We start from the raw sequence: 57,671 nt of genomic DNA, 5'->3' as shown, positions 1-57,671 counted from the left end.
GTACTGTTCGGTGATACTGAAGATGGCATGTGGTATGCAGAGTTAATTGCAGATCAAACTCCTGTTTCTTCATTTAGAAATAAGCTGCTATTTGGTCGAGATTTTGCATTAAAAAATGCAGGCTAAATAGGGAAAGGAGCAGTTATGAATAGTATTCCAAGCGTTGAAATCGATAGCTCCGACCATGTTGCAAAAACAACTAAAACAACATGTCCATATTGCGGTGTAGGTTGTGGTGTTAGTGTAAACGTTCAACAAAAACCGCAAGGACCTGTGGTGCAAGTTGAGGGGGATGCTGAGCATCCTTCCAACTTCGGGCGCTTATGTATTAAAGGTAGCCGACTTGCGGATACTTTGGGGTTAGAAACACGTCTACTTCAACCGATGTTTGGTCGTAAGCCACATCGGACTGTAACGACATGGGATGCAGCAATCAATAAAATTGCCGATAAATTCCAGTCTTGTATCGATCAATATGGTCGTGACAGCATTGCATTTTATGTTTCAGGTCAGCTTTTGACTGAAGACTATTATGTGGTGAACAAGTTTGTAAAAGGCTATTTGGGCACTGCAAATATCGATACCAACTCACGTCTTTGCATGTCATCTGCAGTGGCAGGTCACAAACGTAGTTTCGGTGAAGATATTGTGCCTGCAAGTTATGAAGATTTTGAACATGCAGATATGGTGGTTTTGGTTGGTTCCAATACCGCATGGTGCCATCCTGTGCTGTATCAGCGGATTATGCAGGCTAAAAGCCACAATCCAGATATGTTTGTTGTGGTGATTGACCCACGTTTTACCAGTACTTGTGAGCAAGCGGATTTACATTTACCGATTTTACCGGGCCAAGATGTCGCATTGTTCAACGGTCTATTCCAATATTTATATCAAAATGGTCATGCCGATCAGGCTTTTGTGGATGCCTATACTGAAGGTTTGCAAGAGGTTTTGGCAAGTAGTCAGCAAGAAACGGATATTGCCTATGTTGCCAAACGCAGTGGTATTTCTTTAGACAAATTACAGCAGTTCTTTGAGAAATTTGCGCAGACTGAAAAGGTAATCACGCTATTTTCAATGGGTGTGAATCAATCAAGTCAGGGCGTGAATAAAGCTAACAGCATTATTAACTGTCACTTACTAACAGGCAAAATTGGAAAGCTCGGCGCTGCACCATTTTCAATGACAGGCCAGCCCAATGCTATGGGGGGCCGAGAAGTGGGTGGCTTAGCTAATATGCTGGCTGCCCATATGGATTTGGATAATCCCTTGCACCAAAAACTAGTGCAAACCTTTTGGAACAGCCCATTTATTGCAACTCAAGCTGGCTTAAAAGCAGTTGATTTGTTCCGTGCTGTTGAAGCTGGAAAAATTAAAGCCATCTGGATTATGGCAACCAATCCAGTGGTAAGTTTACCAGATGCCGATCAGGTGAAACGTGCTTTAGAGAAATGCGAATTGGTCGTTGTGTCAGATATCTGTGCCGATACGGATACTACGGCTTACGCCGATATTTTGCTTCCAGCTTTAGGTTGGGGTGAAAAAGACGGAACCGTTACTAACTCTGAGCGTCGTATTTCACGTCAACGTGCTTTTTTACCTGCGCCGGGTGAAGCAAAAGCGGATTGGTGGTCAGTGAGTCAAGTTGCGAAAAAATTAGGCTTTAAAGGTTTTGACTTTAATAGTGCTGTTGATATTTTTAATGAACATGCTGCTTTGTCAGCACAAGATAATGCGGACATTGAAGCACGTGAGCAAACTGATACGTTCCGTTATTTCAACTTAAAAGGTTTAATGAGCCTAAGTACTGCTGAGTACGACGCTCTACAACCAGTGCAATGGCCAGTATGGGATAAAAACCAAGACGCTAAAGCTGTTCAACAACTGTTTGGCAAGGGCCAGTTTAGTCACAAAAACACCAAGGCAAAACTAATTCCGACTGTTGCAACTAATCCGGTACATGCAATTTCAGAAGATTATCCGCTCATTTTGAACACGGGGCGTATTCGTGATCAATGGCATACCATGACCCGTACTGGTTTGTCGCCAAATTTAACTAGTCATCGTGCTGAACCATTCTGTGAGATTCATCCAAGTGATGCATTGAAGTTTGGTGTGCGTGATCAAGGCTTGGTAGAAGTTCGTTCGAAATGGGGCAGTTGTGTACTGCGCGTGACATTCTCATCAGGTGTCCGTCGTGGGCAAATTTTTGCACCGATTCACTGGACTGAACAGGTCGCATCCGACGCGCGTATTGGTAAAGTCGTGAATCCAGAAGTTGATGCAATTTCAGGTGAGCCCGAGTTCAAACATACGCCTGTAACCATTCAGCCGTTCTATACCACTTGGCAAGGCGTGCTCTATATTCGTGAAGGATACGATTCGCACATTCAAGAATCGCTACATCACTGTGCATGGTGGACTAAAGTCAAAATGGTGAAAACCAATCGCTATGAACTTGCAGACCGCCAAACTTTTCATGATACTCAAAAGAATCTGAAAAGCTTTTTGCCATTTGCTGATGAAACCTTTGAATGGTTAAGCATAGAAGATATTTCTTCACAACTGAGCCATAGTATTATTTTGAAAGATGGCATTGTAATTGCAAGTCTATATATTGCACCGCCAGATTTATTGCCAGACCGTGACTGGGTAGCAAGTCTGTTTAAACGAGAACGTTTGAGCGCCTTGCACCGTAAAGCTTTACTAGCAGGTATGCCAATGTCGGCTACCAATAATGATGGGCCTTTGGTGTGTAGTTGTTTTAAAGTAGGTAAGAATAAAATTATCGAAGCAATAAAAACACAAAACATTACCCATGAAAAACAGGTCACTGCTTGTTTAAAAGCTGGTGGCAATTGTGGATCATGTTTACCTGAAATCCGTGGCTTAATTAAAGCTTGCCAGCAAGAGGTAGAAGTGTGAATAAGGGATATCCCATAACTGATCTGGTCATTCTGGCGGGTGGACAAGCCCGCCGTATGAATGGTTTAAATAAGCTGTTGCAGCAATTCGATGGCGATACGCAACTTCTTAAGATTCACCAAAAGCTAAAATCTTCAGTATCTGAAATTTGGGTGAATAGTCATCGAGACTATTCAATCTATCAAAGTATTGTGCCCGATATTAAATGTTTTCAAGATGATGCTTCCGGTTTTTTCGGCCCGCTTATGGGGATGAAAAGTGCATGGTCACATGTAAAGGCAGATTATGTTTTGTTTATTCCTTGTGATGTGACCTACATACCTACACAAGTCGTTGCGAAATTACACAGCGCTCTTCGGAAAAATAAACAGGCTCAGGCAGCTTACGTTTCAATTAACGGAGATGCTTTATACCCATTTTGTTTGTTAAAACGTGAAAGTTTAGAGGTTCTAGAGCAGCAAATTGATAAGCAACAATTGAGTTTAAAAAATTGCTTTAAACTTTTACATGCACAAGTAGCCATTTTTCAAAAGCAGAACTTATTTTTCCATAGCATTAATTCTTTAGATGAACTTCAACAATACAAACAAATTAAAGCATTTAAAGAGATTTTTTCGACAAATTAGAACTTCAATCATATCGATTTAAAATTTACATTGATAATCTGAAATCATTTTTTAAATTTTGAGTTATTGACTGTTTAGAATTTAAGTTCTATTTTGGAACTTGTTATTTTCATTCTAGCCAGATGTATAAAAATAAACGGAGCCAGAAAAATGATGGACGCAGCTGCAGCTCAGCAAAGTAAAACAGATGTGACCGCATGTATTTTATGTTCAAGAAACTGCGGTTTGAGCGTAGAAATTAAAGATAACCAATTTGTCAAAATTAAAGGTAATCCTGAGCATCCATTTTCTCAAGGTTACATTTGCCAAAAAGCCGCAAGATTACAGCATTATCAGAAACATGCAGACCGTTTGACCGCACCTTTAAAACGCCAACCAGATGGCTCGTTTCAAGAAATTAGTTGGGATGTGGCGATACAAGAAATTGCCAATCAATTGGTTCAGATTAGAGATAAATTTGGCGGCACTGCTTTTGCTTCGGTTGGGGGCGGTGGACAGGGTAACCACCTCGGTGCAGCTTATGGCCGACAACTTTTATTGGCTATGAAAAGTTATTATGCATATAACTCACTTGCCCAAGAAAAAACAGGTGATTTCTGGCTCAATGGCCGCCTGTTCGGTAGTCAGGCTTGCCATACTACAGAAGATGTTGAACATGCAGATTACGTACTTTTTATTGGAACGAACCCGTTTCAGGCACATGGTATTCCCAACGCACGAGACACGCTAAAACATATTAAGAAAGATCCGAACCGAACCATGGTGGTGTTCGACCCGCGTGTTACTGAAACGGCAAAACAAGCAGACATTCACGTGCAGCTAAAACCGGGAACAGATGCTTTTTTAATGTCGGCCATGATTGCAATCATTATTAAAGAAAAGCTTTATGATGCAGCGTTTATTGAGCAGCATACACATGGGTTTGAAGAAGTAAAAGCTGCATTTAACCATGTCCCGATTGAAGACTATATTGCTAAAGCTGATGTACCTGTCGATTTGATTTATCAGGTTGTTCGAGATTTTGCCAAGGCAAAAAGAGGCTGTGTACGTATCGATTTAGGTATTCAACATACTTTGAATACAACATTAAATGGTTATTTAGAAAAGCTTTTATACTTGCTGACAGGGAACTTTGGAAAACAGGGTACCAATAATTTGCATACCATGTTTATTCCAATTTTGACCGATACGGATGAAAGAAAACCAAAATATCGACGTAGCGTTTATCATAAAATGTTCCCGATTTCCGGGTTTTTCCCACCTAATATTTTACCCGATGAAATCCTTAAAGCAGGGGAAAAGCGAATTCGTGCTGTGTTTGTAGATAGTTGTAATCCACTATTAACTTACCCTGACACACCTGCCTTTGAGGAAGCCTTCAAAGCCTTAGATTTGCTGGTGGTAGTTGATGTTGCGATGACAGAAACCGCGAGACTCGCCGACTATATTTTGCCTGCTCATACTCAGTTTGAAAAATGGGAATTTACTGGTTTTAACTTGGAATTTCCTAAGAATGGTTTTCACCTGCGTCATCCCGTATTGGCTGCTCAAGCAAACACTTTACCGGAAGCCGAAATTTATACTCGATTACTGGAAGCTATGAATGCTATTCCGAAGAATTTTCCAATTTTAGAAAAAATAGCTGCGGTCGACTCGAAAAAAACAGCCTACTTACCCTACTTGTCGGCGCTAGGACTTACCTTAGCACGACATAAAAAATATATCCCTTTTGCTGCCTCTATCATTTATCGAACTCTTGGCAAACGACTTGGCAATTCTGCAGATTCAGTTGCTTTTTTATTGCCGCTATCTATTCAATATGCTGTTTTACATACCAAAGCAGTACGCCGTGCAGGTTATAAAGGTAATCCGTTAACACAAGGTGTCAAACTATTTGAGCAGATATTAAAGCAACGTTCAGGTATGGTTTTATCGCAACATGAATATGACGAAGTCTGGAAACTGGTAGCTTATAAAGATAAGAAAATACGTCTTGCAATTCCCGAGATGTTAAGTGAACTCGCAAGCTTGAAAAGCCATAACGTTAATGTTGAAGAGTTTCCTTTCATCCTTTTGTCAGGTGAACGCCGTAGTTACAACGCTAACCAGATTTACCGTGACCCTGCTTGGCGAAAAGTAGATGCAGAAGGTGCACTGCGTATTCATCCTGAAGATGCAAGACACTTAAATGTGGATGCAGGGGGGCAGCTTAAATGTATCTCAGCGCATGGAGAAATTCAGGTAGCTATTGAGTTGGATGATGGGATGAGAAGAGGTGTCGTATCACTTCCACATGGCTATGGTATGCGATTTCAAAATGGTGAACCAATTGGACCACAATTAAACTTACTTATTTCTGCTGAACATTGTGATCCATTGTCGAAAACGCCATACCATAAATATGTACCCATCCGTTTAGAAAAGTGTTAGAAATAGAATCAAGTAAAACATAGATTTTACCGCGCTAACTCGAGATTTATTTTTAAATCGTTCTTGAGACGGTGCGGTGAAAAACCTATAAAAAGTTAAATATTATGGAAGATAAGTAGAGCTGGAACAAATTTTGCATAAAAAACAAAGCACTATTTAGGCGCAATTTTTTGTATTTGATTGTTCATAATCGGTGCTCGCAATATTTGAACTGTTCTCGATATGAGTGCAAATGATGAAACAATATCACTCTGAAACTGCGCCAAGCCTTCTGCAAGATCAATATGGGCGTATCAAGCGTAAGTTACGAATTTCTGTAACTGATCGCTGTAATTTTAAGTGTGTATATTGCATGCCTGAGCATCCAGAATGGTTAAATAAACAAGACTTGCTTAGTTTTGAAGCGCTCTTTCAATTTTGTTATTTTATGGTGCAGCAAGGTATCCAAAGTATTCGCATTACGGGTGGTGAACCATTAATGCGTCAAGGTATTGTTCATTTCATTCGAGATCTACAGTCTTTAAAAAGTTTAGGTTTAAAACGTATATCGATGACTACCAATGGTCATTACCTTGCTAAACATGCCAAGCAGCTAAAAGATGCTGGATTAGATGATTTAAACATTAGTTTAGATAGTTTAGATCCTGTTCAGTTTAAAGAGTTGACCAAGAAAAAATTGGAGCCTGTTTTAGAGGGGATACAAGCTGCAAAAGAAGTAGGATTACCTTTTAAAATTAACTGCGTGTTAATGAAAGATAGAAATGATGATCAAATCTTACCTATGGTGAAATGGTCAATTGCTCATCATATTCCTTTGCGTTTTATCGAGTTTATGCCGCTTGATGGTGATGCACTTTGGTCAAATAAAGATGTGGTAAGTGAGGCTGAAATTTTACAGGTATTGCAACCGTATTATTCGGTACAAGTCATCGAGCAGCAACATGAGCCAGCGCGTCAATATCTAATTAACGGTAGCTACCATTTAGGAATTATTTCCACAATTACGCATTCATTTTGCCACCAATGTGACCGTATACGGCTTACCGCAAAAGGCGAACTATATAATTGTTTATTTGCGCCGCAAGGCTTAAATATTAAGCCTCAGCTTCAAACGTTGGTAAGCAAACAACATACTCCAGAATATGGTGTGTATATCCAAAATTTAAAGAATTTGGTTCATCCTTATATCTGGCATAAAGCCAAAGGTTTCCATGCCTTACAACATCAACAAACCCGTAAAATCAGCATGCATATGCTTGGGGGATAAATGCAACAATCTATCCAAATTAAAGTCGAAGCATTTGGTGCAATTGAAAAATTGCTTCCTGAAAATCTTTTGTTAGTTTGTCCTAGTCATAGTCTAGTTAAAGATGTATTGGATGAAATTGTTTTATTGCATCCGGAATCTACAAAAGCCATGGAAAAATGTGCATGTGCGATTGGTGATAATGTCATAACCAGACAAACTGTCTTAAGTGAGCCATGCACTTTGGTTTTATTATCACCCGTTGCCGGAGGATGAGTCATGAAAGAGTTCGCAAGAATACAAGAGCAGGCTTTAAGCTTGGATACTTTTGATCCGATTCAGTCTTTTCCTGAATGTGGCGGTATCGATATTTTTATGGGTACGGTTCGTAATCACCACGAAGGTAAAGCGGTAAAGGCGCTGAAATATACATCGTATAAACCGCTTGCAGAAAAAATGATACGTGAAATTGAGCTAGAAATTGAGAAAAAGTATCAGGTATCTTATGTGCGAGTGGTTCATCGAATTGGATATCTGGATGTCGGTGAAACAGCCATTATTGCAATTGCGTATGCAGCCCATCGCCGTGAAGCTTTTCAGGCATGTGAGGAAGCGGTCGAACGTGTAAAGCATGAAGTACCTGTCTTTAAAGAAGAGTTTTTTACAGATGGTACAAGTCATTATGTGGAGGGTTGTTGTATTCGTAAGGATGCACCGCACGACCACAAACATCACCATCATGTCGGCCATGAGCACTCACACTGAAATATGTAATACTAGGATAAATAATGAAAAACGTAGGAATGAAGCCGGAAAGTTATCGTGTTGCCGAAGCACAAGCGATTTTATATGCACCACCGCACTGTATTGAATTATTAAGACAAGGAAACACTGAAAAAGGTGATGCATTAAAAACAGCGCGTATTGCAGGAATTTTGGCAGCAAAAAGAACTGATGAGCTGATTCCACTATGTCATCCGCTACCAATTTATCGGGCAGATGTAGAATATGAATTGGAACATGACTTTGTAAAAATTATTGCTGTCGTTGAGACCATTGGGCCAACTGGCGTAGAAATGGAAGCTTTAACGGCGGCAAGCCTTGCAGGTTTAACCATTTACGACATGTTAAAGCCCCATTGTGAACCAGAAGAACTCTGGATGGATCAATGTAAACTACTTAAGAAAAAAGGCGGAAAATCCCATTTTAAACGGGTATTGCGTCAGCCTGTTTCGGCTGCTGTTATTGTATTGTCAGATACCGTAGCAGCGGGTAGAAAGCCGGATACGGCCGGAAAATCTGTAGTTGAAACTTTAACTGAAGCTGGATTTGATCCGATCCATTACCAAATTTTGCCTGATGAAGCAGATGATCTCAAAGAATTGGTCCTAGAACTCACCAAATCGTATGCTTGTATTATGACCGTGGGTGGGACAGGAATTGGTAAGCGTGACATTACAGTTGATACGCTAGAGCCTCTTTTAGAACGTAAATTAGATGGCTTAATGGAAGCAGCTCGCTCATTTGGACAAAAACGCACGCCATACGCGGCTATGTCACGCGGAGTAGCAGGGTTTATTGACCGTTCTTTAGTTGTGACGTTACCGGGAAGCCGTGGTGGAGCAAGCGAATCAATGGCCGCTATTTTACCTGCATTAGTCCATATTTTTGATGTTTGCCGTGATTTACCGCATCCAGGAGGCTATGAATAATGTCAGGTTGTGGTGCTGAGCGTGGATTAATCGGTATAGATGAAGCGCTAGATTTAGTTATTAATAAGCCTAAAAAATTAAGCTCTATTCAAAAGACTCTAATAAATAGCCTAAGTAGTTATCTTGCCAAAGATATTTACTCTGAAATTAATTTACCAAGTTTTTCTCAAAGTGCGGTAGACGGTTATGCACTTTGTAGCCATGCAGAAGATTTAAATAATCAAAAGTTCCAAGTCACAGGTGAGATTCGTGCCGGAAGCGAGAGTCATGACATACTTGGTGAAGGTCAGGCGATTCGTATATTTACGGGCGGCAAAATTCCTGAAGGGACAACGCATGTAGCACGGCAAGAAATCGTATCGGTTATTTCGGCTCAAGAAATTTGTTTAACGGAGCATATACGCCCTCAAGCTGATATCCGTTTTACTGGTGAAGAAATCCAGCAAGGGCAGTTACTTGCTCAAGTAGGACAGTTTCTAAATATTGGAAGCTTGGCTGCTTTAAGTATGGCAGGTGTACAAGAACTTACTGTTTATCGTAGACCAAAAGTTGCAGTTTTAGTCACAGGTGATGAAGTTGCTCAAACGGCAGAAGATTTAGCTGAAGGTAAAATTTTTGATGCAAATGGTCCATTACTAAAAGCTTGGTTTGAAGATTATGGTTTAGATGTTGAACTCATTCATGTGGCAGATGAAGCAGATCAGGTCACCCATTACTTTAACCAGCTAAAAGACAGCCATGATGTTGTTATAACGACTGGCGGAGTTTCGGTAGGAGACTACGACTTTGTTCGGCCCTGTGCTTTCGAAGTTGGGTTTGAACAAATCTTTTGGAAAGTTAAACAAAAGCCGGGTAAACCTTTATTCTTTGCCGAATACCATAATTCACAAGCTAGCCATTCCTGTTATTTGTTAGGCTTACCGGGCAATCCGGCTGCGGTATATGTCGCAATGCAAGTTTACGGTAAATCTTTGCTTGATGCATTGCAGGGCAATAGACATGGACCAGAATGGTTTACCGCAATTTTAGAGCATGATTTAAAAGAAGATGCACGTGAGCGTTTTTTACGAATGTATGCTTATTTTGATGCAGGACAACTTAGGGTGAAAAGTTTGGCCAAGCAGCAGTCCCATATGCTGAGTAATCTTATGCAAGCCAATAGTCTAGTCCGTATTCCTGCGAATACAAAACTAGCATCAGGAACTGTGCTAAAGGGGATCTTTATTTCAAATTAACTTATAAATAAGCTGTATATAATTAATCCATACTGATGGATTAATTATATTTTATAACTATTTTTAGTGACTGTTATTTTAAAAAATAAGCTTTATAAATATACTAAAAACTTATTTCTAAGCTGAATATTGCATATAACATATTAAGTGGTTTAGGGTATAAATAATAAGGCAAGTAGGCCAGTTTTATATTGAGGAAAGCATAAAGATGAAATGGGATGACATCGGTGATCAGCCTTGTTCTGTTGCCCGTATGCTATCAGTGATTGGTGATCGATGGACGATGCTAATATTACGTAATGCTTTTATGGGAATTCGTCGTTTTGATGACTTTCAAAAATCATTAGGTGTCACTCGTCATGTCCTTTCTGATCGCTTAAAACGGTTGGTTGAATACGAAATTTTAGTGAAAGCGCCTTATTTTGACCGTCAGGAACGCTTTGAATATCGTCTCACAGATAAAGGCTTTGAGCTTTATCCAATTATCTTATCTATGGCGAACTGGGCAGATAAATGGATGGACCAAGGTTTAGGTAAACCTTTGGAATATCGACACAAAGCATGTGGACATAAGTTTGAACCTGTTATGGTGTGTTCAGTATGTCGTGAACCATTACATGCAAAACAAGTTCAGGTTTCGGCTGGGCCGGGCTATTTTGCTTATATGGAACAAAAGCAAAAACAGGCATAAACTTGTTTCTCTAACGACCCTTGTAGAAGCGCTTCTGCAAGGGTCTTATAAATATAATCATGATTTGATTGTGTAATATTAAAACGGATAAATTGACCTGCCGATTGTGCTTGGCTAAAGGCATTACCCGGGGCGAGAATCACTTGCCGATTCAGGCAAAACTGAGCAATCTTCGCTGCATCTACACCTTCCGGTAGACGACACCACACAAAAATTCCGGCCTTGGGCTCAATCCACGGTTCTATCCCAATCGATTTAAGCTTCGCGATTGTTTCTTGCATGGCTTGAGCTAAACGAACTTTTAATAAATCTAGATGCTTACGATATGAACCATCGGTTAAAGCTGTGTGTAAAATCTTGGCTGAGAGTCCATTGTGAGAAAAACTGGTGGCTATTTTTAAATCGGCAATCTGATCAATCCATTCTGGTTTCGCAACAATATAGCCGCAGCGAATAGAAGCAGAGAGCGTTTTAGAGAAACTTCCAATAAAAATCACGCGTGAAAGGTTGTCTAGGGCTGCAAGTCGTGGAGCGGGAGTATATTCAAAATCTGAGAAGATATCGTCTTCAATCACAATTAAATTAGACTGATCAATCAACTTTAATAATTGATGAGCTGTCGAGAGTGAGAGTGTTGCACCAGTTGGGTTGTGTATTCCGGAATTTGTAATATAAAGCCGAGGGTTATAGCTCTCGATAGCTTCTTTAAATGCCTCTAAGTCTGGGCCATTTGGAGTGTAGGGAATACCAATAACTTTAACTTGATGAACTTTAAGTAGAGCATGAAAGTTAAAGTAGCAAGGGTCATCAATTAGAACTACATCATCTGGTTTAAGTAAAAAACGACAAACCAGATCAATAGCTTGAGTGCCTGAATCGGTTAGAAGAACTTGATTAAGGTTTGCCTCTATACCTTTACTTTGTGCCCGTCTAGCCAGTAGATCTCTTAATGCGGGCAGCCCTAACGGTGAAGAATAACCCAATAAACTATCGTCTTCGCTACGTGTGGCTGATCTTAATGCTTTGCGGATACTTTCAAGTGGCATCCAATCATTTGGTAACCAACCACAACCGGGTTTAAACGCATTAGGTTCTGCTTCTAAAGACTGGCGTGAAATCCATAACGGATCTATAGAGCGATCTAATTTGGGTCCTAATTCACTTAAGGCTAAAGGTGCAAGGGGTGCCACGACATAAAAGCCGGAACCACTACGTGATTCAATTTTACCTAGGGCAATTAATCGCTCATAAGCTTCGACAATAGTAGAAACAGAAAAACCTAAATCTTTGGCTAGTTTACGTACAGAGGGAAGTCGGGTTCCTGGAGTTAAAGAGCGATTCTTAATTTGTTGTTCAATCTGTGAAATAACAAGCTCGATTTTTGTTTTGGTCTGGTTCACACTAATTATCTCTAACTGTACTGTTTGCTTATACATAACAGTTTTTTTAAATTGTACTGCTTTGTATCTGGTTTTGACACCATATCACAGCTTAAATTCTTCGTATAGTTGCGGAGAATAATATGCAAAAGTTTATGAACGGTTGGGTGAATGGTTTTATTGGGGTAGCAATTTTTGCCGGTTCATTACCGGCTACCCGTGTTGCGGTAACAGGTTTTGAGCCTGGTTTTCTAACAGCAGCAAGAGCTGTCATTGCAGGAGTTTTGGGTTTAATTTTTATCTTTTTGCTTAAGGAAAAAAAGCCTGCTAAACAAGATTGGTGGCCACTCGCTATTGTGGCTTTAGGCGTTGTAGTTGGTTTTCCCTTATTTACTGCGCTTGCTCTACAGTATATGAACGCAGCCCACTCGATTGTCTTTGTTAGCCTTCTGCCATTAGCTACTGCCATATTTGCAGTAGTGAGAGGTGGAGAAAAGCCAAATTTATTTTTTTGGATATTTGCAATTTTAGGCAGTTTGGTTGTTTTTACCTATATGTTTTTCTTATCGGGTGAAGCTTCTTTTGGCATTGGCGATTTATACATGCTTATTGCAATTATTCTATGTGGATTTGGTTATGCAGAAGGCGGAGTACTTTCGAAAAAAATAGGTGGATGGCAGGTGATTTGTTGGGCGCTTATTTTAGCTTTACCGATTATGCTGCTCGCTACTCTTTTTTATATGCCTGTTTCCTTTCAAGATGTATCTACATCAGCGGTAGCAGGACTGGTTTATGTATCTTTATTTAGTATGCTCATAGGGTTCTTTTTCTGGTACAAAGGGCTTGCACAAGGCGGTATTGCTGCAATTAGCCAGCTACAGCTTTTACAACCTTTAATGGGACTCGCGATTGCCGCACTTTTATTACATGAACACGTAAGTTGGTCGATGTTAATGGTAACGGCAGTAACAATTTTATGTGTCGCTGCCGCTAAAAAATTCGCATAAAAATTTATAAACAATTTGCCGGTTTAGGAATACCTGCCAAGCGACTGAGATGGCGAGCAACTAAACCGGTATTAAATTTTTGCTGTAAAACAGCATTATTAATATCTGGACTTACAGTTTTCATTAAAAACTTAATCAAAGGACGTGTTGCAGGAGAATGCCCAAATTGCTGATAAAATTGGCGAACCGCAGCTAAAACTTCAAAATGCCAATCTGTTAATTCAAGATCGAGAGATTTGGCGAGTTCCTGTGCTACTTCGGGATTCCAAATCGTATAGTCGACTAAATGACCATCTTGATCTAATTCTAAATTCATAAAAATGAGCCTAACTATATTATTTCAAAGAAATGCATCGATTAAATTGTAAAACCAGATCCGCAAACTGATCATAGTTCAATACCTTAACCTGAGCCAAGGTTTCTGCATCAATTAAATCTTTTTCATGAGACAAACAAGAAACTGAGCCAAACTGCTGACAAATATTTATCGAAAGTTGAGCAGTTGAGTCACCCATAAAAACAATTTGATCATCTTTATGAAATAGCTTTGCAAGTTCTTCAATAATGCGAGGAGTATGGTGATAAGAAGCTTGCACAAGATAAAGAGTTGATTGCGTCATTAAAATTACACCTTTATCTACCAATATAAGACATGATCGAAAGACTGGATGAGTTCAGTATCTAACTGAACAAATTCTAGTTCCTGCTCGCTGTTTTGAACAAATGGATGCTGTTTGTTTTTAGCTTCAACAAGGATTGGACTTAAGTCATAAAACTCAAAGCTATCCACCATGTTTGAAGCAATTTTAAAAGCATGCTGCAATTGGTCGAAGTTACGTTCATTTTGTAAAAGACTAAGAGCCGCATCTTTTAATAATACTTTGACTGGTGAGCCAAAGGTTGCTAAAACCATAGTAGCGGCGAGGCTTTCATTGACTTGTAGGCTGGTTAGATTGGCTTGGGTCAAAATAACGAGTACAGTTTTCACACAATATACCTTTTAAAAGCAACAATCTAAGTTAACAAAGTAACTTAAAATTGAAGAAGACGAGAGGCTGACTGTACTGCATCAGCAAGTTCACCTAGACCAACCAACTCAAAGTTGTTCGCTAGGTTGTGATGACTAAGTTGATGGCGGCTCGCATTTTCTGCATCGGTAATCCCGCGTGCAAGAGCAGCGCTAACGCAAACAGGAAGTCTGATCGCGAGCTTTTGCCATTCATGCGTTAAATTACGCTGGTCGTCAGGAACCCACTGAAAATCATTCGCAACTTGAACGCCATCTTGGTAAAAGAATACACGAAAGTCTTCATTTTTACTTTTGAGTGCCTGAGCTAGGCCCAGCGCATGCCAAGCATGGATCGAAGTAGGAGCAGAGGTTATTAGTAGTAATGTACTCATTGAGAATTCACTATGGTCATACGTCTAAATGGGCGTAGATACATTAAGAGAAAGGTAAGTATACAATGATTTTAGTGACAGGTGGTTTAGGCTTTATCGGTTCACATATTGCATTGAGTCTCATGGCTCAAGGCCAAGAAGTGGTTCTTGTCGATAATTTGGCTAACTCGACCTTGCAAACGCTTGAGCGGTTAGAATACATCTCTGGTATGTACGTTCCGTTTGTTAAACTTGATGTACGTAACACGCCTGCATTGAACAAAGTATTTGAACAGTACTCAATTGATGCAGTCATTCATACGGCTGGTTTTAAATCTATTGAAGAGTCTAATTTAAAACCGCTTGAATATTATAATGATAATGTCAGTTGTATCATGAGCCTATTGCGTGCAATGCAACGTACAGGCGTCCGTCATTTTATTCATTTATCTAGTTTGGCAGTCTATGGAAAATCTGGTTCACAGTTAAGTGAAACAGATGATTTCAACTATGCTTATCCTAACCCTTATATTAAGTCGCAACAGATGATTGAAGAAATCATCCGTGATACTTACAAAATTGATCATGAATGGAAAATTGCAATTTTACGTCTATCAAATATTGTAGGTGCTTTTGAGCATGGCGTATTAGGCGAGTATGTAGCCCAGCTCCCTAAAAATATTGTACCGCTTGCCATGCAAGTTGCAGCGATGCAACGTGATTTAATTGAGTTACAGGATCAGTCTTCTACCGAGGACCATACCGTAGAACGTAGCTTTTTACATGTATTAGATGTATGTGAGGCAGTAAGCTCAACTTTACATTGGTTACGTGATCAAAGCCATTGCTGTGAAGCTTTTAATATTGCTCATGAGCAAGTGCATTCGATTCGTCAATTATTAGATGAAATTTCACAGGTTACCCAAGCCGAAATTTCGACACAATCTGCGATTTATAAGCATGAAGAGTTAGCACAGATTGGTGCAAATATAGGAAAAGCAAAAACTTTATTACAATGGGCACCTAAGCGAACTTTAAAACAAATGATTGAAGATGAATGGAGATTTTATCAAAATACATTAAATGGAAGATAAGATAATGATTCTTATTTACAATAATGGAATGCTTGAGTACGATACTAAAATTAACTAGCCAAAGCATAAATTGCTTCAGCCCGTGAGTTCTTTAACCAGATAACCGAGGTTTCTATGCAAACACGAATTGAACATGACACAATGGGTGAGATTGAAGTTCCGAATGAAGCGCTGTGGGGTGCACAAACCCAACGTAGCTTACAGAACTTTAAAATCGGGCAGGAGCGTTTACCCCGTGCCATGATTCGAGCGATGGGCTTGGTAAAAAAAGCAGCGGCAATAACCAATGCAGAGTTAGGCCAGTTACCACAAGATTTGAGCCAATATATTGTGGGGGCAGCCGAGGAAGTGATTGCAGGGAAATGGGACTCTCAGTTTCCACTCGTGGTTTGGCAAACAGGTTCAGGTACGCAAAGTAACATGAACTGTAATGAGGTGATTGCAAATATTGCAAATCAAAAGCTAGGCCAAGCGCTTGGAGCACAAAAGCCGGTACATCCGAACGATCATGTTAACCGCGCACAATCTACTAATGACTCATTCCCAACGGCTATTCATGTTGCGGCAAGTTTGCAAATTAATGAATTACTGATTCCAGCCGTAGAACAGCTTAAAGCGACTTTGCAAAAAAAGTCGGACGAATTTCAAGATATTGTTAAAATTGGCCGTACCCATTTACAAGACGCGACGCCACTGACACTTGGTCAAGAGTTTAGCGGTTATGTTTCTCAGCTCGAGCATGGTTTAGTACGTTTACAGCAAGCTTTAAGTGGTCTGTATGAGTTACCATTAGGTGGCACAGCGGTAGGAACTGGGTTAAATGCTCATCCTGACTATGCTGTTAAGGCAGCAGCTCAGCTTGCAGCTTTAACGGGTTTGCCATTTGTTACCGCTCCTAATAAATTTGAAGCACTTGCAGGACGTGATGCTGCTGTTTTTGCATCAGGCGCATTAAAAACTCTAGCGGTAAGCTTAAACAAGATTGCCAATGATATTCGTTGGTTAGCAAGTGGCCCACGTTGTGGCTTCGGCGAAATCCGTATTCCTGAAAATGAACCTGGTTCAAGTATTATGCCAGGTAAAGTGAACCCGACTCAAAGTGAAGCCATGACCATGGTTGTTGCCCAAGTGCTTGGCAACGATACCACTATTAATGTCGCTGGTGCTTCGGGTAATTTCGAGCTCAATGTATTTATGCCAGTAATTGCTTATAACTTACTGCAATCTATTCAGTTGCTTGGTGATGCATGTAATAGTTTTAATGATCACTGTGCAGTAGGGATCGAGCCAAATCGTGAGAAAATTGATCATTTCTTGCATAATTCTCTTATGTTAGTTACGGCATTAAATCCGGTTATTGGTTATGAAAACTCTGCAAAAGTGGCGAAAACTGCTTATAAAGAGAATAAAACTTTAAAACAAGTTGCTGTAGAGCTAGGACTTGTTACAGCAGAGCAATTTGATGAAGTGGTTAAACCTGAAAAAATGGTTTCGCCAAATAGTAAATAAGCGATTTAACAATAGCCATCAGCAGTATATTTTGTAGCGATTTTACAAACTCTTAACTACTGATGGCTATTATGCTTAAGATGTTAAAGTTAGGGCCATTCATTTATCCTAAGTTATTTATTAAAAATAAGAGCTATACCAATAGATCTTCTATATATTCCCAGCCATTAACTTTCATCTCTTCAAACTTTCTTTTTAATTCTTCTTTTGTATATTCATGTGAGTCTTTAGCTAAAAGAATATGATAAGAATTAGATGCCGGATCTATAGTGACCTCATTAATTTCTACTGGCTGAATTACACCATTTTCGGTCAAACCAAGATCAGTAAAGCACATTCCTTTTACCGGAATAACACTGCATTCATACTCTTTAGAAATAAAATAATTATTTGAATAAGTTGAATAGGTACGTGAAGCGCGAATCTTCATTGCTATCTCCTTTATTCGTAGAGAAGATTTGAGTAGTGTGGCGCGTTTTAAAAGCTAAAACTGTTTACTTTTTATTGTTTGTTTACTATGAATCTTTGTTATTTAAAATATTTTTAACAATCTATATCAAAATTAACTGTAGAAGCCTCCTTTTTAAAAGAAGGCTTCAATATAGATAAGCTTATCTTGAGATTTTGTAAACTTTATTTTTATATTCATCACGAGAAATGACACCTTTATCATATTGTTGTTTTAATGACCTATATTGTTGATAACGAACATCTCTTTGAAGGCCCATATTGTCATGATTTCTAATGTAATAGAGACTTCGTTCATGATCACTCATATTTACAGTATGGTCGGGAGAGTGAGAATAAGTGTTTTGTGGTTGCTGTTCTTGGTAGTGTTTTGCAATCTCAAAAAAATCTACGTTTTGTTTGTTTGAATCAGAGCGGAAAGGATTGTGTTGTGATTCGTTAATTTTATGATCTGAACTATTATTTACCTCAAGCATACTCTTATGGCGTTTTGACTCTTGTCCATAAAATTCATATTTGGTTGGGGAGATAGTTGTTTCAGAAAATACAAAAGGAGAAAAAGTAGCAGTACTTAAAACTAATAAAATTAATTGTAATCTATTCATTTCTATGGAAGCCCAGATGAAAGTGAGTAAATCACTGTATTATAACACTAAATTTAATAGTAAACTAAAAAATAATATATCTAAAATATACATATTTTTAATTTTCAAAGTTGTATAAGGTTTATTTGCAAGTTTCTAGGTTGTAATTATTCCTTATTAAGCTTTATCAAACCAACTTGGTGTTGAATAAGCTGCCATAATTGTTAAAATGCCCACCTTATCCTGTTTTTATATTATTTTTTAATTGCTTTTGTTTTTGCAATTTTTAAATTAATTATGAAAAACAGTAGTTTAGCTAAGGATTTTTTTGAATGCTCTCTATTTATTTAACAGATACTCAACAACATGTGCAATTTAATGATTACCCAAGTGATCAGCCTGTTAAATTTCTGTTAAATCTTAAAAAGATTTTTCCAAGTACTGGTGATTTATTATTACCTGTTTTACCTGAAGATAATGATCTGGAAAATGTAACTTGGGAATCAACCTCAAAAGACTTTGAAATCTTCAAAAAGTTATTGGCAGGTTGGGGTGTGATTGAGCTTCGTTTAAATGCCATTACTGCTTATAAAGATAAAAACTTTGCAAATGAGCTAATTAAACAAGCTCAAGCGAAACGTAAAAAAGTAGCACAAAAAAATCATCAACTTTCTCTAGTTGCATTGGATTATATTTTTATGCACGAAATTCATGCACTCATTGATGCTGAACTGTTCACAATAGGCGAGAAATTTTATTTGCCAACCTTGCGGGAGCAATGGAAAGGTACCGTTTCGGACCAAGTGCTTAATGGAAAGCTCTAATGAATATCAAAAGGTGAATTCTTATAATTCACCTTTTTTATAATTAAATCAAAAGATTGTGTATTTTTTTGGTGGGTTGTACAAAAGTTTACAAGAAAAGAATGCGTTTTTTTAAAAGTGGCAGATACATTGCTTATATAAATACAAAATTATTGCGGGAGAGAGGTTCTTAAGAACCCGCCGAAGGAGCAACAGGCCCGGAAACTCTCAGGCAAAAGGACTGTAATAATTAAAAAATCTGGAGAGCAGCTTAAGATTTATAAGCATGGAGAATAAAAACTTATAAGTCATAAACTCACCGAAGGGGAAGATCGAAATACTAAAAGGTAGTATTTAGGTCGAAACTCTCAGGTACAAATGACAGATGGGCTGTACTGATGAAATGTTTTTGCATTTCAGAGGAGTCTGTTATGCCACATGTTATTGTGATTGGTGCAGGAATCACAGGGGTTACTTCAGCCTATGAATTATCTCAATTAGGTTACCAAGTCACAGTGATTGATCGCCATCTTTATCCAGCCATGGAAACATCATTTGCAAATGGAGGGCAATTATCTGCTTGTAACGCAGAAGTCTGGAACCAGAAAGCGACCGTTATAAAAGGTTTTAAATGGATGAGGCAAAAAGATGCTCCTTTATTATTGAATCCTTCCTTTAGCCTACATAAATATAGTTGGTTGGTTGAGTTTTTGTCTCATATTAAAAATTATGAAGCCAATACAATAGAAACCGTTCGCTTGGCATTGCTTGCGCGTAAGCGCTTGTTTGACGTAGCTGAAAAAGAGCAGCTTCAATTTGATTTGGAGAAACGTGGTATTCTTCATATGTATCATACTAAGGATGATTATGACATAGCCAAGCGAGTTAATGATGTCTTAAATAAAGGGACTTTAGAACGTTACTCGGTTTCACCTGAGGAAATGAAATCAATTGAACCTTCTTTAACGGGTGAGTACTTTGGTGGCTATTACACACCAAGCGATGCAACCGGTGATATCCATAAATATTCAACCTCTTTAGCTGAAAAGACTAAACAATATGGCGTTCAGTACAAATTCGGTTTGGAAGTTACTGATATTAAGTGTCATGCAGATAAAGTGGTACTGAATTGTCAGCCAAGTGCTGAGCATCCGCATCTTTCCCAAACAGACAGCTTTCAATTAGAAGGTGATGTTTTGGTGGTGTGTGGTGGTGTAGGAAGTTATCAGTTAGCTGATATGATTGGTGAACGTGTAAATGTTTATCCGGTCAAAGGTTATTCAATTACCGTCCAATTAAAAGATGAAAAAAGTATAAAAAATGCACCGTGGGTGAGTTTGTTGGATGAGAGCGCTAAAATTGTAACGTCTCGTTTAGGACCAGATCGTTTACGTGTAGCAGGTACGGCCGAGTTTAATGGTTATAATCGAGATATTCGAGCCGACCGTATTCAACCTTTGGTAAATTGGGTAAACCGCAATTTTGACATTTCAACTGAGCATGTTGTGCCTTGGGCGGGTTTAAGACCAATGATGCCTAATATGTTGCCAGTTGTGAAACAGTCTAAACAGTCTCGAGTTTTCTATAATACGGGACATGGTCATCTAGGCTGGACTTTGTCAGCAGCTACAGCTGTTTTGGTGAGTCAAGACATTCAACAAAAGTATCCAGCATAAAAAGAAAAGCCAGTGTCTATGCACTGGCTTTTTTATTTTATATTCACTAGTCGTACAGACGATAAATTCCTGTGAAGCGCTCACAACCTTTTTGCTGGGTTTTTACGATGAGCAGTGCTTTCTGAAAGTCAAATTTATATTTACAGTTATGTTCATTATCTAAAATTTCACTTTTCTGTTCAGGAGAGCTGTAAGCCATAAGTGAAACCGTTTGGGTTTCTTTTCGGTTATTCGGATTACGGTAAGCTAAACCTTCAATTTTGATTTTATCTTTAGCAAGTTGATGTATTTGTAAATGAACGGGCTGAGATGCAATATGTCCATTTTCAAATTTAAGATAATGCTGAGTCAGGGTTTGTTTAAGTGAAGCATAAAAATTTAAATCATCACCACGTACATCAAACTGTTGTTGAATACATGAATTGGTTTTGCATTGTTGTGTTTGTCTAAGCCACAATGTTTGAGTATCTTGTAGAAGCTGCAGTGGGGCATCTGTGACCAAGTATGCAGAAAGATATTTATTGTTGAGCTGCTTTCGTGCTTCGCTAAAGGTTTTTGAACAGATTTTTAGCTCTGCTTTTGAGTTGGAGCAGTCGATAGACTCTGCAAAAACAAGCGATGAGCATAAACAACTCAATGTCACGACAAAACTTAATCTTTTCAATTGATTCATATCAGTATTCGACGGCATGATCGCTTATACTTTCAGTCTACTTTGCTAAGTGTACTATAGCGAAACACGACGGTTGAATACAAGATTTCTTAAGCTTTTATAATAGAAGGGAAGAGTTTATATGGTTGCTCAAATTCGTATTGGACAAGGAATGGATGTGCATGCCTTTGAAGAGGGTAACTTCGTAACCTTAGCTGGCGTTCAAATTCCGCATACGCATGGTTTGAAGGCACATTCTGATGGCGATGTCGTGCTACATGCATTATGCGATGCCTTACTAGGTGCTCTAGCACTTGGTGATATTGGTCAGCATTTTCCGGATACAGATCCAGAATTTAAAGGAGCGGATAGCCGTGTTCTACTTAAACATGTTTATCAATTAATATTAGACCGAGGTTATCTTTTAAATAATGCTGATATTACGGTAGCTTGTGAGCGTCCTAAATTAGCCAAATACAATTTGGAAATGCGTCAAAGCATTGCAGATGTTTTAAATGTAGATTTAAATCAAATTAGTATCAAAGCGACCACAACCGAAAAACTTGGATTTACTGGTCGCCAAGAAGGAATTTTAGCAACAGCGACGGTGTTAATATCTCATTAAACTAAATCATTGGTTTGTTGCAAAGACTGTTGAAGTTCTAAGGTAGCCTTACGGCCTTGAAGCTGTAAGGTAATACTATGAATGAGTCCTGTCCATGTTTCATTTGGCTCCCAAATCTCATGAAGCAAATCCTGACAGGTTGGCATATCCATATTCATATAAAATTGTCTGTAGACATACATAAGACAACTTACGCGTTTATTTTTGGCACAATGTAACCAAACAATTTCATTCTGCACTAAATGATCAATCAAATCTAAAACTAATAAGCATTGGTCAGAAGAGGGTGTTTCCCAGTCAATTGGAATATGAATATAATTTAAACCATATTCAAGACAGACCTGATCTTCATTTTTAATACTATCTGGTGAATTCGATAAAGCTAAATTTATAACAGTGCTACAACCATACTCTTTAATGAACTTAAGTTGTTCGATAGAAGGTTGCGCTGAACTAAATAAATGTTCATGAATGATCGAAAATGCAGGGATTTCAGATAATGATTGTTCAAGGGTTGTCATAATCGCACTCTACACGAGTAGGCTTGGCTTATTGTGTAGAATGTTATACACGATTATGTGTGACAGTTGAAATATAGACTGTTTATATATTGGGCAACATCATAAAAATTTTTAAAATAATAAATGAGGGGAATAGGGATCTTATAAAAATAAAAAACAGCACCTTAACGATGCTGTTTTTTGAATTAGAAATTAAGCTTTTTTCAAATTTTCGTTGAGTAAAAATTCCATTAAAGCTTTTTGTGCATGCAGACGGTTTTCTGCTTCGTCCCATACGACGGCATTTTTATGGTCGAGCATGGTTTCAGAAATTTCTTCACCACGATGAGCAGGTAAGCAGTGCATGAATAAACAGTCCGGGTGTGCAAGCCCCATTAATTTCTCGTTAACCTGAAAATCAGCAAAGGCTTTTTCACGGAGCTTCTGTTCTTCTTCTTGTCCCATGCTTGCCCATACATCTGTAACGATAAGATCAGCATTTACAGCCGCATCTTCCGCATTATCAAAAAGTTCAACACAATGCCCAAACTCTACTAAAAATTCAGGTTTAGGTTCATAACCTTTTGGTGATGCAATCTTGAGTTTGAAACCCATCATGTGTGCAGCTTCAATGTATGAATTACACATATTATTGCCATCACCAATCCAAGCTACGGTTTTGCCTTCAATGCTACCGCGATGTTCAATATAAGTTTGTAAATCTGCAAGTAACTGACAAGGATGGTGATCATCAGTTAAGCCATTGATAACGGGAACTTTTGAATAAGATGCAAAACGTTCAACAATATCGTGACCAAAAGTACGAATCATTACGATATCAAGCATGCTTGAAATAACACGTGCTGAATCTTCAATCGGTTCACCACGGCCTAATTGCGTATCACGAGGTGATAAGAAAATGGCACTGCCACCGAATTGATTAATACCGGCTTCAAAAGAAATACGAGTGCGTGTGCTCGATTTTTCAAAAATCATTCCCAATACTTTACCAACAAAAGGTTGATATACCTTATTGCTTTGCTGCATTTTCTTAAGATCGCTTGCGCGTTCTAAAATGCGATTAAGTTCTAGAGTGGATAGATCACGTAAAGTCAGGAAATGTCTTAGAGCCATGTAGCTACTCCATAATAATTGTTTTGAATTACAACAATTATCTGTTGTTGGCTGGGTGGAAGTGGGAAAAAAGAAGTCTACTATACTATAAGCATTTCAAAATGCAAAAGAATTAGACTTTATGATGGCCCTTTAAGAAAATATCAACACAATAGTTAATATAATCAATAACTTCTGTCTCATTGGGTGGAAGAGGCATTCCCATAATCATTCGCCATTCAATATCACGTAAAATTCCAAAATACATAAGAGAGGAATGATCAGGAGATGTACAGGTAATTTCACCTGATTGATGAGATATGAGTAAGGCTTGAGCAATTGTATTTTGGACATCCAGAGCACACTTTTCATATAAGTATTGGCTCAAAGTTGCATTACATTGAGTTTGTTCAATAACTAAACGTAAAAAGGCAATATGTTCAGGTTGAATAATGTGCTTATAAAAACGGATGAGAGTATGGATTAAATAATCTTTTAAAGAAGTTCGCTCTGGTTGAAATGCAATACAGATATCTTTAAAAAACATTTCACGGCGATAATCGCAGATTGCAGTAAATAAGCCATCTTTATTACCAAAGTATTTATAAATAGAGGTTTTTGAACCACCAGCATGATTAACGATGTCGTCAAGAGAGCCGGCATCATATCCTTTTTCCAAAAACAGCTCGGTTGCGCTTAGCAATAGAGCTAAACGACGTTCTATACCGCGGCGTGTTTGGGGTTTCTCACATACGAGATGATGTGACTCAAGGACTGGATCATGCATAAAATTTAATAACGACGGCTAACACTGCTTATCTAGTATAGCAAATCTATCTTTAACGATGGTCATTGGTATGTTTTTAGGTCATCTGGTAAACAATAAGTAGAGTGTAGGTTTGTGGAAAATTTATAAGATATAATAAGTTATATGGGTTTTTAGAATTTTTTGATCATGTAACTGTATGTTCACATTTTAGTTTGATAGTCAATTCCGATTTAAATAGTCATAAAGAAAAGCGGCTAAATTAAATTAGCCGCTTTTTGATTTTTACTTCGGTTTTAAGCTTCTGACAATGTTGCTTTATGTTCGTCCTCATCATCGTCATCAGCAGAATCCATGCCTAGCTCTTTTAACTTTCTGGTTAGGGTGTTACGACCCCAACCTAACAGCTCGGCTGCATGACGTTTGCGCCCACGAGTTTGCTGTAGTGCTGCATTAATTAAGGTGCGCTCAAACATTGGAGTAGCAATGTCTAAAATCTTCATTTCACCATTTTTAAGTTTTTGAATTGCCCATTGGCTTAGTAGCTCATCCCAATGGTGCAAAGAAATACGTTCAAAAGATGGTGCTGGTTGACTAGTCTCACTACTTTTTTGGAGTGGAACCTGTTTAAGCTCAGAAGGTAAATCTTCTGGATAAACCTCACGACCAGTAATCATGACGGTTAACCAACGGCAGGTATTTTCAAGCTGACGAACATTACCAGGCCATGGTAATTGTTGCATATAGTCCGTTGTTTCAGTGCGTAAAATCTTTGGACTTACGCCTAGCTCTTTACCCGCGCGAGCCAAGAAATGTTGAGCCAGCATCGGGATGTCTTCACTGCGATGCGCAAGCTTCGGAATATGAATTCGAATAACATTTAGACGGTGGTATAAGTCTTCACGGAAACGACCTTCATTCACCAGTTTTTCTAAGTCTTGATGGGTTGCCGCGACAATTCTGACATCTACTTTAACGGGTATATGTCCACCAACTCGGTAAAACTCACCATCTGCGAGCACACGTAACAATCGAGTTTGTGTTTCAAAGGGCATGTCACCAATTTCATCAAGGAATAGTGTTCCGCCATTTGCTTGTTCAAAGCGGCCTTGATGTTGGGTGTTTGCACCCGTGAAAGCACCTTTTTCATGACCAAATAATTCCGTTTCGATTAAATCTTTAGGAATTGCTGCCATGTTTAAAGCAATAAAAGGCTTAGCGCGTCGTGGAGAATGTTTATGTAAAGCATGCGCAACCAGTTCTTTACCTGTGCCTGATTCACCATTAATTAAAACGGTAATATGCGACTGAGATAAACGACCAATCGCTCGGAAAACCTCTTGCATAGCAGGAGATTCGCCAATAATTTCTGTTGATTGTAGTGGTGAAGCTGTTTTTGTCGCTTCTTGCTGCTGCAATTTATTGATATGCAAAATCGCTCGATTGACTAGAGCTAAAGCTTCATCAATATCAAATGGTTTTGGTAAATACTCAAATGCACCAGTCTGATAGCTTGATACAGCAGACTCTAAGTCCGAATGCGCTGTCATAATGATAACAGGCAAGTCGGGGTGAGAGTTTTTCACTTTAGATAAGAAAGTTAACCCATCAATACCTGGCATACGAATGTCAGTTAAGATGACATCGGGCGCATCATGATGTAAACGTTCAAGTGCTGTTTGAGCTTCTTCAAAATTGGTGACGTCAAATCCTTCTTCTTTAAAGGTCTTTTCAAGTACCCATCGCATGGCGCGATCGTCATCAATAACCCATATTTTATTTCGCGACACGGTCTGACTCCCAAGGTAAATATAAGCTAAACATTGTTTTTCCAGGAACTGATTGGCATTCAATCATTCCGTTATGTTGATGCATGATGTTCTGTGCAATACTCAGGCCAAGCCCTGTGCCTTTTGCTCGTCCTGTAACCAAAGGATAGAACACAGACTCTAAAATGCTTTCGGGAATACCCGGTCCATTGTCTTCAATATCGACTCGTACAGCAGAGCGGTTAAGTACTCCATTAATAGTGACTAGACGTTGAATACGGGTACGTAAAATTAATTCAGGCTCTTGATCTGTAAAAAATGATTTATTTTCTGTAATAGCTTGAATTGCATTAACGCTAATATTAAGCATGACTTGAATGAGCTGATCTCGATCGGCTTTTACATCGGGTAGAGACAAATCATAATCACGCGTAATTTTGATTTTTTTCTTGGTCTGATTTGCGATTAAAGAGCGTACCCGTTCTAGAGGTTCATGCACATTTACATTTTCATAACTTGGCAATTGTCTTGAGCCCAACATGGTGTCGGCCAAATTGGTGAGACGATCTACCTCGTTAATAATAATATCTGTAAATTCAGCATAGCTCTCGTCATTTAAACTACGAGCAAGTAACTGAGTTGCCCCCCGAATACCGGCCAGAGGATTTTTAATTTCGTGAGCAACGCCTCGAACCAGTTGTCTAGCCACTTGATGTTGTTGAATTAGATTTTCTTCCTTAGAAATTTTCAACATGCGATCAATAGGGTTTAACTCAATAAGTAACAGCGGGTGGTAGCTTTTACCTGCATTTAATTGCGAGACCGTATAATCCACATGTAAATCTTTAAAATTGACATTAATAATGGCTTCACGACGTGTATAAGGTTGTCCCGTTTTTAATGTGTTCAATAAGGCTTCATGTGTATTAAAGGTATCATCAGGTGCATGAAGTAAATTTAAAACCGGTTGTCCAGAAGCGCGAAGCAAACTAATGTCAAAAAGTGCTTCACAAGCGGAATTTAAATAAAAAATATTAAAGTTACTATCGATTAATAAAATCGCAGTAGTTAAATTGTCTACCAATAGGCGATAGTCGATAGGTGTGTGTTGATCCATTAGCGAATCGTTCCTGTCTTAAAATGGCGCAATGGCATCTTCATTGGTTATCGGTTTTCACCGTTATAGAACATGATTGATGCAAAATGTACGCCAACTTTGTTTATGGTTTATTTTAAGGTTTTAAGCGTAATTAAAGCGCTCTAAAATCGTTCTTAATATCTTTTGGTCAAAAATACGGATGTATATACCAATAATATCATGATCCAACTTGGTGCAATATTGAGTTTTGGTGCAAATATTGGTTGTATTTTGGTGCATTACACAAAGAGTGGGGTTTCCACCTATGCTTGAGACGAGAAAAGACATACAATACGCGCATTCAAGTGGAGCGCAGATTCATGAAGACCCCCAAAGTCGGTTTTGTTTCTTTAGGTTGTCCTAAGGCATTGGTAGATTCTGAACGAATTTTAACTCAGTTAAAGACTGAAGGTTATCAAGTTGCATCAGATTATAATGGTGCTGATTTAGTTGTTGTTAACACCTGTGGTTTTATTGAATCTGCAGTACAAGAATCTTTAGATGCGATTGGCGAAGCCATGAGTGAAAATGGCCGAGTTATTGTGACAGGCTGTTTAGGTAAAGACGAAGATAAAATTCGTCAAATGCACCCTAATGTTCTAAAAGTTACTGGTGCAGCAGCTTATCAAGACGTTATGGAAGCTGTACATGAATATGTCCCAGCACCGCCTAAACATAATCCGTTTATTGACCTTGTTCCTGAGCAAGGTATCCGTTTAACACCGAAACATTATGCTTATTTAAAAATATCTGAAGGCTGTAACCACCGTTGTACCTTCTGTATTATCCCGAGCATGCGCGGTGATTTAGTATCACGTCCGGTTGGAAGCGTATTAGAAGAAGCTGCTGCGTTAAAACGTGCAGGTGTAAAAGAAATCTTGGTCATTTCCCAAGATACCTCAGCTTATGGCGTAGACACCAAATATAAGCTCGATTTCTGGAATGGACAGCCCGTAAAAACCAAATTCTTTGACATGTGTGAAGCACTTGGTCAGCTTGGAATTTGGGTTCGCTTACATTATGTATATCCATATCCACATGTTGATGCAGTAATCGATTTGATGGCTCAAGGTAAAATCTTGCCATACCTCGATATTCCATTCCAGCATGCAAGCCCACGCGTTCTTAAATTAATGAAACGTCCGGCGCATAGTGAGAATACATTAGAAAAAATTAAATTATGGCGCGAAAAATGCCCGGATCTTGTGATCCGTTCTACTTTCGTGGTTGGCTTTCCAGGCGAAACTGAAGAAGACTTCCAGATTTTGCTCGATTGGTTGGTTGAAGCTCAACTTGATCGTGTAGGCTGCTTTACCTATTCACCAGTAGAAGGCGCTACGGCAAATGATTTACCAGATCATGTGCCAGAAGAAATTAAGCAAGAGCGTTACGAGCGCTTTATGCAAGTGCAGCAACAAATCTCTGCTGCCAAATTACAAAAACGTATTGGTCAAACGATGACTGTATTGGTCGATAGTTTGGAAGATGAATATCCTGTTGCTGTTGCACGTTCTTATGCCGATGCTCCGGAAATTGACGGTAATGTCTTTGTAGAAGATATCGATAAGAGCACTATTCAACCAGGCGATATGTTGGAAGTCGAAATTACCGATGCGGATGAATACGACTTATTTGCAAAGTTAATTAAAATTAAATCGGTCTAATCGAATCGCGATTCAAAAAGCATTCAGTTTAAGAGGTCTTGGAGCAAAATCATGGCGGAAACAATCAGCCCCCGTTATTCACGAATTTTATTAAAATTATCTGGTGAAGCTTTATCAGGTAATAAAGATATGGGTATTGATGCTCAAGTTTTAGATCAGATGTCACTTTCTATTGCACATTTGGTTGGCTTGGGTGTGCAAGTAGGTATCGTTGTGGGTGGCGGTAACTTATATCGTGGTAGTCAGTTACAAAAAGACGGTTTGGTTGGCCGTGTAACAGGTGATCAGATGGGGATGCTTGCAACTGTTATGAATGGTTTGGCAATGCGTGATGCATTGGTGCGCCGTAACATCAGAACTCGTCTTATGTCAGCGCTACCAATCGGTACTGTTGTAGAGTCTTACTCAAGTCGTGATGCGATTCGTCATTTAAGTCAAGGCGAAGTGTGCGTTTTCGTAGCAGGAACAGGAAATCCATTCTTTACAACTGATACAGCAGCATGTTTACGTGGTATTGAAATTGAAGCAAATTTAATTTTGAAAGCGACCAAAGTAGACGGTGTTTATAATAAAGATCCGAGTAAATACGAAGATGCGGTGAAATATGACCATTTAACATTTGACCAAGTGTTAGATGAAAAACTGGGTGTTATGGATTTAACGGCAATTTGCTTATGCCGTGACCATAATGTTCCATTACAAGTATTTGATATGAATAAATCTGGTGCGCTATTGTCAGTGGTAATGGGTGAAAAAGAGGGTACACGCGTTACTAAATAATGTACGTGTGCCGTAAAGCTCTTTATACTAGCGCTAAATTAAATTTGTTATATACATCCTTGAATAAATAAGTAAGGAAGATCATATGATTAACGATCTGAAAAAAGACAGCGAACAGCGTATGTTAAAAACTCTTGAGTCTTTGGAACAAGGGTTTGCTAAAGTTCGTACCGGCCGTGCACACCCATCAATTTTAAATGGGGTAATGGTTCCTTACTATGGTTCTGATGTGCCTTTAAACCAAGTAGCGAACGTTGGTGTTGAAGATTCTCGTACGCTTATCGTTCAACCATTTGAACGTACGATGGTTGCTGCAATTGATAAAGCAATTCGTGAAAGTGATTTAGGTTTAAATCCTATTACTGCTGATTCAATCCGTGTACCTTTGCCAGCTTTAACTGAAGAAACACGTCGTGATATGCAGAAAATCGCTCGTAGTGAAGCTGAAAACGCGAAAGTTGCTATCCGTAATATTCGTCGTGATGTATTAGGTGATATCAAGGCATTGTTAAAAGAGAAAGAAATTTCTGAAGATGATGAGCGTCGTGCAGGCGATGATATCCAAAAAATCACTGATAAATATGTTGCAGAAGTAGACAAGCGTCTAGCAGCGAAAGAAGCAGAATTGATGAAGGTCTAATTTTTATGACCGATTCAGAAGAGTATCATCTTCCTCAGCATGTTGCCATCATCATGGATGGCAACAATCGCTTTGCAAAGAAAAATCAAATGCAAAAAGGCGATGGGCACAGAGAGGGTAAAAATGTTCTTGACCCTATTGTTGAACATTGTGTTAAAACTGGCGTTCGTGCTTTAACTGTTTTTGCATTTTCGAGTGAAAATTGGAATCGACCACAATATGAAGTCGATCTGCTTATGAAACTTCTTGAAGAAACGATTCATGAGCAAATACCTCGCATGAAGAAATTCAATATTGCTTTGCGCTTTATAGGGGATCGTTCCCGATTACCTTCACATTTAGTTGCCTTAATGGAAGATGCAGAGCAACAAACAGCACATCATGACACCATGACATTAACTATTGCAGTAAGCTATGGTGGTATGTGGGATATTGCAAATGCAGCTAAGCAGGTTGCTCAAGCAGTTTCCCGTGGCGAAATTGACGCTGATCAAATAAATGTTGATTTGTTCGAAAAATATGTCAGTCTAAACGATCTGCCAGCTGTGGACTTGTTGATCCGTACAGGTGGAGATTTCCGTATATCTAACTTCTTGTTATGGCAAGCGGCTTATGCGGAGCTGTATTTTACGGATACTTTGTGGCCGGAATTTACAGTGGAAGAATTCGACCATGCATTGAATGTCTTTTCAGGGCGTGAACGTCGTTTCGGTAAAACATCTGAACAAATTCAGCAAGAGAAAATCGAGAAATTATAATGTTAGAGCGGATTGTTACCGCATTGGTACTTGTTGCAGTTGTTTTGGGCTGTATGTTTGCTACGCAATCACATTATCCAATGTTGGTACTTATGATTGTAGCAGCAGGAGTTGCGGGGTATGAATGGTATAAGTTAATGCCTCGGGAAGTTGGTGCAGTAGTAAAACCTAAAGCTTGGGGTTATGGTCTACTTGTTGCTTTTGTTTCTGGCGTTGCCTTATTCTTTCATGACATTGCTTTACTGTTATGGTCTGCTTCAATTTTAACTTGGCTCGTTAGTGTTTATTGGGTCAAGTCTTTTCCTGAATTCGATGGGTGGTATAACGCGACCCTGTATGTCATTGGTTTGATTCTTATCTGTGCAGCAGTGACTGCAATCTTTGTAGTATGGCAAAGCTCACCATGGTGGTTGATGTATTTGTTCTTGCTTGTGTGGGGTGCAGATAGTGGAGCTTACTTTGTAGGCCGTAAATTCGGTAAAAGAAAATTGGCGCCTACAGTAAGTCCTAATAAATCAGTAGAAGGTTTATATGGCGGTATTCTCACTACAATTATTGTAATGCTTGTGGTGCAATATCAATATTTAAACCTAACTTGGGTTCAACAACTTCTATTCTTGATTTTGTCTTTAATTACAGTGTTCGGTTCAGTATTAGGTGATTTATTTGAATCAATGATCAAACGCCGTGCTGGTATTAAAGACTCTGGCCGTGTTTTGCCAGGTCATGGTGGTGTATTGGACCGTATTGATTCTTTACTCGCAGCAGCCCCGATTTTTGCAACGGGAATGTATATATTAAAGCTTATTGGTGTAGATTTATAGATGACACAATCTGTTTGCATATTGGGTGTAACCGGTTCTATTGGACGAAGTACCTTAAAAATTTTAGGTCAACATCCAGATAAGTATTCAGTCTTTGCAGTTTCGGCGCATAGTCGAATTTCTGAACTTGTTGAAATCTGCAAACAGTTTCGACCTAAAGTTGTTGTTGTTCCTGAACAGAAAATAGCTGAACTAAAAACACTATTTGCTCAGCAAAATATATCGGATATTGATGTTTTAGCTGGGCAAGAGGGTTTAGTCGATATCGCATCTCATACAGATGTGGATATTGTTATGGCTGCAATTGTAGGGGCAGCTGGGCTGTTGCCAACTTTAGCGGCTGTTAAGGCAGGTAAACGAGTACTACTTGCCAATAAAGAAGCATTAGTTATGTCTGGTGAAATCATGATGCAAGCTGCTCGTGATCATCAGGCATTGTTATTGCCAGTTGATTCTGAACATAATGCAATTTTCCAATCATTACCTCATAATTATTTACAAGCAGATAGAACAGGGCAACCACAGCTAGGTGTATCTAAAATATTGCTTACAGCATCTGGTGGTCCCTTTTTAAATCACTCCTTAGAACAATTGACTCATGTAACGCCGCAACAAGCATGTAAACATCCAAACTGGTCAATGGGACAAAAAATTTCGGTTGACTCAGCTACTCTTATGAATAAAGGGTTAGAGTTAATAGAGGCTTGTCATTTATTTTCAATATCTGAACATTTTGTTACAGTTGTTGTTCATCCACAAAGTATCATTCACTCTATGGTGCAGTATGTTGATGGCTCAACATTAGCACAAATGGGTAACCCGGATATGTGTACTCCGATTGCACATGCATTGGCATGGCCTGAGCGTTTACAAACTAATGTTCCTGCTTTAGATTTATTTGAGTATTCTCAACTTAATTTTCAGGCACCGGATACCCAAAAATTTCCTGCATTAAATTTGGCTAGACAAGCAATGCGTGCGGGAGGTTTGGCACCAACCATTTTGAATGCAGCTAATGAAATTGCAGTTGAAGCATTCTTAATGGAAAGGATTGGATTTACAAGTATTCCGCAAGTGGTAGAGCATACTTTGGAAAAATTAGAGAATGCAGCGGCTGAAAGCATCGAGTGCATTTTAGATAAAGATAAAGTGGCCCGATCTGTAGCTCAGCAATATATATCAAGTATTGGAGGCTGAAATGAATGCACTGTTTATGATTGCAGCGGCAGCTCTTTTACTTGGGCCTCTAATTGCAATCCATGAGTTTGGCCATTACTGGGTTGCGCGAAAACTTGGTGTTAAAGTTTTAGTTTACTCAATTGGGTTTGGACCAACTTTACTGAAATGGACGTCTAAGAAGTCTGGTATTAAGTATCAGCTTTCTGCCTTACCTTTAGGCGGCTATGTCAAAATGTTGGACGAGCGAGAAGGTAATGTGGCAGAACAAGATCTACCATATGCTTTTAACCGGCAAAAACCGTGGAAACGTATAGCGATTGTTGCTGCTGGACCATTAATTAACTTGATTTTTGCCGTACTCCTCTTTTGGATTTTGTTTTTACCAGCCCAAGAACAATTAAATACTAAAATTGGCAAAATTATTCCAAACTCTCCAGCTGCAGCAGCCCAGTTACATGTAGGTGACAAAATTATTGCTGTTGATGGGAAAGAGACAACAACATGGGAAAAGCTAAACTTTGCTTTGATTGATCGAGTTGGGGAAACAGGTACTGTAAATATTGATGTGGACCGTGCTGGTTCCGAAAAAAATTTTGTATTACCAATTAAAGATTTTTTAAAAAATCAAAATGAATCTGCACTGGACGTATTAGGTTTCTTACCTTATCGACCTGTGATTCCTGCTGTTGTAACAGAGTTAACGGAAGATGGTGCGGCGATTCGTCAAGGGATGAAAGTGGGCGATCGTATTGTTGCGATTGATGGCCAGCCTATGAAAGATTGGTTCGACGTGGTAGAAGTTGTCCAGCGTTCCCCAGAAAAGTTACTTAAGATTGATGTCTTACGTCATGAACAACTAGTACATTTACAAGTTATGCCACAAGGTAAGCGTGATAGCATGGGGCAGGTAAATGGAGTACTTGGTGTAAAAAGTGATGCTGGAAAAATTACAATTCCTGACGAATATAAGCAAACAATTCAATATACTCCAATACAAGCTTTTGAAATGGCACTTGATAAAACTGGCCAAATCTCTAGCATGATTTTGAATTCAATAGTAAAAATGGTTAAGGGACTAATTGGATTAGAAAATCTTTCTGGGCCAATTACCATTGCAAAAGTAGCTGGCCAAAGTGCAGAAATGGGTTGGGAAACCTTTATCTCTTTTATGGCTTTAATGAGTGTAAGTCTTGGAATTTTAAACTTATTACCAATTCCAATGTTAGATGGTGGTCATCTAGTGTATTACATTATTGAAGCTATTCGTGGGAAGCCTGTTTCTGAACAAATACAAATGTTTGGTCTAAAAATTGGTATGGTACTGCTCGGTAGTATGATGCTTTTAGCTTTATTTAATGACTTTATGCGTTTGTAAACGTATATGGATTTATAACTTACTGGAAAAAACTGGCATGCGGCACACACATTTTTTAATGCCTTTGGCACTTGTTAGCGCTATGGCAGCGGTACAACAAGCATATGCAGCTGATGATTTCGTTGTTAGAGATATTCGTGTAAACGGGTTGGTCCGTCTTACCCCTGCAAATGTTTATACCATGTTGCCAATCAACAGTGGCGATCGCGTTAATGAACCGATGATCGCCGAAGCAATTCGAACATTGTATGCCACTGGACTTTTTGATGATATTAAAGCATCAAAAGAAAATGATACTTTGGTTTTTAATGTTATTGAGCGCCCAATTATTTCAAAGCTTGAATTTAAGGGTAATAAACTTATTCCTAAAGAGGCTTTAGAACAAGGCCTTAAAAAAATGGGTATTGCTGAGGGTGAGGTTTTTAAGAAATCTGCTTTGCAAACCATTGAGACAGAATTAGAGCAACAATATACTCAACAAGGCCGTTACGATGCTGATGTTACAGTTGATACTGTTGCTCGTCCAAATAACCGCGTTGAATTAAAAATTAATTTTAATGAAGGAACGCCGGCAAAAGTCTTTGATATTAATGTAATTGGTAATACTGTTTTTAAAGACAGTGAAATTAAACAAGCATTTGCAGTTAAAGAAAGTGGTTGGGCTTCTGTAGTCACACGTAATGACCGTTATGCACGTGAAAAAATGGCTGCAAGCCTTGAAGCTTTACGTGCCATGTACCTTAACAAAGGCTATATTAATTTTAATATTAATAATTCCCAACTCAATATTAGTGAAGATAAAAAGCATATCTTTATTGAGGTTGCTGTTGATGAAGGTAGCCAGTTTAAATTTGGTCAAACTAAATTCTTAGGTGATGCGCTTTATAAGCCTGAAGAATTACAAGCTTTAAAAATTTATAAAGATGGTGATACCTATTCACAAGAAAAAGTAAATGCGGTTAAGCAATTACTTTTACGTAAGTATGGTAATGCAGGTTATTACTTTGCAGATGTAAATATTGTGCCGCAGATTAATAATGAAACTGGCGTTGTTGACTTAAATTATTACGTGAACCCAGGTCAGCAAGTTACCGTACGTCGTATTAATTTTACTGGTAATAGCAAAACTTCTGATGAAGTATTACGTCGTGAAATGCGTCAGATGGAAGGTGCATTAGCGAGCAATGAAAAAATTGACTTATCTAAAGTTCGTTTAGAGCGTACAGGTTTCTTTAAAACAGTTGATATTAAACCTGCTCGTATTCCAAACTCTCCAGACCAAGTTGACTTAAACGTAAATGTTGAAGAACAACATTCAGGTACTACTACATTAGCGGTCGGTTATTCGCAAAGTGGTGGTATTACGTTCCAAGCAGGACTTAGTCAAACTAACTTTATGGGTACAGGTAACCGAGTTGCAATTGACTTATCTCGTTCTGAAACTCAAGACTATTACAACTTAAGTGTTACTGACCCTTACTTTACAATTGATGGAGTAAGCCGCGGTTATAATGTCTATTATCGTAAAACGAAGCTGAATGATGACTATAACGTTAATAACTATGTAACGGATAGTTTCGGTGGTAGTTTAAGTTTTGGTTACCCAATTGACGAAAATCAAAGTTTAAGTGCTTCGGTGGGCGTTGATAACACTAAAGTAACCACAGGTCCTTATGTTTCTACATATGTACGTGATTACTTATTGGCAAATGGCGGTAAGGCAACTGGTAAGTCATCTTGGTGTCCAAGTGGTAAGAATAAAACAGATCCTAACACGCAACAACCAATACCTGATACATGTGAAGGCGGTTTTGAAGACTATAATAGTGCTTTTGAGGGTGAATTTTTTACCTATAACTTAAACTTGGGCTGGTCTTATAACACATTAAACAGACCAATTTTCCCAACATCTGGTATGTCTCACCGTGTAGGTCTTGAAATTGGTTTACCAGGTAGCGATGTTGATTATCAAAAAGTAACTTATGATACTCAAGCATTTTTTCCTATCGGCAGTACCGGCTTTGTACTTCGTGGTTATGGTAAGTTAGGCTATGGTAATGATTTGCCATTCTATAAAAACTTCTATGCGGGTGGTTACGGTTCTGTGCGTGGCTATGACAACAGTACCTTGGGACCTAAATATGCGAGTGTAAATCTACAAGAAACTAAACAAAATGATGGTTCACCGGAAGAAGTGGGCGGTAATGCTCTGGTCCAATTTGGTACAGAGTTGGTTTTACCAATGCCATTTAAAGGTGATTGGACTCGTCAAGTGCGTCCAGTTCTTTTTGCAGAAGGCGGTCAGGTTTTTGACACTAAATGTAACATTGATAACACTGTTTATGGTGACAAAGGCATGAAGATTAATGGCCAGACCATTACAGACGTTAGAAAATACTGTGAAGATAATTATGGATTTGATTTAGGTAACTTACGTTATAGTGTGGGTGTTGGTGTAACCTGGATTACGATGATTGGTCCATTGTCACTTAGCTATGCATTCCCGTTAAATGATAAACCAGGTGATGAAACTAAAGAAATTCAGTTTGAAATTGGTCGTACTTTCTAAGTACGATCTTTTTGTATAACGAAATAAGGAAAGAGATTTACATGAATAAATTAAATAAATTAATGTTAGGGTTAGGCCTGACGGTGGCTTCTGTAGCAGCTAATGCAGCTGGTTATGGGGTAATTGATCTAGCTAAAGTTGTTGAAAGTAGTACTTATTTGAAACAGCAAAATGCAAGCTTAAACCAGTCAGTGAAACCAACTACAACTAAGCTTGAGCAATTAGGTAAAGAGTTAGAAGGGCTTCAACGTCAAGCGCAGACTCAAGGCCAAAAAATGAAAGAAGATGAGATTAAAAAATTACAATCTCAGTATCAATCGAAATTAAATGAATTTAATTCAACACAGCAAGGCTTACAGTCAAGAGTTCAAACGAGCTTACAAAGTATGAATACAACTTTTGAGACTAGAGTTAAGCAAGCTGCTGAGCAATTACGAAAAGAAAATAATCTTGACTTTATTTTGAATAAAAATTCGACTGTTGCCTATGACGCTAAGTATGATTTAACTGATAAAATGATACAAAAGGTTAATTCAATGAAATAAATTAATGAAAGTGCAACAATATCGTTTAGATGAATTAGCTCACCTTGTTAAAGGTGAGCTAATTGGTGAAGGTAGTCTTCAATTTTCAAACTTGGCGAGTTTGGAAAATGCAGAGGTTAACCATCTTACTTTTGTGAATGGTGAGAAACATCTCGATCAAGCTAAAGTAAGTCGTGCGGGCGCTTACATTGTTACCGCAGCTTTAAAAGAACATCTTCCTGAAAAAGATAATTTTATTATTGTTGATAATCCCTATCTTGCGTTTGCAATCCTTACCCATGTATTTGATAAAAAGATTAGCTCAACAGGCATAGAAAGCACTGCCCAAATTCATCCATCTGCTGTTATTTCCGAAACTGCTTATATTGGTCACTATGTGGTTATTGGTGAGAATTGTGTAGTTGGCGATAATACCGTCATTCAGTCACATACCAAACTTGATGATAATGTAGAAGTTGGAAAAGACTGTTTTATTGATTCTCATGTCACTATTACAGGTGGTTCTAAATTACGAGATCGCGTCCGTATTCATTCAAGTACTGTCATTGGTGGAGAAGGTTTTGGTTTTGCTCCATATCAAGGAAAGTGGCATCGTATTGCTCAATTAGGTTCAGTTTTAATTGGAAATGATGTCCGAATTGGATCAAATTGTAGTATTGATAGAGGCGCACTTGATAATACAATTCTGGAGGATGGGGTTATTATTGATAACCTTGTGCAAATTGCACATAACGTTCATATTGGTTCAAATACTGCTATTGCAGCGAAGTGCGGTATTGCCGGAAGTACAAAAATTGGCAAAAACTGTATTCTAGCTGGGGCGTGTGGAGTGGCAGGACACCTTTCAATTGCTGATAATGTGACTTTGACTGGAATGTCAATGGTCACAAAAAATATTTCTGAAGCTGGAACTTACTCTTCGGGAACCGGATTATTTGAAAATAATCATTGGAAAAAGACGATTGTACGCTTGCGACAATTAGCAGATGTGCCATTGACCCAAATCACTAAACGACTTGATCATATACAAGCTCAAATAGAGTCTCTTGAATCAACTTTTAATTTGCGTAAATAGAATATTATGACCGAGTCTACTACACCTAAATTTGCCATCCCTGAATTACCAATGCAGATTCAAACGATTCGTCAATATTTGCCGCATCGTTACCCATTCTTATTGGTTGATCGTGTGACTGAAGTTACTGACAATAGTATTGTTGGTTATAAAAATGTTTCTATCAATGAAGAGTTCCTACAAGGGCATTTCCCAGAATATCCAATTATGCCTGGTGTTCTCATTGTTGAAGCATTAGCTCAAGTTTCAGGCGTTCTTGGTTTTATTATGAACAATGAAACGCCAAAACCAGGTTCATTATTCCTGTTTGCTGGTGCAGAAAGAGTTAGATTTAAAAAACAAGTAGTTGCAGGTGATCAACTTGTATTAAAATCTGAGTTGGTAATGCAGAAGCGCGGTATCTACAAATACAATTGTACAGCTAGCGTTGACGGCATTGTAGCAGCAACCGCTGAGATTATGATTTCACACCAAAAAACAGAGCAGGCATGAGCAATCACGATTTAATCCATTCTACCGCCATTATTGATCCATCTGCAGTGATTGCTTCAGATGTTCAAATAGGACCTTATTGTATTATTGGTCCCCAAGTGACTATTGGTGCTGGTACTAAATTACATTCTCATGTGGTTGTAGGTGGTTTTACCAGAATTGGCCAAAATAACGAAATCTTTCAATTTGCAAGTGTTGGCGAAGTTTGCCAAGACCTCAAATATAAAGGTGAAGAAACGTGGCTTGAAATTGGTAACAATAATCTAATTCGCGAACATTGCAGCTTACATAGAGGTACGGTGCAAGATAATGCATTAACCAAGATAGGTAGTCATAACCTATTAATGGTAAATACACATATTGCACATGATTGTATCGTAGGTGACCATAATATCTTTGCTAATAATGTAGGTGTCGCTGGACATGTACATATTGGTGATCACGTTATTGTGGGTGGTAATTCTGGAATTCATCAATTCTGTAAGATCGATTCTTATAGCATGATTGGTGGGGCTTCTTTGATCCTTAAAGATGTTCCAGCCTATGTGATGGCGTCTGGTAACCCTGCACATGCGTTTGGTATAAATATTGAAGGTATGCGAAGAAAAGGTTGGTCTAAAAATACAATTCAAGGCTTAAGAGAAGCTTATAAATTGATATTTAAATCTGGATTAACTTCTGTTCAAGCTATTGACCAAATTAAAAGTGAAATTTTACCTTCAGTTCCAGAAGCTCAACTCTTGATTGATTCTCTTGAACAATCAGAGCGTGGAATTGTGCGCTAATCAAGAAGACATAAAAAAGACACTGTTTTAACAGTGTCTTTTTTTATAACTAAATTATTTGTTAAAGAATTTTGCTTCTTCAGACTTTGGATATTGGCTAAGTAACTTGTTCTTGTATTGATTTGCTGACACAGTATTCTTATCAACATCTTTAGCGATACTATAAAGTTGGTACAATGCTCGAGGTGCCTTACTTGAATTTGGGTATTGGTTAGCTACGACATTATAGTTTTTCTTTGCTTCATTATAATTTACTGGATCTGTCGCTAAATGAAACTCGGCTAACCAAAAATAAGCATTACCTGTATAGATACTATTAGGATGGTTTTTTATAAAGTTTTGCATTGGAGCAATTGCTTTTTTAGCACCGCCTTGTTTATACGCATCTAAAGCTACAGTATAAGCAGCTTTTTCTAATTCGAGGGAATTTGACTGGTTTTGCGCAGCAGCTGGTGCTGGTTGAGTAGTGGTTGTTGGTGCGCTAGGCTGCTGCTCAGAAGTTTGTGTGGCTGGTACTGCAGCTACTTTATTACTCTCTGTGGTTTGAGGGGCTGGTGCACTAGCAGGAGTAGTGTTATCGGATGTTGCATTCGAACTATCATCTTGTGTAGCACTGTCAGGGTCAACTTTTTGGTGTAATAATTCTAAACGTTGATCTAAGTCGGTATATCGGTTCGCTAGATCTTTCTTTAATTGCTCAATATCATTAGCTTGTTCTTCAAGCTGACCTCTTAATGTACGAATATCATTTTCTAATTGTTGGTTTTTTTGCATGAGTTCCCAGTTTAAATTTGTAGGAACTGAAATATTGCTTGAAGAAGTATTGGATGCACTACCATCATTTTGACTTAAACCACGAGACTCGATAGGGATATTTGCGTATAGAGAAGTGGTGCTCATTAAGGCAATAAATAATAAAGAATGCTTCTTCATTTGCATGTGTATAAATCCATAATTTTATATAAAAGCCACCTTGACACAGGAATATAAAAAACAATTCTCTAAATATCTAAGGTTTTTCATTGATCAATGCAATTAAAGCAGTTAACAGTTTAAATGCAAGGATAGTTTACAATCTTCAAGCATATTTTATGCAAAATAAGAAAAGAGCATAAGCTCAAGAAATTACATTTTTGGGGTTTAAAGCTATTTTTGCTGAGGAATTAATCAATCGAAACAAAAACTTGCCGAAAAAGGCAGAGAAGGGTTGCAACTCTTTTAAAAATCTCTATACTTTGTTTTGCAATGGTAGCCCCGCTGGTGGCTTCGCAATTGTACTCTGTGAACCCCGCCAGGACCGGAAGGTAGCAACGGTAGCAGATCTATGATGTGCCGAAGTTTTGCTAGTGGGGTTGCCACCATTCTTTTAATCCAATTTTCTTTGGATTGCTTTTAAAATTACATCTAAATCAAATCCTCTATATTGTAAGAATCTGATCTGTTTTGCTTTAAGTTTTGGATCTTTCTCTACAGCTTCTCCAAATTTTTTAACTTTAAGTTGATAAGCCTGTTCTACCCAATCAATTTCTTGAATTTCATCTGCAATTAAATCATTTTCAATTTGTTTAGTTTTTAAAGCTTGTTGAATCCGTTTCGGTCCTTTACCTTTACGAATTTGGCTTGCTAGCATTTGCTCAGCAACACGCTGATCACTCTGGTAATTTTGTTCAGATAACTCCTCAACCAGTTGTTTTGCTTCTTCTATATTTTGTGCATAACGAGCTAATTTCTCGATAAGCTCTGCTTTAGAGTAATCTCGGCGAGTGAGTAAAGCAAAAGCATATGAGCGTAAACGTTGGCCAGTAAGAGGAGGGCGCTGCTGAGATTGCTCATCGTTTCGTTTGAACATATAAAATTCCTTGTAAAAAACGCCCCGAAGGGCGTTTTATGACTCAAATATAATTACGATTCTAATAAAAGATCTGGCTCTTCTTCATCTTCAATTTGAACTGCACCATTTGTGCCTGTAGTCAGCAATTGTTCACGGATATTACGTTCAATTTCTTCAGCTATTTGATTATTTTCTTCAAAATAGCGAATTACATTGTTTTTACCTTGACCAATTTTATTGCCTTGATATGAATACCATGCACCAGCTTTCTGTACGATATCCTGTTGTACAGCTAAATCTACAAGTTCACCTAGTTGGTTAGTACCTTTACCGTATAGAATTTGGAAAATAGCTTCTTTAAACGGAGGAGCCATTTTGTTCTTAACGACTTTAACTTTAGTTTCTGAACCAACAATTTCATCGCCTTCTTTTACTTGACCGATACGACGAATATCTAAACGAACTGAAGCGTAGAATTTAAGAGCGTTACCACCAGTGGTAGTTTCTGGGCTACCAAACATAACACCAATTTTCATACGAATCTGGTTAATGAAGATAACCATACAGTTTGAACGTTTAGCATTACCCGTAATTTTACGAAGTGCCTGGCTCATAAGACGCGCTTGTAGACCCATATGAGAGTCACCCATCTCACCTTCGATTTCTGCTTTAGGTGTAAGTGCAGCTACCGAGTCCACAACGATTAAATCAATTGCGCCTGAACGGACAAGCATGTCAGCAATTTCAAGTGCTTGCTCACCATTGTCGGGTTGTGAAACAAGTAGGTTATCAATATCTACACCAAGTTTGCGTGCATATTGAGGGTCTAGGGCGTGCTCAGCATCAATGAAGGCACATGTACCACCAGATTTTTGACATTGAGCAATTGCTTGCAATGTCATTGTGGTTTTACCAGAAGATTCAGGACCATAAATTTCGATAATACGGCCTTTTGGTAAACCACCAATCCCCAATGCGATGTCTAAAGTTAAAGAACCTGTAGATACGGCTTCAACTGCTTGAACAGTGTTATCACCAAGACGCATAACCGTATTTTTACCAAATTGCTTCTCAATTTGGCTCAAAGCGGCTTGTAATGCTTTGCTTTTATTCTCATCCATCTCAAAAACCTCAATACTCTATGTTCATCACGTTTAACCCAAGTGGATGCATTGAATCTCAACTTGTTTCACAGGGCTAATAGTGACAGATTTTTTCTCTAGCTTCTATATATTGTATATGTGAGTGCGACACAACTCGACGTTTTTATTCATCATTATAAGACCAGTGATCTTCATAATGTTGATCATTATCCTGTTTAAACCGATTGATTTGTCGCCGATCTTTCTTGCTTGGTCTATGGTCAGGTCGTGCTAGATTATGCAATTTTCGTTGGGAAGCAATCAACTCCCGTCTTGCAATACTTACTTCTGTTTCTTCATAAAGTTGTTGTGCAACAGGAGCCGGTCCTCGGGTATTGGAGAGCGCTTTAACAACAACCGTTTTTTTATCGAAACCTTGTTGAACAACGAGCTCCATACCGACACGAATTTCTTTAGAAACTTTTACACGTTCATTATTGTGATGTACTTTACCCCCTTCAATTGCAGCTTTAGCAATAGAACGGGTTTTAAAAAAACGTGCTGCCCACAACCATTTGTCGACACGCATGGTTTCTACAGCATCGTCTTCACGCAATTTTGACATCATTATCCTTTCTATCAATTTGATTCAAAATAGACAGTAGCTCTGTAAGCTGATCTAGAGCTTTATACTCTAAATCTTGTGGCTGTCTTATATTCTTAAGACTTGAGGGCTGTAAGATAGTAAACAAGTGTCTTATACCAAATTTTTCTGCAGTTTTTAAAACAGGAAGAGTGTCATCTAAAAAAATAGTGCTTTCTGGGGCAAAATAATGCAAGCGTTGCAACTCTTTCCAGAATTGGATGTCTTCTTTTGCGTAACCAATTTGTTCGCTAGATACGATGACTTCAAAAAAATCTTGGATAGGAACGTTATCAAGCTTTAATTTTAGGCTTGCACAGTCAGCATTGGTGACTAGCCAACATTGATAATCTTGTGCTTTTAAAGCGCTGAGCAGCTCCATGCATCCTGACCTCGCTTTAATTTTATGCTGAAATTCTTGCTGGAGCTTTAAAACATCCACGCCAGTTGTTTGTGTCCAGAAGTTTGATGAGTACCAAGCAAGCGTATGTTTATGGCTGCGATAAAACTGGTTTAATATTTCTTGACTCTCAGTTAAAGATAGATGATGTGTTTCAGAATGTCTTTTAGGTAAGCATTCGTTCCAGATAAAGTCATCAAAAGCCAAATCTAGTAAAGTTCCATCCATGTCAAACAGGACTACCTTATTCATGTTGCGAACGCTCCAGCTTTAAATATACATGGAAGAAATTAGCTTAAGATTATAAACATTAAAGCCTCAAAAACAGATTGATTTGTTGTTATCTCATCATTTTAAAGTTCTAAAGATATTTTACTTTTGATATATTATTTCAATAATTAATGATAACGAGTGAATTAAAAAATGAAAAATTCTAATTTCTTTGTTGTTTTTATCGGTTCTATTTGTTTTGCGTTTAGTGCAAATACATTGGCACAAAATACAGCTGCAGTTTTTTCACCTAAAAGAGGTGTAGTCTGTGATAAATATATTTGTGCAGATAAAAAGGGCGTTTCCAAATCCTTAACTAATCAATATTTAGGTGCAAAAAAAGCAAAACAAGCTTTTTCACAAGGTGACTTTGATACATCTGCTTTTACTTTTTCTAATGGTGTATTTTGTGATACCACTACTAAATTGTGCCATGTGAATAAATTTTTTGAAAATGGTCATAGAAGTAGAGTAGATAAAAAAATGACTGATAAAATTTTTAAAAATAGGTAGTTGTATGAGTTGTAAATTAGTTTTTTGATACTTTTTTGCGTTTCTATACTTTATATGAAATTATCATTATTTAAATATTATTAAAAGTTGGAATAAAAGTGGGATTATATACAATTAGATATGGTTATCGTAACAACAGTTTTTTTATTGCTTCAAACACGGCTGGGCAGTTTATTGTGATTGATGCATTAGGAGCAGATTTCCAAATTGGTCATCAAATTTCTTATGAAGGGAGCAAAATAATAAACGAAACATTAAATGATGAAACGGATGCAAAAGTTCATCTTGAGAGCAACGAAAAAGAAGCTTATGAGTATTTACGGACAATGAAATAATCATCTCGTTATTTTGATTTACATAGGATACGTATTGGCAAACATTTTATAAATTGAACTCTACTTATTTAAAGTTATATTAAAAATCATTTGAATAACAATTTAGAGTAGGCGATGAAAATTGGATTTATTGGAGGAGCCAATGATGGCATAGTGATCAATGCTGCCAATGGTATTGATACTTATAAACTTGAATGGCATTACAAGGCTGAGAAGCATTGTGAAGAACAGCCATCATTAGGGCTAAATGGCCCTGAATATGACTATTACAATTTATTAATTTTGAGAAAAAATAAAGAGGCAAAACTTTTCTACGTTTTAACTACCATGGACAAAGAAGATATTGCGGATAAGATTAATGAGTATTGGGAGTATTCCACCTCTGTAGGTTATGACTTTGATGAGTAGTAACCATTTTAACTCATTGAAATATTTTATTTATATCACTATTTAACTGAATTATAACTCAAGCTTAGGATGATATATTTCATAAAGAACATGCTTTTGTAAGGCATGTTCATCTGGAAGCTTGGGATGATTAAAGTATTTAACTTTGCGCATTCCTAGTCTTTCCATCACGGCTTGAGATGGCTTATTCACTGTTGCTGTGAAAGAAACCACTTTATCTTTATTGAGAATATTAAAGGCATAGTCCAATGCTGCTTTTGCTCCTTCAGTGGCATAACCTTTTTTCCAGTGTTCTGTAGCAATTCTCCATCCAATTTCAATGCAGGGGGAAAAATCAAATTGTTCTGGTTGGTTGTGTAAGCCAATAAAGCCTATAAATTCTTGAGTTTCTTTTAATTCTACCGCCCAAAATCCCCAGCCATTTTCATCAATAAGAGCTGATATTCTTTGAATTAAACTTATACTTTCAGTAGCAGATAAAAGCTTTGGGAAAAAACGCATAACATCTTCGTCTAAACCCATTTTGATAAATGGCTCTGAATCAGACTCTTTCCATTGTCTTAAGATTAAACGTTCAGTTTCGATCATAGTAAAAATTCTTTAACGAGAGTTTTTTAATTTTAGCTAAATATTCTACAGCGGCTTTTGTATAATTTTCTGTAAGATAATTTTTGAGTTAATGCTTACCACACCTTTAATTTTATTGAGTGTATTAATAACAAAATGAGAAAAAGAGTTTAGATCTTTAGTGGCAACGTGCAGTACATAATTAGATTCACCTGTAATGATATAGGCATTGATGACTTCATCAAAATTCTTGATTTGGCTTAAAAAAAAGTTGTGGTCATTTTCGGTGAGTTGAGCAAGTTTTATTTCAACTATCGCCTCAATTTTTATACCTAATTTTTCATAATTAACTTTTGCTTGATATTTTTCAATGATTCCATTGGTTTCTAAAATTTTGACGCGTCTGTGACAAGCAGATGCTGAAAGATTAACAAGTTCAGCAAGTTCTTGGTTACTTAAACGGGCATTGTCTTGTAAATACTTCAAAATTTTTAGATCGATCGCATCTACATTCATTTTCGAATTTCATCCATATTTTTTAATTTTAATTAGAATTTTATACGAAAATAGCTATTTTTGATCAAATATTATCGAATAAATCGTACAAATTGACGTGATAAAATTCAAATACAAAGGAAATGTAGAAATAGGTGCAATATCAAATGATTACTCGTGAACAGTGTTTGTATTGGGATCAGGAAGATGAACTCAAAAAATTTAAAGATGAATTTGCATTGCCAGAAGGCGTTATTTATTTAGATGGTAACTCTTTAGGGGCTAGACCAAAGAAATCTTTGGCTGTCGCTCAGCATATTATTTCCCAAGAATGGGGAGAAGATCTGATCAATAGCTGGAATAAGGCAGACTGGTGGGGGCTACCAACACGGCTGGGTGACAAAGTCGCTAAACTGATTGGTGCGGAACAAGGTGAAGTTGTTATTTCAGATTCAACTACACTGAACTTATTTAAAGTTTTATCTGCAGCGGTAAAAATTCAGGCTGATAAATTCCCTGAACACAAAATTATTGTGGCAGAAAAAGATGCTTTTCCAACAGATATTTACATTATTGAAGGTTTCATTGACTTAATTCAGAAGGGCTATCAGGTTGAATTAATTGATGGCGTAGAAGACTTATCTCGTGCTTTAGAGAAAGATGTTGCTGTAGTGGTACTTTCCCATGTGAATTACCGCACTGGTTATTTTTATGATATGGCATCTATTAATGAACAAATTCACTCTAAAGATGCTTTGGTGATTTGGGATTTATGCCACTCAGTCGGTGCGGTTCCTATGCACCTTAATCAAACTGATAGTGATTTTGCGATTGGTTGTACCTATAAATATTTAAATGGTGGCCCTGGTTCTCCTGCATTGCTCTGGGTCAATGAAAAGCACCGTGATCAGTTCTGGCAGCCTTTATCTGGTTGGTGGAGTCATAAAAAACCATTTGATATGGCACAGCATTATGAGCCAGCGAATAGTATCCGCCGATATTTATGTGGAACTCAGCCGGTTATTTCTATGAGTCTGATTGAATGCGGAGTGGATATTTTCCTGCATGCTGATATGCAAAAAATCCGTGAGAAATCTTTGAAATTAACTGATTTATTTATTCAATTGGTACATCAAGAATGTTCTGAATTCGGATTTGAGTTAATTACGCCTTTAGATCATAAGCATCGTGGTAGTCATGTTAGTTATCGTCATGAATTCGGTTATGAAATTATTCAGGCGCTTATCGCACGTGGTGTGATTGGTGATTATCGGGAACCTGCAGTTTTGAGATTTGGTATTACACCTTTGTATCTAGGTTTTGAAGATATTTGGAATGCAGTACAGCACTTAAAAGAAACCATGCTGAATAGTGAATGGAAAAACAAAGAGTATTTAGTTCGCGGTGAAGTGACCTGATTTTAAGGAATCAAAATAAAACAAATGGCTAGGAGGGCCTATGAGTAGTTTTGATGAAATACAAAATAGAGAAGCTGGGCTGCATAAAAAGTTATCTGCAAAACAGATGGGGATGATTGCGATTGGTGGAGCAATTGGAACCGGATTGTTTATGGGAAGCAAATTTGCAATTAGCTTTGCAGGTCCCGCAGTCATAGTCAGCTATGCGATTGGTGGTTTAATTGCTTTTGCGCTTATGGCTTGTTTGGCTGAAATGACAGTTCAGCATCCTACTTCGGGCTCATTTGGTGCATATGCAGAACATTATATAAGTCCACTTGCTGGCTTCTTAGTTCGCTACTGTTACTGGGCTTGTATTGTACTGGCAGTAGGTACAGAGATTACCGCCGTTGCTGATTATATGAAGCTCTGGTTCCCGAATGTAGGCTCTTGGATCTGGATTGGATTTTTTTCACTGACCTTACTTGTTGTAAATGCCTATAGTGTTAAAGCTTTTGGACTAGTGGAATACTGGTTTTCCACAATTAAAGTTTTTGCCATTATTGTGTTTATTCTTTTGTCTATTGGTATCTTGACGCAAAGCAATGAGGGAATAACGCAAGTTGTAACTCATTTATCAGGACATGGGGGCTTTTTTCCAAATGGTTTTAGTGGGGTATGGATTGGTGTCATTATTTCAATATTTAGTTATTTAAGTATAGAAATGATTGCTGTCGCGGCTGGCGAAGCTAAAGACCCGGAAAAGGCAGTTAAAAAAGCATTCAAAAGCACAGCACTTCGACTCATTTTGTTTTATTTATTGTCCTTATTCCTAATCGTTACTTTGGTGCCGTGGACTGTTTTGATTGGAGCAGATGCAACAAGTCCGTTTGTTATGGTCATGAAGATTGTCGGTATCCCGTATGCGGATAGTATTTTAAACTTTATTGTAATTGTAGCTGCCTTATCAGCCATGAATAGCATGCTTTATATTTCAACTCGTATGCTGTTTAGCTTGTCACGTGCAGGTAATGCCCCAAAAGTCTTTGGTCGAATTAGTAGTAATGGTGTACCGGTAAATGCGCTGTTGTTATCTGCGGTAGGGATTGGTATTGCTAGTATTGTTTATACGATTAATCCAGCTTCCGCATTTCCAATTATGATTGCGCTATCCATGTTTGGTGCGTTGTTCACGTGGGGAAGTATATTTGTGACTCATATGTTTTTTAGAAGACATATGGTTCAGCAAAATATACAACTAAAATTTAAAATTCCTGCTAGTCGATTTATCTCTTTGTTTGGGTTTATTGCGATTTTAAGCATTACAGTGACTACCTGGTTTACCAGTGAATTTAAGTCTACTTTACAATTTGGCGTACCTTTAGTTCTGGTTCTTATATTTTTCTATTATTTGAAACGTTCTACCGTAAAGTTAAATCTCAACTCTAGTGAAGAAACATTGAAGTGATTGGTATATGAGAAAGTATGACAATGCTACAACGGTAGAGAATGAAGGTGAAATACTAGCAGGCTTCCAATACAGAAGCTTGCTGAGTTATCAGGCCTATTATCATATAAAAGATATAAAGTACGGTTCAAAGAACCGATCAACGCTGGATTTTTTTCCTCTAGAACATGTCAATAAAACCGTAATTTTTATACATGGGGGATATTGGCAGTGGTGTGATAAATCGGACTTTGCCTTTATAGCGCCGTACATATTAGCAAAAGGAGCGCAGTGTGTACTTTTAGAATATGACTTGGCTCCTCAAAGTCATATTTCACAAATCGTTGCTCAAACTCAACAAGCGCTCGATTTTATTGCACAGCAGAATTGGAAAACAGACGAAGTAGTATTGGTCGGCCATTCAGCAGGTGCTCATCTTGGTGCTTTATGTTTAAACCATCCGTTATTATCCAAAGCAACTTTATTAAGTGGGATTTATGATTTATTACCTATACAAGAGACTCATTTAAATCACGCTTTAAACTTATCGCAAGAGGATATTTTGAAATATAGTCCTATTCATCAGCAGGAACAGATCAATATTCCTTGTACGATTTTGTGTGGTGGGTTAGAACTTAGTGAATTAAAATGGCAAAGTCAAAATTATTTTGAGTATCGACTTAGTCAAGGTGACGATATGATTTCTTTTGAAATTATTCCTGAGATTAACCATTACTCTATTTTAGAGCACTATTTTAAATTTATATTTAAGTGAGAAACTAAGTTTGAGTTAGCCTTGGTAAACATAGAGTAAGTTGATTTAAATATTATAGAAGCAATAGGTGGTAGGAAAATTATGAAAAGTTATCTTATTTATAATATTAAGTTCAGCTAATAAAATATTTCAGTACAAGAGCAATCAGTATGATAAATAACCAAGTTGAACAATATGTAAATTGATATATTGTTTTATTAAAATTAAATAAATATATTGATTTTTGCTTAATTAATAAGAAAATGTAGAGCGCGTCACACTTCTTTGAGTTTTTTGCTGCTGTATACTATTTTAAGTTGACCTAAACTAATATCTCGATTAGATTAAAAAGATAGTGTTTTCTCTCTAATCGACAAACTGTTTAGCTGTTGCTTAGATGAGTTTATAGTCCGTAGCTTCCCAAGATGCGGACTTTTTTATTTTTGTACAATTCGTTAATGGTACAAAGATTCGCGCATTAAAAAGACAGTTAATAGTAAATTCGGTTCAATTCAAGTGAAAAACTTAAAGAAGTATTGTAAATATATCTTTAAAGGTATATATTTATATATGCATATACTGCGTCTGTAAAGTTGTTTGTTTTTTAATACCCATATATTTTTAAGATATGTGGGTATTTTTTATTAAAAATATTTTTAAACTGGCTAAGTTTTATATAAAGGGTTTATTTTAGTTAGATAAGAAAATTCAAATAATTTGTTTTGTATAATTTATTTCTAATAAGCTTGATTAATAAAAAAATAGGGTATATATATTTATACATTTATTATACATATTAATCACAGTTAAAGAAATTGTTAATTTTTTATAGTTGTATGGACTTTTATATTTTGAAATAATTGTCTATAACCTGTTAATTATCATATTGTTATGGATATTTTAAAGTTTCTAAGAAGTTTTAATACTGTTGGTACTTACTTAGCAATGGCTACTATAGTTCTTATCATAATGGTTATATTCTTTTATATTATTGAACCCAAATAGAGTGATATTTTAATTATAAAAAAATAAAATATTTAAATTATAAGTAGATAGATGTCACATTTTTCTATAAAAAAGTGGATTGATATTGTTTAACCTAAAAAATTATGAAAATATGGTTGGGGTTTAAAAGCAGATAAAACTCCTCAAAGTTCTCATCTAAAATTTTAATCCTGAAGTAAAAAGTTATTAATTATCATAAAAATACCTGAAATATAATATATGGAGATAGTCATGAATATTCGCCAAGTGTCTGCTATTTGTCTTTCAATAGCAGCTACTCATTTTGTGTATGCCGCTTCAAATGTTGCAAATCCTGTAAATGATTCTTCCCAAGCAAAAGGAATTATTAAAAATCAATATATTGTTATATTAAATAAGGATGCAGGTCCTTCTAAAGATTTCGCACAAAATATTGCTAAACAACATGCTGGTAAAGTTTTACAAAGCTACGATACTGTTCTTAAAGGTTTTGCAATTTATTTACCTGATACAGCAGGGGCAGCCTTTATTGAAGCGATGAAAAAGAACCCTCATGTTCTTTCAGTAGAAAGCGATACAATAGTAAATATTGATGCAACTACTCAAAGTAATCCAGATTGGGGACTAGATCGTATAGACCAGAAAGCTTTACCATTAAATTCGACTTATTCTTATTTACAGACCGGTTCAGGTACTACGGCTTATATCGTGGATACTGGTATATTATCTAGCCACCAAGAGTTTTCAGGACGTGTGTTAAGCGGTTATACCGTAATATCTGATGGCAATGGTACAACCGACTGTAATGGACATGGGACCCATGTTGCTGGAACAGTAGGTGGTACGACCTATGGTGTTGCCAAAAATGTCAATTTAGTTCCAATCCGGATTTTGGGATGTGATGGGTCAGGGGCCTCAAGTAATGTTATTGCTGGTTTAGACTGGATATTGAAAAATGGTAAAAAGCCAGCTGTAGTGAATATGTCTTTAGGTGGTGAAGCAAACGCATCTTTAGATAGTGCAGTGGAAAATTTATTTAATAATGGTTATGTAATGGTTGTGGCAGCAGGAAACTCGAATACAGATGCATGTAGTTCTTCTCCTGCCAGAGTAAGTAAGGCAATTACTGTTGCTGCTACAGATAGTACAGATACTCGAGCTAGTTATTCGAATTATGGAAGCTGCGTTGATATTTTTGCGCCTGGAAGCCAGATTAACTCTTCTTGGATTGGGAGTAATACAGCAACTAAAGTTTTAAATGGAACTTCAATGGCTACTCCACATGTTGTTGGAGTCGTAGGTGAAATGTTGCAAAGTACACCTACAGCAACACCTCAGACAACCTCAACTAATCTGTTAAATCAAGCAAGTAATAATGTGGTAAAAAATCCTTCAGGTAGCCCAAATCGGTTGCTATATAAATCTGCGCAGTAAAAGTAGTTATTTAAATTAGAAAAGGTCCCGAAGGACCTTTTTTAGATTTTTGCATGAGTACCGTATTTATCAATCATGATTGAGCTGGCTTCATTTAAACCGCGAACCGTTACCTGAATACCGTTCTTTTGAAATTTATTCACAACTGAATCTAACATGGCAACTGAGGTCACATCCCAAATATGAGAATGGGTGAGATCAATAATGACTTCTTTAACTTTTTCTTTAAAGTTAAAGCCGTGCATGAATCTATCTGAAGAACTAAAAAAGATTTGTCCTCTTAAATCATATAAACGAGCGTTGCCTTCTAATGAACTTATTACCTGTATATCATTTTCAAGTTTATTGGCTAAGAAAAGCGCGGAGAGTAGTACACCTGTCAATACGCCTAATGCTAGATTGTGAGTAGCTACAACTACACCAACCGTTGCAATCATAACGGTATTGCTACTTTTAGGATTAGTTTTAAATTGGGTAAGCGAACGCCACTCAAAAGTACTTATTGATACCATAATCATGACAGCAACAAGCGCAGCCATAGGGATAAATTTTAACCAATCACTTAAAAATACTACTAAAATCAGCAAGAATATGCCTGCGCATAATGTAGATAACCGTGTGCGACCACCTGATTTAACATTAATCATTGATTGCCCAATCATGGCACATCCAGCCATCCCTCCCATAAGACCCGAGGCAATATTGGCAATACCTTGGCCTTTACATTCCTTAAATTTATTACTCGGGCTGTCTGTCATTTCATCAACAATTGTGGCTGTCATCATTGACTCAAGTAAGCCAACTGCAGCTAATGCCAATGAATAAGGAAGAATGATAAGAAGTGTATCTAAATTAAGAGGAATATCCGGAATTAAAAAAATAGGTAGAGTATTTGGGAGTGCTCCCATATCGCCAACTGTTCGCACATCAAGGCCCAAAAAGAGAGCAAGTAATGTGACTATAACAATACATATAAGGGGAGATGGAAAAATTTTTCCAAGCTTTGGTACATAAGGGAATAGATAAATAATTGCTAAACCAATAGCGACTAATAGATAGACGTACCAACTTACATTGACTAGTTCTGGAAGCTGGGCCATAAAAATGAGTATGGCGAGAGCATTTACAAAACCAATCACAACCGATTTAGAGACAAAGCGCATGAGCTTAGCAAGCTTAAGATATCCTACTATAATTTGTATGACACCCGTCAAAATAGTAGCTGCGAATAAATACTGAAGACCATGTTCTTTCACTAGGGTCGTCATGACTAAGGCCATAGCACCCGTTGCTGCCGAAATCATGGCAGGACGGCCACCTACAAAAGAAATAATAACCGCAATACAAAAAGACGCATATAAACCGATTTGGGGATCTACACCTGCAATAATTGAAAAGGCAATCGCCTCTGGAATTAAAGCCAGACCAACAACAAGCCCAGAAAGAATATCTGCACGGACATTAGAGAACCATTGTTCTCGAAGATTCGTTAACATGGAAATAGCCTAGAATTTTAAATTTTAGAAAGGCTAGTGATGTGATATACCAACACACAAGCGACTACACCACATCACTAGACAGTGATGAGTTATTTACAAAGGAGAAGGGTAAATAAACTTAAGGTGGCGTTAGTGTCATGGATAATGAAAATTTGAAGTTTTAAAGAGGTGCGAAGGATAACATAAGTTTTTAGGGGGAGCCATTTAAGCTTGCTACTTTCACTTATTAGGCATCTAACTATTTTTTGATTTGTTCATTTCTGCTTTAGGCAGAGACGTAAATTCATTTAATGGCATATCTAAGAAAAAGTCAGGAGCGTCAGTGTGTTTGCAGTTTAACCAATCGTTTCTAAGATGGTCAGGTATTACAATAATTGAACGTTTTTCATCGTCAGGTTTATGAAACTGTTTCATAAAAGAATGTCGATCTGCATTGATTGTTAATAGCGACATTGTTCTAACTTTCTGCTCATCAATTATGGTTTCTTCATAAATTGCTGCAAGCGTAAATGGCTTCCCATCTTGACGAAAGATGCCATACCAATGTGCTTTACCATTGATATATTTCGGTTCATAAATAGCTTCAACAGGAACTAGGCCAAATTGATCATTTGACCAGGCATGTTTAAATGAACGTTTGTGATCAACCGTTTCAGTTCTTGCATTATAAGTTGCATATTTAAATGAAACTTCTTTCGCATATGGTGGCAACATTCCAAATTTAACTTTTCGCCATTCCCATTCATTTTGATGAGATAAGATTATTGGGCAATCATCACTTGGATAGACATCTGATTTGTAATCAAAGGTGGGTTCAAGTAAGTCTAATTGATAAGAATGCTCTCTCTTAAGGGGTTTAAAATTTGCACACATAACGAAATTCGATTTGTAAGGATCCTTAACCTTTAGCTTGGATCTTTTAACTGTGTGGTATGTATATTTTTATAGATTGAATTGTCTATTTGAGTATTAAATTTTACTTTTCAATTACTTTGTTAAAGCTTTCTTTCAAATTATTTATCTTAAAAATGAGATCAATGATTTATAAGGCAACTTATAAGATATTCATTTGTTTTGAATAGCTACTTTTATGCAACAGAGCCTTGCAGAAATTTGGATTTTAATAAATGAGCTAATCATCATAATACAAAAGATATAGAGAACGTATACAAACCAATGTTTTCAGCGGTTTAAGTAACTCTTTAGAAAACTTTATAAGGTGGAACTATGAATAAACATTTATTAGCAAAAATCACTCTTTTAGGTGCTGCACAACTATTTACGTTTCATACGGCATTTGCAGATATACCTCTGACACCTGCTCAATTCGCAAAAGCGAAAACAGAAAATTTTGATAAAAAAGTGATTCTGTCGAACTTAAATAAACCACATGCTTTGTTATGGGGGCCAGATAATCAAATTTGGTTAACCGAACGTGCAACTGGCAAAATTTTAAGAGTAAATCCTGAATCTGGTAGCGCAAAAACAGTATTTCAGGTTCCTGAAATTGTGAGTGATGCTGATGGGCAAAATGGTTTGTTAGGCTTTGCTTTTCATCCTGACTTTAAACATAACCCTTATATCTATATTTCAGGCACTTTTAAAAATCCAAAATCTACAGATAAAGAGTTACCTAATCAGACGATTATTCGTAGATATACCTATAATAAAACTACAGATACATTTGAAAAGCCTATTGATTTGATTGCAGGTTTACCGTCATCAAAAGATCATCAGTCTGGTCGTCTCGTCATTGGTCCAGACCAAAAAATCTACTATACGATTGGTGACCAAGGCCGTAATCAGTTAGCTTATCTGTTCTTACCGAATCAGGCACAGCATACTCCGACTCAGCAAGAGCTCAATAGTAAAGACTACCATACATATATGGGTAAAGTATTACGCTTAAATCTGGACGGAAGTATTCCTAAAGACAACCCAAGCTTTAACGGAGTAGTGAGTCATATCTACACTTTAGGGCACCGTAATCCACAAGGTTTAGCATTTGCTCCAAATGGAAAGCTTTTACAATCTGAGCAAGGGCCAAATTCTGATGATGAAATTAACCTTATATTAAAAGGTAGTAACTATGGCTGGCCAAATGTAGCTGGTTATAAAGATGACAGTGGTTATGCCTATGCAAACTATTCGGCAGCAACCAATAAATCACAAATTAAAGATTTAGCTCAAAACGGGATAAAAGTAGCAACAGGTGTTCCTGTGACTAAAGAGTCTGAATGGACTGGTAAAAACTTTGTGCCGCCTTTGAAAACTTTATATACGGTACAAGATACCTATAACTATAATGACCCTACTTGTGGTGAGATGGCATATATTTGCTGGCCAACGGTTGCTCCGTCATCGGCATATGTATATACGGGAGGCAAAAAAGCGATTCCAGGGTGGGAAAATACATTATTGGTCCCATCTTTAAAACGTGGGGTGATTTTCCGTATTAAATTGGATCCGACATATAGCACGACTTTGGATGATGCTATCCCAATGTTTAAAAGCAATAACCGTTATCGTGATGTCATCGCTAGTCCAGAAGGTAATACCTTATATGTGCTGACTGATACAGCGGGGAATGTACAAAAAGATGATGGTTCAGTCACTCATACTTTAGAGAATCCCGGTTCTCTCATTAAATTTACATATAACGGTAAATAACTTATTTCAAAAAACCCAGCTATATAGCTGGGTTTTTTATATAAAGGTTTAGATTTATTCAGTTACGACCAATACTGGCACATGAATTTCTCCTAAGAGTGCTTGAGTTACACTTCCTAAGAAGAACTTTTTAAAACCTTTTCGCCCATGAGAACCAATCACTAATAAATCAGCTTTTAGCTCAGTTGCTGCTTTGATGATTTCTGTATGAATTGTTTGACCTTCAACAATTTTGGTTTCAACAGAAATTCCATGTTGGCTAAATTGTTCTTTAGCTTGATCTAAAATGCTCTGAATCGAAGCTCTCGCTTTATTAAAATAATCTTGCGCAATTTCTGTACTATCAATAATTTCAACTGAAATAAATGGATCAATAGTGAGCGCATATACCAAAGTAACTTTACTACTAAAGGCTTTAGCAAGACTTGCAGCATGATTAACAGCAATAAGTGAAGTAGGAGAACCATCGACTGGAACTAAAATATGGTGATAACTCATATATTGCTCCTTATTGTCTTGTGACAATATTTATTGTTGAAGAACCTAAACTTGTTATCGTTATGGTTATATTATCGCCAATTTTATAATTTTTATTGTTTGTTTTTAGTGTGTAAGGTAAATGATTAATTCATAGAATAGTGACTTTCTAGATAAGCCTGACCCTGTTTAAGAATAGAGATCACCTGATTAGCATCAATAGCTGATTCAAATAAAAAACCTTGCCCTATATTGTATCCAAATTGAAGAAGTAATTCTTCTTGTTCTGGTGTTTCAATACCTTCTGCAATTAATCCGAGTGAGAGATTTGGAGCAAGTAAGCCAATTGCCTGAACAATTGCATAAATGGATGGATAGAGGTGGATCAGGAAATTTGAACAACACTTATAAGTGATATTTTGCTCCCCAAATGATGTTATAAACATCAATA

61 protein-coding genes, 1 other RNA gene and 1 riboswitch (1 of these 63 running past the window's edge) are annotated in these 57,671 nt (G+C 37.4%); of the genes, 38 read left to right on the top strand and 24 right to left on the bottom strand.

The genetic code is table 11. From position 1 onward, the window contains the following. The 10 genes from nirD to G9371_RS13110 all read left to right on the top strand — a co-directional run. On the top strand, positions 1 to 126 hold the 3' end of the coding sequence (gene nirD / locus G9371_RS13155) for a nitrite reductase small subunit NirD (RefSeq protein ID WP_001028490.1). Its footprint begins 1,497 nt before the window's first position; the window shows 126 of its 1,623 coding nt (coding positions 1,498-1,623); its start codon lies beyond the left edge, outside the window; its stop codon occupies positions 124 to 126. A gap of 18 nt (positions 127 to 144) precedes the next feature. Beyond that, positions 145 to 2,925 carry a nitrate reductase gene (locus tag G9371_RS13150; RefSeq protein ID WP_029424736.1) on the top strand — a complete coding sequence of 927 codons (2,781 nt, stop codon included), beginning with the start codon at positions 145 to 147 and terminating at the stop codon, positions 2,923 to 2,925. Continuing rightward, the gene (locus G9371_RS13145) at positions 2,922 to 3,551 is read left to right on the top strand and encodes a molybdenum cofactor guanylyltransferase (RefSeq protein ID WP_001032653.1); all 630 of its coding nucleotides are present in this window, start codon (positions 2,922 to 2,924) and stop codon (positions 3,549 to 3,551) included. Before G9371_RS13150 ends, G9371_RS13145 begins: the two co-directional genes overlap by 4 nt. Before the next feature lie 150 nt (positions 3,552 to 3,701). Beyond that, entirely contained in the window at positions 3,702 to 5,981 is a 2,280-nt protein-coding gene (locus G9371_RS13140) for a molybdopterin-dependent oxidoreductase (protein WP_029424737.1), read from the top strand. A gap of 226 nt (positions 5,982 to 6,207) precedes the next feature. Then, on the top strand, positions 6,208 to 7,248 hold the full coding sequence (moaA, locus tag G9371_RS13135; RefSeq protein WP_085943446.1) for a GTP 3',8-cyclase MoaA: 1,041 nt from the start codon (positions 6,208 to 6,210) through the stop codon (positions 7,246 to 7,248). Next, the gene (locus G9371_RS13130) at positions 7,249 to 7,503 is read left to right on the top strand and encodes a MoaD/ThiS family protein (protein WP_001187658.1); all 255 of its coding nucleotides are present in this window, start codon (positions 7,249 to 7,251) and stop codon (positions 7,501 to 7,503) included. Between the two features lie 3 nt (positions 7,504 to 7,506). Beyond that, positions 7,507 to 7,992, top strand: coding sequence for a molybdenum cofactor biosynthesis protein MoaE (locus G9371_RS13125; protein WP_004840953.1), 486 nt, complete (start codon positions 7,507 to 7,509; stop codon positions 7,990 to 7,992). 23 nt (positions 7,993 to 8,015) lie between these two features. Next, positions 8,016 to 8,939 (top strand): bifunctional molybdenum cofactor biosynthesis protein MoaC/MoaB, encoded by a 924-nt coding sequence (gene moaCB / locus G9371_RS13120; protein ID WP_000799976.1) that lies wholly within the window; start codon positions 8,016 to 8,018, stop codon positions 8,937 to 8,939. Then, a complete protein-coding gene (locus G9371_RS13115; RefSeq protein WP_029424738.1) occupies positions 8,939 to 10,174 on the top strand; it encodes a molybdopterin molybdotransferase MoeA in 1,236 nt (411 codons plus the stop codon). The genes moaCB and G9371_RS13115 overlap by 1 nt, the downstream gene beginning before the upstream one ends. A gap of 208 nt (positions 10,175 to 10,382) precedes the next feature. Continuing rightward, a complete protein-coding gene (locus G9371_RS13110) occupies positions 10,383 to 10,865 on the top strand; it encodes a winged helix-turn-helix transcriptional regulator (RefSeq protein ID WP_000870671.1) in 483 nt (160 codons plus the stop codon). Here the strand turns inward: G9371_RS13110 and G9371_RS13105 are convergent. Continuing rightward, on the bottom strand, positions 10,835 to 12,265 hold the full coding sequence (locus G9371_RS13105; protein ID WP_165471276.1) for a PLP-dependent aminotransferase family protein: 1,431 nt from the start codon (positions 12,263 to 12,265) through the stop codon (positions 10,835 to 10,837). The two genes, G9371_RS13110 and G9371_RS13105, sit on opposite strands and share 31 nt — an antisense overlap. Before the next feature lie 122 nt (positions 12,266 to 12,387). Between G9371_RS13105 and G9371_RS13100 the strand changes: the two genes are divergently transcribed. Continuing rightward, positions 12,388 to 13,251: a DMT family transporter gene (locus tag G9371_RS13100; RefSeq protein ID WP_029424740.1), complete on the top strand. Its 864-nt coding sequence runs from the start codon at positions 12,388 to 12,390 to the stop codon at positions 13,249 to 13,251. A 4-nt stretch (positions 13,252 to 13,255) separates the two neighbouring features. Here G9371_RS13100 and G9371_RS13095 read toward each other — a convergent pair whose 3' ends face one another. Genes G9371_RS13095 through tusD form a run of 4 tightly spaced genes read right to left on the bottom strand, consistent with a single transcriptional unit; the run spans position 13,256 to position 14,652 of the window. After that, positions 13,256 to 13,567, bottom strand: coding sequence for a TusE/DsrC/DsvC family sulfur relay protein (locus G9371_RS13095; RefSeq protein ID WP_001047539.1), 312 nt, complete (start codon positions 13,565 to 13,567; stop codon positions 13,256 to 13,258). A 19-nt stretch (positions 13,568 to 13,586) separates the two neighbouring features. Next, the gene (locus G9371_RS13090; protein WP_029424741.1) at positions 13,587 to 13,871 is read right to left on the bottom strand and encodes a hypothetical protein; all 285 of its coding nucleotides are present in this window, start codon (positions 13,869 to 13,871) and stop codon (positions 13,587 to 13,589) included. 17 nt (positions 13,872 to 13,888) lie between these two features. After that, positions 13,889 to 14,239, bottom strand: coding sequence for a hypothetical protein (locus tag G9371_RS13085; RefSeq protein ID WP_000859779.1), 351 nt, complete (start codon positions 14,237 to 14,239; stop codon positions 13,889 to 13,891). A gap of 44 nt (positions 14,240 to 14,283) precedes the next feature. Continuing rightward, the gene (tusD, locus tag G9371_RS13080; protein WP_000105718.1) at positions 14,284 to 14,652 is read right to left on the bottom strand and encodes a sulfurtransferase complex subunit TusD; all 369 of its coding nucleotides are present in this window, start codon (positions 14,650 to 14,652) and stop codon (positions 14,284 to 14,286) included. Positions 14,653 to 14,717: 65 nt separating this feature from the next. Here tusD and G9371_RS13075 point away from each other — a divergent pair, with 65 nt between their 5' ends. After that, complete coding sequence (locus G9371_RS13075; protein ID WP_029424742.1) at positions 14,718 to 15,725, top strand: NAD-dependent epimerase/dehydratase family protein; 1,008 nt, start codon at positions 14,718 to 14,720, stop codon at positions 15,723 to 15,725. Positions 15,726 to 15,839: 114 nt separating this feature from the next. Continuing rightward, a complete protein-coding gene (gene fumC, locus G9371_RS13070) occupies positions 15,840 to 17,234 on the top strand; it encodes a class II fumarate hydratase (RefSeq protein ID WP_001194768.1) in 1,395 nt (464 codons plus the stop codon). A 133-nt stretch (positions 17,235 to 17,367) separates the two neighbouring features. Here fumC and G9371_RS13065 read toward each other — a convergent pair whose 3' ends face one another. Together G9371_RS13065 and G9371_RS13060 are read right to left on the bottom strand one after the other, a co-directional pair. Next, complete coding sequence (locus G9371_RS13065; RefSeq protein ID WP_029424743.1) at positions 17,368 to 17,664, bottom strand: hypothetical protein; 297 nt, start codon at positions 17,662 to 17,664, stop codon at positions 17,368 to 17,370. A 181-nt stretch (positions 17,665 to 17,845) separates the two neighbouring features. Continuing rightward, positions 17,846 to 18,307, bottom strand: coding sequence for a hypothetical protein (locus G9371_RS13060; RefSeq protein WP_001081041.1), 462 nt, complete (start codon positions 18,305 to 18,307; stop codon positions 17,846 to 17,848). Between the two features lie 311 nt (positions 18,308 to 18,618). Between G9371_RS13060 and G9371_RS13055 the strand changes: the two genes are divergently transcribed. Together G9371_RS13055 and G9371_RS13050 are read left to right on the top strand one after the other, a co-directional pair. Then, positions 18,619 to 19,110: a hypothetical protein gene (locus G9371_RS13055; RefSeq protein ID WP_000949167.1), complete on the top strand. Its 492-nt coding sequence runs from the start codon at positions 18,619 to 18,621 to the stop codon at positions 19,108 to 19,110. 145 nt (positions 19,111 to 19,255) lie between these two features. Next, positions 19,256 to 19,343, top strand: a riboswitch (glycine riboswitch). A 177-nt stretch (positions 19,344 to 19,520) separates the two neighbouring features. Beyond that, positions 19,521 to 20,765, top strand: a complete 1,245-nt coding sequence (locus G9371_RS13050; RefSeq protein ID WP_001120919.1) for a D-amino acid dehydrogenase — start codon at positions 19,521 to 19,523, stop codon at positions 20,763 to 20,765. A gap of 46 nt (positions 20,766 to 20,811) precedes the next feature. Here the strand turns inward: G9371_RS13050 and G9371_RS13045 are convergent, their stop codons facing one another. Next, positions 20,812 to 21,456, bottom strand: a complete 645-nt coding sequence (locus G9371_RS13045) for a hypothetical protein (RefSeq protein WP_001139838.1) — start codon at positions 21,454 to 21,456, stop codon at positions 20,812 to 20,814. Positions 21,457 to 21,559: 103 nt separating this feature from the next. On the opposite strand from G9371_RS13045, the gene ispF reads away from it, so the two are divergent. Then, complete coding sequence (gene ispF / locus G9371_RS13040) at positions 21,560 to 22,042, top strand: 2-C-methyl-D-erythritol 2,4-cyclodiphosphate synthase (protein WP_000226514.1); 483 nt, start codon at positions 21,560 to 21,562, stop codon at positions 22,040 to 22,042. On the opposite strand, the gene G9371_RS13035 is transcribed toward ispF, so the two are convergent. The 5 genes from G9371_RS13035 to glnL form a co-directional block, all read right to left on the bottom strand. Then, complete coding sequence (locus tag G9371_RS13035) at positions 22,039 to 22,563, bottom strand: protein tyrosine phosphatase family protein (RefSeq protein WP_000209121.1); 525 nt, start codon at positions 22,561 to 22,563, stop codon at positions 22,039 to 22,041. The two genes, ispF and G9371_RS13035, sit on opposite strands and share 4 nt — an antisense overlap. Before the next feature lie 192 nt (positions 22,564 to 22,755). Then, positions 22,756 to 23,676, bottom strand: a complete 921-nt coding sequence (gene argF / locus G9371_RS13030; protein WP_002133006.1) for an ornithine carbamoyltransferase — start codon at positions 23,674 to 23,676, stop codon at positions 22,756 to 22,758. A gap of 112 nt (positions 23,677 to 23,788) precedes the next feature. Continuing rightward, the gene (gene adeN, locus G9371_RS13025; RefSeq protein ID WP_029424744.1) at positions 23,789 to 24,442 is read right to left on the bottom strand and encodes a multidrug efflux transcriptional repressor AdeN; all 654 of its coding nucleotides are present in this window, start codon (positions 24,440 to 24,442) and stop codon (positions 23,789 to 23,791) included. A gap of 275 nt (positions 24,443 to 24,717) precedes the next feature. Beyond that, a complete protein-coding gene (glnG, locus tag G9371_RS13020; protein WP_000089273.1) occupies positions 24,718 to 26,211 on the bottom strand; it encodes a nitrogen regulation protein NR(I) in 1,494 nt (497 codons plus the stop codon). After that, entirely contained in the window at positions 26,198 to 27,307 is a 1,110-nt protein-coding gene (gene glnL / locus G9371_RS13015; RefSeq protein ID WP_000371970.1) for a nitrogen regulation protein NR(II), read from the bottom strand. Before glnL ends, glnG begins: the two co-directional genes overlap by 14 nt. Positions 27,308 to 27,648: 341 nt before the next feature. Here glnL and rimO point away from each other — a divergent pair, with 341 nt between their 5' ends. From rimO to lpxA, 12 genes are all read left to right on the top strand, one after another. Further along, a complete protein-coding gene (rimO, locus tag G9371_RS13005; RefSeq protein ID WP_029424745.1) occupies positions 27,649 to 28,992 on the top strand; it encodes a 30S ribosomal protein S12 methylthiotransferase RimO in 1,344 nt (447 codons plus the stop codon). Positions 28,993 to 29,043: 51 nt separating this feature from the next. Further along, positions 29,044 to 29,772, top strand: a complete 729-nt coding sequence (gene pyrH, locus G9371_RS13000; protein WP_000852257.1) for a UMP kinase — start codon at positions 29,044 to 29,046, stop codon at positions 29,770 to 29,772. A gap of 85 nt (positions 29,773 to 29,857) precedes the next feature. Then, positions 29,858 to 30,412 (top strand): ribosome recycling factor, encoded by a 555-nt coding sequence (gene frr / locus G9371_RS12995; RefSeq protein WP_000606428.1) that lies wholly within the window; start codon positions 29,858 to 29,860, stop codon positions 30,410 to 30,412. A gap of 5 nt (positions 30,413 to 30,417) precedes the next feature. Beyond that, a complete protein-coding gene (gene uppS / locus G9371_RS12990; RefSeq protein WP_029424746.1) occupies positions 30,418 to 31,170 on the top strand; it encodes a polyprenyl diphosphate synthase in 753 nt (250 codons plus the stop codon). After that, positions 31,170 to 31,994 (top strand): phosphatidate cytidylyltransferase, encoded by an 825-nt coding sequence (locus G9371_RS12985; RefSeq protein ID WP_000893489.1) that lies wholly within the window; start codon positions 31,170 to 31,172, stop codon positions 31,992 to 31,994. Before uppS ends, G9371_RS12985 begins: the two co-directional genes overlap by 1 nt. After that, positions 31,995 to 33,191 carry a 1-deoxy-D-xylulose-5-phosphate reductoisomerase gene (ispC, locus tag G9371_RS12980; RefSeq protein WP_000194641.1) on the top strand — a complete coding sequence of 399 codons (1,197 nt, stop codon included), beginning with the start codon at positions 31,995 to 31,997 and terminating at the stop codon, positions 33,189 to 33,191. Between the two features lies 1 nt (position 33,192). Then, the gene (gene rseP / locus G9371_RS12975; RefSeq protein ID WP_000992586.1) at positions 33,193 to 34,548 is read left to right on the top strand and encodes an RIP metalloprotease RseP; all 1,356 of its coding nucleotides are present in this window, start codon (positions 33,193 to 33,195) and stop codon (positions 34,546 to 34,548) included. A gap of 37 nt (positions 34,549 to 34,585) precedes the next feature. After that, positions 34,586 to 37,117 (top strand): outer membrane protein assembly factor BamA, encoded by a 2,532-nt coding sequence (gene bamA, locus G9371_RS12970; RefSeq protein WP_025464922.1) that lies wholly within the window; start codon positions 34,586 to 34,588, stop codon positions 37,115 to 37,117. Between the two features lie 41 nt (positions 37,118 to 37,158). Further along, entirely contained in the window at positions 37,159 to 37,662 is a 504-nt protein-coding gene (locus G9371_RS12965) for an OmpH family outer membrane protein (protein ID WP_001037943.1), read from the top strand. A gap of 4 nt (positions 37,663 to 37,666) precedes the next feature. Then, the gene (gene lpxD / locus G9371_RS12960; RefSeq protein ID WP_000868103.1) at positions 37,667 to 38,737 is read left to right on the top strand and encodes a UDP-3-O-(3-hydroxymyristoyl)glucosamine N-acyltransferase; all 1,071 of its coding nucleotides are present in this window, start codon (positions 37,667 to 37,669) and stop codon (positions 38,735 to 38,737) included. Positions 38,738 to 38,743: 6 nt separating this feature from the next. After that, complete coding sequence (gene fabZ, locus G9371_RS12955) at positions 38,744 to 39,229, top strand: 3-hydroxyacyl-ACP dehydratase FabZ (protein ID WP_000140523.1); 486 nt, start codon at positions 38,744 to 38,746, stop codon at positions 39,227 to 39,229. After that, complete coding sequence (gene lpxA / locus G9371_RS12950) at positions 39,226 to 40,014, top strand: acyl-ACP--UDP-N-acetylglucosamine O-acyltransferase (protein ID WP_000064875.1); 789 nt, start codon at positions 39,226 to 39,228, stop codon at positions 40,012 to 40,014. The genes fabZ and lpxA overlap by 4 nt, the downstream gene beginning before the upstream one ends. A 54-nt stretch (positions 40,015 to 40,068) precedes the next feature. Here lpxA and G9371_RS12945 read toward each other — a convergent pair whose 3' ends face one another. Beyond that, positions 40,069 to 40,953 (bottom strand): YbgF trimerization domain-containing protein, encoded by an 885-nt coding sequence (locus tag G9371_RS12945; protein WP_001178068.1) that lies wholly within the window; start codon positions 40,951 to 40,953, stop codon positions 40,069 to 40,071. Positions 40,954 to 41,269: 316 nt separating this feature from the next. On the opposite strand from G9371_RS12945, the gene ffs reads away from it, so the two are divergent. Next, positions 41,270 to 41,366: signal recognition particle sRNA small type (ffs, locus tag G9371_RS12940), an RNA gene on the top strand. A 14-nt stretch (positions 41,367 to 41,380) separates the two neighbouring features. On the opposite strand, the gene G9371_RS12935 is transcribed toward ffs, so the two are convergent. From G9371_RS12935 to G9371_RS12920, 4 genes are all read right to left on the bottom strand, one after another. Next, positions 41,381 to 41,863: a regulatory protein RecX gene (locus G9371_RS12935; protein WP_000476752.1), complete on the bottom strand. Its 483-nt coding sequence runs from the start codon at positions 41,861 to 41,863 to the stop codon at positions 41,381 to 41,383. 53 nt (positions 41,864 to 41,916) lie between these two features. After that, entirely contained in the window at positions 41,917 to 42,966 is a 1,050-nt protein-coding gene (gene recA, locus G9371_RS12930; protein ID WP_000344167.1) for a recombinase RecA, read from the bottom strand. A gap of 145 nt (positions 42,967 to 43,111) precedes the next feature. Next, entirely contained in the window at positions 43,112 to 43,552 is a 441-nt protein-coding gene (locus G9371_RS12925) for an RNA-binding S4 domain-containing protein (RefSeq protein ID WP_000040959.1), read from the bottom strand. After that, positions 43,536 to 44,222 carry an HAD-IA family hydrolase gene (locus tag G9371_RS12920; protein ID WP_001045481.1) on the bottom strand — a complete coding sequence of 229 codons (687 nt, stop codon included), beginning with the start codon at positions 44,220 to 44,222 and terminating at the stop codon, positions 43,536 to 43,538. Before G9371_RS12920 ends, G9371_RS12925 begins: the two co-directional genes overlap by 17 nt. A 171-nt stretch (positions 44,223 to 44,393) precedes the next feature. Here G9371_RS12920 and G9371_RS12915 point away from each other — a divergent pair, with 171 nt between their 5' ends. From G9371_RS12915 to G9371_RS12905, 3 genes are all read left to right on the top strand, one after another. Then, a complete protein-coding gene (locus G9371_RS12915; RefSeq protein ID WP_000798357.1) occupies positions 44,394 to 44,753 on the top strand; it encodes a YcgJ family protein in 360 nt (119 codons plus the stop codon). 98 nt (positions 44,754 to 44,851) lie between these two features. Then, positions 44,852 to 45,088, top strand: coding sequence for a hypothetical protein (locus G9371_RS12910; RefSeq protein ID WP_000525041.1), 237 nt, complete (start codon positions 44,852 to 44,854; stop codon positions 45,086 to 45,088). Between the two features lie 114 nt (positions 45,089 to 45,202). Beyond that, positions 45,203 to 45,496: a hypothetical protein gene (locus tag G9371_RS12905; protein WP_000689660.1), complete on the top strand. Its 294-nt coding sequence runs from the start codon at positions 45,203 to 45,205 to the stop codon at positions 45,494 to 45,496. Positions 45,497 to 45,547: 51 nt separating this feature from the next. On the opposite strand, the gene G9371_RS12900 is transcribed toward G9371_RS12905, so the two are convergent. Both G9371_RS12900 and gigD read right to left on the bottom strand, forming a co-directional pair. Continuing rightward, complete coding sequence (locus tag G9371_RS12900; protein ID WP_000573225.1) at positions 45,548 to 46,084, bottom strand: GNAT family N-acetyltransferase; 537 nt, start codon at positions 46,082 to 46,084, stop codon at positions 45,548 to 45,550. Positions 46,085 to 46,129: 45 nt separating this feature from the next. Then, the gene (gene gigD, locus G9371_RS12895) at positions 46,130 to 46,579 is read right to left on the bottom strand and encodes an Lrp/AsnC family transcriptional regulator GigD (RefSeq protein WP_001099950.1); all 450 of its coding nucleotides are present in this window, start codon (positions 46,577 to 46,579) and stop codon (positions 46,130 to 46,132) included. A gap of 146 nt (positions 46,580 to 46,725) precedes the next feature. Between gigD and kynU the strand changes: the two genes are divergently transcribed. The 5 genes from kynU (at position 46,726) to G9371_RS12875 (ending at position 52,574) form a co-directional block, all read left to right on the top strand. Continuing rightward, on the top strand, positions 46,726 to 47,976 hold the full coding sequence (kynU, locus tag G9371_RS12890; protein WP_000632789.1) for a kynureninase: 1,251 nt from the start codon (positions 46,726 to 46,728) through the stop codon (positions 47,974 to 47,976). A gap of 40 nt (positions 47,977 to 48,016) precedes the next feature. Beyond that, positions 48,017 to 49,423: an amino acid permease gene (locus G9371_RS12885; protein WP_002133012.1), complete on the top strand. Its 1,407-nt coding sequence runs from the start codon at positions 48,017 to 48,019 to the stop codon at positions 49,421 to 49,423. Between the two features lie 7 nt (positions 49,424 to 49,430). After that, positions 49,431 to 50,177: an alpha/beta hydrolase gene (locus tag G9371_RS12880; protein WP_002133000.1), complete on the top strand. Its 747-nt coding sequence runs from the start codon at positions 49,431 to 49,433 to the stop codon at positions 50,175 to 50,177. An 870-nt stretch (positions 50,178 to 51,047) separates the two neighbouring features. Next, positions 51,048 to 51,161 carry a hypothetical protein gene (locus G9371_RS19225; protein WP_085916944.1) on the top strand — a complete coding sequence of 38 codons (114 nt, stop codon included), beginning with the start codon at positions 51,048 to 51,050 and terminating at the stop codon, positions 51,159 to 51,161. 231 nt (positions 51,162 to 51,392) lie between these two features. After that, positions 51,393 to 52,574 carry a S8 family peptidase gene (locus tag G9371_RS12875; protein WP_029424748.1) on the top strand — a complete coding sequence of 394 codons (1,182 nt, stop codon included), beginning with the start codon at positions 51,393 to 51,395 and terminating at the stop codon, positions 52,572 to 52,574. A 41-nt stretch (positions 52,575 to 52,615) separates the two neighbouring features. Here G9371_RS12875 and G9371_RS12870 read toward each other — a convergent pair whose 3' ends face one another. Both G9371_RS12870 and G9371_RS12865 read right to left on the bottom strand, forming a co-directional pair. Beyond that, complete coding sequence (locus G9371_RS12870) at positions 52,616 to 54,070, bottom strand: SulP family inorganic anion transporter (protein WP_029424749.1); 1,455 nt, start codon at positions 54,068 to 54,070, stop codon at positions 52,616 to 52,618. A 237-nt stretch (positions 54,071 to 54,307) separates the two neighbouring features. Beyond that, on the bottom strand, positions 54,308 to 54,946 hold the full coding sequence (locus G9371_RS12865) for an SOS response-associated peptidase family protein (RefSeq protein ID WP_000332547.1): 639 nt from the start codon (positions 54,944 to 54,946) through the stop codon (positions 54,308 to 54,310). A gap of 354 nt (positions 54,947 to 55,300) precedes the next feature. Between G9371_RS12865 and G9371_RS12860 the strand changes: the two genes are divergently transcribed. Continuing rightward, a complete protein-coding gene (locus tag G9371_RS12860; RefSeq protein WP_029424750.1) occupies positions 55,301 to 56,743 on the top strand; it encodes a glucose/sorbosone family PQQ-dependent dehydrogenase in 1,443 nt (480 codons plus the stop codon). A 54-nt stretch (positions 56,744 to 56,797) separates the two neighbouring features. Here G9371_RS12860 and G9371_RS12855 read toward each other — a convergent pair whose 3' ends face one another. Together G9371_RS12855 and G9371_RS12850 are read right to left on the bottom strand one after the other, a co-directional pair. After that, positions 56,798 to 57,241, bottom strand: coding sequence for a universal stress protein (locus tag G9371_RS12855; RefSeq protein ID WP_000120225.1), 444 nt, complete (start codon positions 57,239 to 57,241; stop codon positions 56,798 to 56,800). A 125-nt stretch (positions 57,242 to 57,366) separates the two neighbouring features. Continuing rightward, positions 57,367 to 57,671 (bottom strand): EAL domain-containing protein (locus G9371_RS12850; protein WP_413773163.1); only part of this gene is annotated, 305 nt, incomplete at its 5' end.

It is taken from the genome of Acinetobacter sp. EKM10A (assembly GCF_011075215.1).
Classification (GTDB): domain Bacteria; phylum Pseudomonadota; class Gammaproteobacteria; order Pseudomonadales; family Moraxellaceae; genus Acinetobacter; species Acinetobacter baumannii.
This window is presented reverse-complemented; position numbering and strand designations above follow the sequence as displayed.

Coding starts and splice junctions, on each gene's coding strand:
- G9371_RS13150 (WP_029424736.1), top strand. CDS start 145: ATGAATAGTATTCCAAGCGTTGAAATCGATAGCTCCGACCATGTTGCA.
- G9371_RS13140 (WP_029424737.1), top strand. CDS start 3,702: ATGATGGACGCAGCTGCAGCTCAGCAAAGTAAAACAGATGTGACCGCA.
- G9371_RS13130 (WP_001187658.1), top strand. CDS start 7,249: ATGCAACAATCTATCCAAATTAAAGTCGAAGCATTTGGTGCAATTGAA.
- G9371_RS13125 (WP_004840953.1), top strand. CDS start 7,507: ATGAAAGAGTTCGCAAGAATACAAGAGCAGGCTTTAAGCTTGGATACT.
- moaCB (WP_000799976.1), top strand. CDS start 8,016: ATGAAAAACGTAGGAATGAAGCCGGAAAGTTATCGTGTTGCCGAAGCA.
- G9371_RS13115 (WP_029424738.1), top strand. CDS start 8,939: ATGTCAGGTTGTGGTGCTGAGCGTGGATTAATCGGTATAGATGAAGCG.
- G9371_RS13110 (WP_000870671.1), top strand. CDS start 10,383: ATGAAATGGGATGACATCGGTGATCAGCCTTGTTCTGTTGCCCGTATG.
- G9371_RS13100 (WP_029424740.1), top strand. CDS start 12,388: ATGCAAAAGTTTATGAACGGTTGGGTGAATGGTTTTATTGGGGTAGCA.
- G9371_RS13095 (WP_001047539.1), bottom strand. CDS start 13,567: ATGAATTTAGAATTAGATCAAGATGGTCATTTAGTCGACTATACGATT.
- G9371_RS13090 (WP_029424741.1), bottom strand. CDS start 13,871: ATGACGCAATCAACTCTTTATCTTGTGCAAGCTTCTTATCACCATACT.
- tusD (WP_000105718.1), bottom strand. CDS start 14,652: ATGAGTACATTACTACTAATAACCTCTGCTCCTACTTCGATCCATGCT.
- G9371_RS13075 (WP_029424742.1), top strand. CDS start 14,718: ATGATTTTAGTGACAGGTGGTTTAGGCTTTATCGGTTCACATATTGCA.
- fumC (WP_001194768.1), top strand. CDS start 15,840: ATGCAAACACGAATTGAACATGACACAATGGGTGAGATTGAAGTTCCG.
- G9371_RS13065 (WP_029424743.1), bottom strand. CDS start 17,664: ATGAAGATTCGCGCTTCACGTACCTATTCAACTTATTCAAATAATTAT.
- G9371_RS13060 (WP_001081041.1), bottom strand. CDS start 18,307: ATGAATAGATTACAATTAATTTTATTAGTTTTAAGTACTGCTACTTTT.
- G9371_RS13055 (WP_000949167.1), top strand. CDS start 18,619: ATGCTCTCTATTTATTTAACAGATACTCAACAACATGTGCAATTTAAT.
- G9371_RS13050 (WP_001120919.1), top strand. CDS start 19,521: ATGCCACATGTTATTGTGATTGGTGCAGGAATCACAGGGGTTACTTCA.
- G9371_RS13045 (WP_001139838.1), bottom strand. CDS start 21,456: ATGCCGTCGAATACTGATATGAATCAATTGAAAAGATTAAGTTTTGTC.
- ispF (WP_000226514.1), top strand. CDS start 21,560: ATGGTTGCTCAAATTCGTATTGGACAAGGAATGGATGTGCATGCCTTT.
- G9371_RS13035 (WP_000209121.1), bottom strand. CDS start 22,563: ATGACAACCCTTGAACAATCATTATCTGAAATCCCTGCATTTTCGATC.
- argF (WP_002133006.1), bottom strand. CDS start 23,676: ATGGCTCTAAGACATTTCCTGACTTTACGTGATCTATCCACTCTAGAA.
- adeN (WP_029424744.1), bottom strand. CDS start 24,442: ATGCATGATCCAGTCCTTGAGTCACATCATCTCGTATGTGAGAAACCC.
- glnL (WP_000371970.1), bottom strand. CDS start 27,307: ATGGATCAACACACACCTATCGACTATCGCCTATTGGTAGACAATTTA.
- rimO (WP_029424745.1), top strand. CDS start 27,649: ATGAAGACCCCCAAAGTCGGTTTTGTTTCTTTAGGTTGTCCTAAGGCA.
- pyrH (WP_000852257.1), top strand. CDS start 29,044: ATGGCGGAAACAATCAGCCCCCGTTATTCACGAATTTTATTAAAATTA.
- frr (WP_000606428.1), top strand. CDS start 29,858: ATGATTAACGATCTGAAAAAAGACAGCGAACAGCGTATGTTAAAAACT.
- uppS (WP_029424746.1), top strand. CDS start 30,418: ATGACCGATTCAGAAGAGTATCATCTTCCTCAGCATGTTGCCATCATC.
- G9371_RS12985 (WP_000893489.1), top strand. CDS start 31,170: ATGTTAGAGCGGATTGTTACCGCATTGGTACTTGTTGCAGTTGTTTTG.
- ispC (WP_000194641.1), top strand. CDS start 31,995: ATGACACAATCTGTTTGCATATTGGGTGTAACCGGTTCTATTGGACGA.
- rseP (WP_000992586.1), top strand. CDS start 33,193: ATGAATGCACTGTTTATGATTGCAGCGGCAGCTCTTTTACTTGGGCCT.
- bamA (WP_025464922.1), top strand. CDS start 34,586: ATGCGGCACACACATTTTTTAATGCCTTTGGCACTTGTTAGCGCTATG.
- G9371_RS12965 (WP_001037943.1), top strand. CDS start 37,159: ATGAATAAATTAAATAAATTAATGTTAGGGTTAGGCCTGACGGTGGCT.
- lpxD (WP_000868103.1), top strand. CDS start 37,667: ATGAAAGTGCAACAATATCGTTTAGATGAATTAGCTCACCTTGTTAAA.
- fabZ (WP_000140523.1), top strand. CDS start 38,744: ATGACCGAGTCTACTACACCTAAATTTGCCATCCCTGAATTACCAATG.
- lpxA (WP_000064875.1), top strand. CDS start 39,226: ATGAGCAATCACGATTTAATCCATTCTACCGCCATTATTGATCCATCT.
- G9371_RS12945 (WP_001178068.1), bottom strand. CDS start 40,953: ATGCAAATGAAGAAGCATTCTTTATTATTTATTGCCTTAATGAGCACC.
- G9371_RS12935 (WP_000476752.1), bottom strand. CDS start 41,863: ATGTTCAAACGAAACGATGAGCAATCTCAGCAGCGCCCTCCTCTTACT.
- recA (WP_000344167.1), bottom strand. CDS start 42,966: ATGGATGAGAATAAAAGCAAAGCATTACAAGCCGCTTTGAGCCAAATT.
- G9371_RS12925 (WP_000040959.1), bottom strand. CDS start 43,552: ATGTCAAAATTGCGTGAAGACGATGCTGTAGAAACCATGCGTGTCGAC.
- G9371_RS12920 (WP_001045481.1), bottom strand. CDS start 44,222: ATGAATAAGGTAGTCCTGTTTGACATGGATGGAACTTTACTAGATTTG.
- G9371_RS12915 (WP_000798357.1), top strand. CDS start 44,394: ATGAAAAATTCTAATTTCTTTGTTGTTTTTATCGGTTCTATTTGTTTT.
- G9371_RS12905 (WP_000689660.1), top strand. CDS start 45,203: ATGAAAATTGGATTTATTGGAGGAGCCAATGATGGCATAGTGATCAAT.
- G9371_RS12900 (WP_000573225.1), bottom strand. CDS start 46,084: ATGATCGAAACTGAACGTTTAATCTTAAGACAATGGAAAGAGTCTGAT.
- gigD (WP_001099950.1), bottom strand. CDS start 46,579: ATGAATGTAGATGCGATCGATCTAAAAATTTTGAAGTATTTACAAGAC.
- kynU (WP_000632789.1), top strand. CDS start 46,726: ATGATTACTCGTGAACAGTGTTTGTATTGGGATCAGGAAGATGAACTC.
- G9371_RS12885 (WP_002133012.1), top strand. CDS start 48,017: ATGAGTAGTTTTGATGAAATACAAAATAGAGAAGCTGGGCTGCATAAA.
- G9371_RS12880 (WP_002133000.1), top strand. CDS start 49,431: ATGAGAAAGTATGACAATGCTACAACGGTAGAGAATGAAGGTGAAATA.
- G9371_RS19225 (WP_085916944.1), top strand. CDS start 51,048: ATGGATATTTTAAAGTTTCTAAGAAGTTTTAATACTGTTGGTACTTAC.
- G9371_RS12875 (WP_029424748.1), top strand. CDS start 51,393: ATGAATATTCGCCAAGTGTCTGCTATTTGTCTTTCAATAGCAGCTACT.
- G9371_RS12870 (WP_029424749.1), bottom strand. CDS start 54,070: ATGTTAACGAATCTTCGAGAACAATGGTTCTCTAATGTCCGTGCAGAT.
- G9371_RS12865 (WP_000332547.1), bottom strand. CDS start 54,946: ATGTGTGCAAATTTTAAACCCCTTAAGAGAGAGCATTCTTATCAATTA.
- G9371_RS12860 (WP_029424750.1), top strand. CDS start 55,301: ATGAATAAACATTTATTAGCAAAAATCACTCTTTTAGGTGCTGCACAA.
- G9371_RS12855 (WP_000120225.1), bottom strand. CDS start 57,241: ATGAGTTATCACCATATTTTAGTTCCAGTCGATGGTTCTCCTACTTCA.